Raw genomic sequence first — 57,671 nt, 5'->3', positions numbered from 1 at the left:
TCCGGCAGTGCCACCGCGGGGGCGCGGGGGATTCCCGTCCGGGCCCGGACGGTGCTACGCGGGCGCATCAGGCGACGGGCGGCGGCGCAGGCCGAGGAGCACGGCCGCGGTCGCCCCGGCGCAGACCAGGGCGGTGGCCAGGGCGATGGTGACCAGGGTGCGGGGCCACCGGGCGGGGTCGTCACCGGGCTGGTGGACGCGTACGGCGGCGGCGCAGGCGGCGATGCCGAGGCTGATCCCGAACTGGCGTGCCGCGTTGACCGCGCTGGAGGAGACGCCCGTCCGGGACGGGGCCACACCGTCCATGGCGGCGGCCGGCAGCACGGGGGAGATGATCCCGGAGCCGACACCGGTGAGGACCAGCGCGGCCAGGATGCTCTGCCATCCGGGTGCCAGCGCGGGCAGCGCGAGGCCGAGGCATCCGGAACCGCAGATCACCAGACCGGCGGTGAAGGGGACGCGCCGGTCCAGCCGGCCGAGGCGGGCACCGGACAGCGCGGAGGTGAGGAAGAAGGCCACCGGTTGCGCGGAGAGGACCAGCGCGATGGCCGCGGGGGCCAGGCCGTGTGCGTCCTGGAGCCAGAAGGAGACGGCCGGGAGCGTGCCGAAGGCGGCGAAGTAGTACGCGGCGGCGACCACGGCCGTCGTGCGGAAGACGGGGTTGCCGACCAGCGCAGGGCCGATGAGCGCCCGGTCCGGGTGGCGGCGTTCGTGGACGGCGAACACGGTGCCCAGGCACGCGCACGCCACGAGAACCGCCGTCGCGCTCATGTGGGGGCCGTGCTCGGCGAACACGAGGGTGGCGGCGACGAGTCCGCCGACGGCAGCCCCGAGCAGGACCATTCCGGTGGCGTTCAGCGGGGAGCGCCCGCCCGGCCGGTCGCGGGGCAGGAACACCGCGGTGAGCACCGCGGCGGCGAGCGCGAGGGGGACGGCGGCGGCGAAGACGGCGCGCCAGCCGAGGGCGGAGAGCAGCCCGCCGGAGACGTTGCCGACGGCGGCGGCCAGTCCGGACACGGCCCCCCAGATGGCAAAGGCACGGTGTCTGGCCCGGCCGCTGTAGGAGGCGTCGAGCAGCGGCAGGGTGGTGGCGAACAGCGCGGCGGCGGCGGTCCCCTGCACCAGCCGGGCGAGGACGAGCACGAGGACGCCGGGGGCCGAGGCGCAGGCGAGCGAGGCGGCGGCGAACGCGACGAGGCTCCACAGGAGGAGGGAACGCCTGCCGATCCTGTCGCTGAGGGTGCCCAGCGGGACGAGGAGCGCGGCCAGGGCGATGGTGTAGATGTCGATGACCCACTGCAGGGCGCCGAAGCCGGTGCGGAGATCGGCGGCGATCACCGGCATCGCGACGGTCACGACCGTGGCGTACGCCAGCAGGAGGAAGGTCGCCGTGCAGGAGATGACCAGCGGCATCTGCCGTTTCACGCGCCCCTCGGGCGGCGCCGGTGCCGGGCCGTGCGCGAGGGCGGGGTCTCCTTCCCGGCCGACGAAGGTCTCGCGGCCGGCGTGACGTGCCCCGCGGACCGGCCCGGGGGCCGGGGCCTCCCGGTGCTCTCCGGCGGCGACGGCAGCGCCGTGGTCGGCGGGGCGGACCGCGTCGCGGTAGCGGGCGGCCGGACACGGGTCGTGCGGCACACGGGGAGACATGGGGTCCGGACCTCTTCCAGGGGCGGTCGGCGCGGGCCGCCGGGAAGCGGTCCGCACCGATCGTCGCGCCGGGGGCCCGGACCGGGTGTGGAGCGGAGGACCGGTTCATGTGGAGCGAGCGGCGCGGGCCCGTCGCCCACGGCCGGCGGGCCCGCGCCGGGGTCCGCCCCGGCCGCCCGGAAGGAGCGGCGGTGTCCGGTGCGGGCGCCCCGGTGGCGGGAGGCCCGCCCGGCGCGCCACGTGTTCCGGACGACGACGCGGGCGGTGAGGTCTTCGCCGCGGCGGGCGGCGGGGCGCCCGCCGAGGGAAGAGCCGCGTCCCGCCCGGCCGCGGTCCGTGCCGCCGGACCCCTTCCCCTGTCCGCGCGGTGATCCGGACGGAGCGGTCAGCTGTGCCCGCGCCGGTACGCGGCGGGGGTCGTCCCGAGGCGTCGGCGGAAGGCGTAGACGAAGTTGCCGGCCGACGCGTATCCCACTTCGTGTCCGATGCGCTCGACCGTCCAGTCCGTCTCCAGTAGCAGTTCGGCGGCGCGTTCGAGGCAGCGGCGGCGGTGGTGCTCGAACGGTGTCACGCCGAACAGCGCCTTGAAACCGCGGGCCAGGCGCTTCGGGCTCATCGACAGCTCACCGGCGACCTCGGCGAGGGCGGGCGGGTCGTGGCGCTCCCGCCACAGGATCAGCGGGACACGGCGCAGGGCCTCCGCCTCGTGATCGTCCAGCCCGCCGTGGTGCTCGCGCGCCGACGCCGCGTCGACGAGCAGTGCCAGGGCCGCCATCACCCGCGACTCCATCAGCAGGATCCCGCCGGGGCTCTCGGCACGCGATCCGAAGATGTCCGCCAGCGGGCCCGGCAGGCCGTGGAGCCGTGCCCCGCGCCCGAGGTAGAGGTCGGCGCCCCCGGACGAGTCCAGCCGTTCCAGCGCCGACGCGAACGCCCCGGTGCCGACGCTCCCCAGGTACGGCGAGAGCGCGTCACGGGACCCGGTCAGCGAGAGACCGCGATAGGGCCGGCCCGCGGGGTGCGTGATCATTCCCCTGGTGGGCCGCGGAGGCGTCAGTGACGACGAGAACCGGCCCAGGTCCGCCCCTCCCGCCTCGTCCTCGGCTATGCGCAGCCGGCCGTCGAGGCAGACCTCCAGCTCGAAGCGGTCCCCGGGGAAGTGATAGCCGACCCGGTGATCGGCGGTGAAGCCCACGTCGTACCGGATCACCCGCAACGATCCCCGCAGCCGCGTCACCTCGATCGATCCCCGGCCGACCTCGGGACGGAGCGTGTACGTCGTGATGTGCGGGGTGGTCCGGCTCCGGCTGCGGGTCGCTATCGCCGAGTAGTAGCGCGCGTACTGACGCTCCTGCTCGGCCGAGCCGGTCCCGCCGGACAGGAAGTGAGCACTCGACACGGAAGCAAGCCTAAGGGCTGTCCCGCAGCCCTACCTGCCCTGGTCTTGACGGCCTCGTCCGCGCGGGCTCTCCGATGCGCCGGGGGCCGCCTCCGTTCCCGGCGGCCGCGACGCACGCCCCGCCCGCCGGCGGACGGCCCCGCGCTGCGGGTGCCCGGCCGGCACCGGGCACCCGTGGCACGGTGGCGTTCGGCCTCCGTGCCACGGCTCCCCGGCCGGGACGGGCGGCCGCCCCGATGGCCGATCCGCGGGACGTCAGGTCCGGGCGGGCGGCGGGGCGGGCGGCCGGGGGCGGTCCCAGGCGGTCAATCCGGCCGAGCGGGCTCGCGCCCCGCCGGGCCGGCCGTCATGGCAGTGGCCCGGGTGCGACGGCGTCGGCCGGCCTCTCCACGGTGGCCGCGCCGTCCGGCACGGGCGGAGCGGTCGGAACGGCCCACGCGTCACCGGGGGCAGGCCCCTCTGCCGGGAGCGGCAGGCCGGCCGGCAGGGGGCAGAAGGCAAAGGGATCATCCATGGGTCACCACTACCTCACACTCCGCCAACACGGGTGAAACATCCTCGCGGCCGGCATCGGTGCGGCCGGTGAATCACTCCTTCCACCCCCATTGAATGCATATGCCCGAGGCATGTCCTGTCGGAGGGCGGGGCGACGGCGCCGGGCCGGTGAGCGGGACCGGAGCCCGGCACCGGCCGGCGGAGCGTCCCCGGCCCCGGTGGGCACGCGGGGCCGGCCGGGAAGGCGCGGGGCCGGCCGGGAAGGCGCGGCGCCGCGCCGCGTCCTCCCGCCCCGCCGCTTCACGGCCCCGGTCACCCTTGTCACCACACCACGACCTGGCGTACCGGCGCGGTCCCGGTTCTCAGCGCCTCGATGCCTTCGTTGATCCGGGCGAACGGGATGCGCGCACCGACCATTGCCTCGAGGTCGAGCAGGCCGGCCCGCCACAGCCGCAGGAGCCGGCCGAACTCGTACCGGACATCGGCGGAGCCGGACAGTGAGCCGATCAGCTTCTTCTCGTGGCGGAACAGTTCGTAGGCGTTGAAGGTGACCAGGGCGTCGGTCCGGCCCGAGCCGACGACCACGGCCTGCCCTCCTCTGCGCACCGCGTCCCAGGCCGTCCGCACGGTCCGTGGCGAACCGACGACGTCGAAGGCGTGGTCGACGCCCAGTTCGTGTTCACGCCCGGCCAGTTGTTCCGGGGTGAGCGCTTCCGTGGCGCCGAACCCGTACGCCAGTTCCCGCTTGTCCTTCGAGGGGTCGACGGCGATGACCCGCCCGGCCCCGGCGATCCGGGCGCCCTGGAGCACCGCCGCGCCCACTCCTCCGCAGCCGATCACGAGAACGCTCTCCCCGGGCCGCACCCGGGCGGTGTTGAGGACCGCGCCGACCCCGCTCACCACGCCGCAGGACAGCACCGCCGCGAGGTCGAAGGGAACGTCGCCGACCGGAATCGCGGCGGCGGCCGGCACCGTCAGCTCCCGCGCGAAGGTGCCGAGCCCGACGTAGCCGCGCAGCGGCTGTCCTCCCACCCGCAGCCGGGGCGGTTCCTGCGCGTACGTTTCGCACAGGTGCGGGGTGCCGCGCAGACAGACGGGGCAGGTGCCGCACGGCGGGACGAAGGTGAGGACCACGTGGTCGCCGGGTTTGCGGTCGGCCACACCGGAGCCGACCCGGGTCACCACTCCCGCGCCCTCGTGGCCGGGGACGAGCGGGGCCTGCGCGGGCAGTGCGCCGGTCATGGCGGACAGGTCGCTGCGGCAGATTCCGGCGGCCTCGACACGGACCCGGACGTCCGTGGGGCCGGGCTCGACGGGGAGCACGTCGTCCCGCAGGTCCAGGCGTCCGTCGCCGACGCGGTGCAGAACGGCCGCTTTCACGAGAGGTCCTCCTGTCCCGGTGCCCGGATGACGGCTTCGTGCAGCAGGTCACCGACCTGGCGGGCCACTTCGCGGGTCTGCGCGGGGTTGAGACGGGGGTCGCAGGCCGTGCGGTAGCGCTGCGGGAGGCGGTCCGGGGTCACCGGCGGGGTGCCCCCGACGCACTCGGTCACGTCGTCCCCCGTCAGCTCCAGGTGGACACCGCCGGGATGGGTGCCGAGGGCCCGGTGCACCGAGAAGTAGCCGTCCAGCTCCGCCATGACGTGCTCGAGGTCGCGGGTCTTGTATCCGTTCGCCGACACGTGGGTGTTCGCGTGCATGGGGTCGCACTGCCACACGACGGTGCGCCGGGCCTCGGTCAGCTTCGCGATCAGCGGAGGCAGGCACTCGGTGACCTTGTCGTGCCCCATCCGGCAGATGAAGGTCAGCCGTCCCGGCACCCCGGCCGGATCGAGTGTCCGCGCGTATCGCAGAACCTCGTCGGGTGTCGCCCGGGGACCGAGCTTCACCGCGACCGGGTTGTCGACCGCCGCCGCGAACGCGAGGTGCGCACCGTACCGCTGCCGGGTCCGCTCCCCGATCCACAGCGAGTGCGCCGACAGCGAGTACGGGCGGGCGGCGTTGCCCTCCGGTCCCCAGCGCACCAGCGGGGCCTCGTAGTCGAGGAGCAGTGCTTCATGGCTGACGAAGAGGTCCGGGGCGAAGGAGTGGGTTCCCAGCCAATTCAGGGTCGCGGAGGCCTGGGCGTACGCGGCGAGCATCCGCGCGGCGTCGGGGAGGCGGGAACGGGCGTCCGGTGCGAGGCCGTTGACCGCATCTCCCCGATAGCTCGGCAGACCCTGGCCGTCGAGCTGCGCCGACCTCGGTTTCGCGTACTGGCCGGCGAGGCGTGCGAGGACCGTCACCGGGAGACCGGTGGCCCGCCGCAGGGTCTGTGCCGTGCGGTGCAGCGCGGACACGTTCGCTCCCACGTGCGCGGGCGTGTTGTCGGCGAAGGTCTCGGCGCAGTCACCGCCCTGGAGCACGAACGCGCGGCCTTCGGCCACGTCGGCCAGCCGGCGACGCAGTCGTTCGATCTCCGCCACCGTGACCAGGCCCGGGGCGTGGCCCAGAAGCTGGCGTACCGCTCGGGTCAGCAGGGGTTCGGGCCACACCGGTTGCTGGGCCGCCGGCAGGGCGAGGGCGGGTGCCAGGTAGTCGTGCAGCAGTTGGTCCTGGGCGGTGATCACCGGTGCGGGCACGGCTGGGCACCTCCCGGCTCCGGGGCGGGGGTGCGCCGTCGCAGCAGCGGCACGAGCCGTTGTGCCACATCGGTCAGCGCCCTCTCGTACGAAGAGGGGAGGAGGTCGGGAGTGGCGAGGCGGAGCGCGAAGTGGCGTGCTCCGGCGTCGGCGTAGCGCAGCAGTTGTCCGGCGACCTGTTCGGGCGTGCCGCCGAACACTCCCTGGGTTCGGCGGATCGATGCGAGGTCCTGCCGGTAGTAGCCGCGGACGAAGCGCTCTAGATCCGCTTCCGCCGCGGGCCTGTCCTTTCCGAGTGCGACGGTGACGTACATCGCCGGTGTGACGGAACCCTCCGGCCGGCCGGCCCTGCTTCTGCTGGACTCGACCGCGCGCCAGCCCTCCGCGTACGACTGGGCGCCGGTGGCCGTGGGGAACCAGCCGTCGGCGAGAGAGCCCACACGGCGCAGCGCCGGAGCGGCGGCGCCGGCCAGCCACAACGGTGGACCGCCCTTGGTGTGGGGCGCCACTTCCATGGCCACATCCCGCAGTCGGACGTGTGTGCCTTCGTAGTTCACGGGCTCCCCGTGGGACTGCCACAGGAGGCGGCACGCTTCGATGAGTTCAACGGACCGCTGCACCCGGCCCTGATAGGGCACGCCGAGCGCGGCGAACTCCGCTTCGCACGCGGCGGAGGTGAACCCGACCCCCAGACCCAGCAGGAGGCGGCCTCCGGCCAGTTGGTCGAGGCAGGCGGTCGCGTGGGCGAGGCGTACCGGCTGGTGCTGGACACCGAGCACCACGGCGGTGCCCAGTGCGATCCGTTCCGTGCGGGCCGCCGCCGCTGCCAGGAGCAGCAGGGGGTCGAAGCGGCAGCGCGCCAGGGGCGACTCCCCCGCCCACACCGAGTCGTACCCCATGCCTTCGGCGCGCGCCGCCAGGGCGGCGATGCGACGCGGGTAGCCGCCCCCGGTGACCACGGCCTCACGGCCGGGCAGCACCACACCGATCCTCGGTCCGTCGTTCTCGGTCACACCCGTCCTCCTGCTCGTTCGTCGGGTTGCCCGGGCGTTGTCAGGCATATGCCTCGATCTCCACCAGCAGGTCCGAGCGGCAGACGTCCACGTTCAGGAACACGACCCGGGTGCCGGTGCCGAACCGGCCCGCGCAGAGCGCCTCGACCCGTGCCACGTCCGCGGCGTGCTTCACGTAGACCTTCACGAGCTTGAGGTCCCTGAGGGTGTAGCCGCGGGTGCCACCGTGCGCGCGGAGGTTCTCACCGCCGATCAGGAGCCGGATGTTTCCCAGTGTCGTCTCGCACTGAGCCGCCACGTCCCCGTGCCCGACCGTCTCCGAGCCGATGATGCTGGCGGTGCCGGAGACGAACAGGCGGGGTGTGCCCGCGTCGTCCAGGAGCGTGGCCCGCGCGAACTTCGGCGGCTTGATGCCGTACCGGTCCGGGTACTCGTAGGCGGGCACCTGCTGCGGGTTCTCGATGTGCACCGGCAGTCCGCCGCGGCAGGCGAGGGCGTAGATCCCGATGCCCCGGCCGTGCGCGCCGATGCCGGTGGCCGCCGGGACCGGCGCGTCCGGGCCGAGTTCCTCGAAGGCCCTCGCCCGGCCGACGCAGAAGTCGCGGTAGATCTCGGTGCCCTCGCTGTTGTCGTCGTTGATCCCGCCGATGAAGTTCCACATCCGGAACACGCGCGGGTAGCGGAGCCTGCCGGTCAGTTCGAAGACCGCCCGGTAGATGGCCTCGGTCGACTCGTGGTAGGTGGGCGACGCGGGGATGTGGGCCGCGCAGAACAGCCGTTCCCCGTCGTGGGCGTACACCAGGTTCCCCACCCGTCCGCTTCTGACGGCTCCTCCCGCGCTCCATGTCTCGGAGAACTGCCACCCGCTGTCCGATACGGGCAGGGAGAGGCGGGGTATCCCGTCGAAGCGCAGTCCGCTGTCCAGCTCCGTGCCGTGGGTGACGAAACCGAGCACTCCCTGCGCGCCCTCCGCCGGTTCCCGGTCGGCGAACACCGCCGTCAGGGGCCTGTCAGCCGACACGGTGTTCGACCCCCGAAGTGACCGTCCCCGGGTCGGTGCGGATGAAGGTGAACCGGTCCCCCTTCGGGGACGGGTAGAGGTCCCAGTGGGTCATCTCCCCGGCGATGACTCCGGTCTGGGAGGCCACGCAGTCGGAACCGAGCGTGTAGGCGGCGTCGTACCGTTCGATGGGAGCGACGTTTCCGCCGACGCTCACGCGGATGGTCCCCTTGATGTGTCCCGCGCCGTCGAACTCCTCGAATCCGGCGTAGCTGAGGGGAGTCCGGCCCGATGCGGTGGTCAGCCATCCGTCGGCGGCGAAGTGGTAGCGGCCCTTCAGGGTGCCGAGGCCGCATGTCCGGGGTGTCTGGGCGGGCATCGCGGCGGCGAGTGTGGTGCCGCCGGCCGCGCATACCAGCAGGGCCGCGCCGCATGCCGCGACAAGGCGGCGCCTGCGCCGGGGGGAGAGGTCGGTGAGCATGAAGCCCTCCTGGGTGTCGTGGTCCTCTGTCCTCCGCCGGCGCGCCCGGGCAGGCCGGCGGAGACGGCCGGGGCCTGGCGGCGGACAGCCACCGCCGCGCTCCCTCCGGCCTTCTCGTCCTCTCCAGTAGGGCGCAGCGGTCCGGTCGGTGAAAGGTCCGGACGGGTGGCACGGCGTGCACGCGTTGAACACCGGTCGGATACCGCCATCCGCCGCTTCCCGCACGTCTCCACGGAGCGGACGACGCTTCGGACCCGCGCCGACGTGCGGTGGCGCCGATTCCCCGGGGGGGCGCCGGCTGCCGCGGCGGGAGCGGCATGCAGTGCCGCTCGGCCCGCGCCTGCGAGGTCACCGGACCGGCGTGCGCCGTGAATGCCGCAGAAAGCGGCCCGCGCCTCAGGAGTGTGGGTGTCGCGAATCAGGCCGCGCTCCCGCACGAAGGCGTCACCCGCTGTCCACAGCACATGCATCATCCGGCAACTCCGCCGTCATGAGAAGTCAGCGGTCGGAATGCCCTGTGCGTCGACGAGGGCGTGGTGTCCGGCGGGAACGACGCGGCGACATCCACGAAGTGTTCCTCGGGCGCGCCACCCGCCTCATCACCCACCGGCACGTCCAACGCCTTGCTGGGACCTCCGGGGCCGGGAGGAGCCGATCGCCTTCGGCCGGTCGGCACCCGTCAGGACCGGGCGGGGGCCGCCGGGGAGCCGAAGCCCGTTCGCACCGCGCCGGGCGGAGCCGCCGTGTCGGAGCGCGTCCGCACGATGCCGATGGGCCCGGGCCCCGTCCGGCGGGGGACCGGCGAGTACCGGGCGATGCGCTGAAGGCGCCGCCGGGTGTCTTCCGGATCGCTCGCGGAGGCCGGGCTCACCCGCCCGCCGGGCCCCGGCGACCGGGATCGGCCGTTGGCCGGACGGCCCCCGGCGCTCCCCGCCGGTCGGCGGTCGGTCCGGGGGCCGGGGGCGGGGCGTCGGCGTGTCTCAGGAGGCGGTCGCCTCCCCGCCGACGCCGTGGTGCTGTGCCTGTTTCGTGTGCTGGTTGTGGAGGGTGAGGACCCGCTTGATCCCGGCGAAGTCACCGGCGGCGAAGGCGTCGATGATCTCGTGGTGCTCCTCGACGGCGTGGGCGCTGGGGGTGTCGCTGCCGCTGAGTGCCGCGGCCATGAGGCCGGGTGTACCGAGTCGCCGGTAGATCCGGCGCAGGCTCGGGTTCCCCGCGAGTCCGATCAGGTACTCGTGGAACTCCTCGATCGCGGTGAGGTAGCCGTCGGTGTCCGTGATCCGTCCGTGGGCGACGTGTTTGCCCGCCCGGTCCGCGATCTCCCGCCACTGCCGGACCGCTGCCGGGTCCAGGGGACCCGGCAGGCCGGCCGCGACGCCGATCTCCAGGGCGAGGCGGCCGTCGAACGCGTCGACGGAGGCACGGGCCAGGGGGACCAGGACGTGTCCGCGTTCGGGGTCGCGGCCGATGAGCCCCTCCCCCACCAGCCGGGTCACCGCGTAGTGGGCCGCGGCCACCGGGGTGTCCAGCAGTGGGGCGAGGTCCTCGGCGCGCAGGCCGGTGTCCGGCGGCAGCCGCCGGCTGACGACGAGGTCCCGCAGCCGTTCGTGGGCGACGGTGTGCCGGGCGGGTTCGAACCGGCCGAAGCCGCCCCGGAAGTAGGCGAGCGGGGATCCCTCCCGTGCCCGCGCGCCCAGTACCCGGGCCAGGAAGACCCGGTGGGTGCCGCCGACGATGTCCTCCACCACCTCGCACTCCAGGACCGCGAGCGCGTCCGTGAGGACCGGCATTCCCCGGGCGCCGCGCTCATGGGCGACGCCGGCGAACTTGTCGGCGCGGGGGCCGGCGAACTGGGAGGCGAGGTGCTCCTGGTTCTCGCCGAGCACGTTGACGCAGAACACTCCCGCGCGGTGGAGGGCCGCGTGGGTCGGCGCCTTGGTGTGCGCGCAGACCAGCAGCATCGGCGGGTCGAGGGAGAGGGAGGAGACGGCGCTCACGGTCATTCCGTGGTCGGTGTCCCCCTCCCGGGTGGTGATGACGGCCACGCCGCTGGCGAAGTGTCCGATGACGTGCCGGAACAGCGTCTGGTCCAGGGGAGCCTGCTCCATGGGCGCCTGCTCCGAAGGCGCCTGGTCCACGGGCCGATTCACCGCTGTGCCCAGGGGCCGCGGACCCAGCCGTCGAGGTCGTAGTCGGCCATGCACTCCTCGGCGAAGGCGTCGAGGCGGTCGGCGAGTCCGCCGCGCCGGGCCGCGTTCAGGGCGTCGATCCTGACCTGGTCGGCGTTGCCGGAGTAGACCCGCTCGTACAGGTCGTGGCGTCCTCCGAAGCCCGTGCCGATGGTGTCCCAGACCAGCTTGAAGAGTTTGATGCGGCTCTCGGCCGAGGAGTCCGAGCCGCGGTAGTAGCGGTCGATGAGCGGGCGGAGTTCGGGGTTGGCGAGGTCGCGGTGGCTGGAGGGCACCACCAGCGGGGCGCCCCCGAGGTGCGTTTCGAAGAGTTCCCGGACGCGTTCCCATGCCTGGGAGGTGAACATGCGCAGGGAGCCCGCGTGTTCGATGCGGGGGACGACGCTTCCCCCGGGGCCGGGCTGGGTGTCCGTCGCCATGACCGTGGAGAGGGCCCAGGCGGTGTTGCGCAGGGTGAGCACCTCGCCGATGGCCGCCTGCACCCCGCGGAACCCGTCGGTGCCGTTCGACTTGGCGGCCCGCGCGAACAGCCCGGCCATCAGGTCGAGTTTGACGGCGAAGCGGGTGCCCGCCTGGAGGTGCGAGCGGTTGATGAACCCCGAGCGGGGGAAGAAGGAGTTGGCCCTCTCCACGTCCCGGTAGATCAGCACGTTCTCCCAGGGGATGAGTGCTTCCTGGAAGACGAGGACCGCGTCGTTCTCGTCGAAGCGCGAGGAGAGCGGGTGGTCGAACGGGCTGGTGGCGGCGGCTTCGTAGGAGCTGCGGCTGAGCAGGACGCAGCCGGGGGTGTCCATGGGGGCGATGAACGCCAGGGCGAAGTCCTCGGCCTTGCCCGGTTCGAGCCCGACCGCGCTGTTCTGTGCGACGAACGTGGCGTGGGTCAGTGCCGAGCCGGTCGCCAGCATCTTGGCGCCGCTGACGACGATGCCCCGGTCGTTCTCCCTGACGACGTGCACGAACACGTCGCCCACCTCGTGGACCGGACGGCTGCGGTCGACCGGCGGGTTGACGAGGACGTGGTTGAGGAACAGTGCCTGGGAGGCGTAACGGCGGTACCAGGCGCGGGCGTTGTCCGCGTAGGGGGCGTACAGCTCGGGGTCGCTGGACAGGCTCGCCATGAAGGCGGCCTTGTAGTCGGGCGTGCGGCCCATGAAGCCGTAGCTGAGCCGGGACCACGCGGCGATGGCGTCCCGTGCCCCCAGCAGTTCGTCGGCCGTGCGGGACGGCGCGAAGAACCGGTGGGTGGTGATGCCCTGGTCGTCCTCGAAGGTCAGGGCGTCACGTGTCACGGGATCGTGGAGGGCGTCGTAGAGGCGGGCCACGGAGCGCGCGCTGTTGCGGAACGCCGGGTGTTCGGTGACGTCCTCGACCTTCTCGCCGTCGATGTAGACGGTGCGGCCGTCGCGCAGGCTTTCCAGGTAGGACTGTCCGTCGAGGAGTTGGTTCGTCATGGGTCACGTCCAGAGGGGGTCGGGGGCGGGGGCGGGTGCCGGGGGTCAGGTGCCGGGGACCGTGACGGGCGGGGTGAAGGGGACCGGGGTGGGGCCGAGCGCGTCCACGTCGATCTCGATCACGCTCGGTCCGCGGACGGCGAGGCTCTCGTCGAGGGCGCGGGCGAAGTCCTGGGCGCGGGTGACCCGTTGGAAGGGCAGCCGGTAGGCGGCGGCCAGGGCCGCGAAGTCGGGCGTGGTCAGGTCCACTCCGCTGCGCCGGCCGCGGTGGGCCTCCTGCATGTTGCGGAGCACGCCGTAGCCCCCGTCGTTGAAGACGCACAGCACCAGCCAGGGCCGTTCCTGGGCGAGCGTGCCGAGTTCACCGAGGTGGACACTGAGTCCGCCGTCGCCTGCGATGACCAGGGTGGGTGTGCGGGGCCGGGCGAGGGCGCCGCCGATCCCCATGGACAGGCCCTGGCCGATGCCGCCGCCCAGCGGGAAGAGGTTGGTCGAGGGGTCGTAGATCTCCAGCAGCCGGTTGCCCCACTGGCTGGAGGCGATGGTCACGTCGCGGGCGATCACCGACGCCCGGTCCAGGCGGCTCCTGAGCGCGTCGCAGACCAGTGCGTACGGGCCGATCGCGGCCCGCAGGTCGGTGCGGGCCCGGGCGGCGAGGTCCGCGCCGCGCTGCCTCCATCCCGGCTCGGCGCCGCTGTCCGGGAGCAGTTCCAGCAGAGCGGTGAGGGCTGGGTGGGCCGCGGCGACGATCCCCGCGTCGGCGGGGACGACCCGGCCGATCGCGGGTGCCGAGATGTCGATCTGGACGTGGCGGCCGGGCGAGGGGAGGGTGTAGTCGGCGGTCTCGTTGGAGCGGAAGTGGGTTCCCACGCTCAGCAGGAGGTCCGCGTCCGCCAGCAGTTCCCGGCCGGCGGGCGACGCGGCGAAGTTGCCCACCACCAGCGGATGGTCCTCCGGCAGGGTGCCGCGGCCCGCGTTGCTGGACAGTACGGGGGCCCCGAGCCGTTCGGCGAGGGCGAGCAGGGGGCGGCCGGCGCGGCGGGCGCCGCCGCCGGCCCAGATCACCGGCCGGCGGGCCGCCGCCAGCAGTTCGGCCGCGGCGGCGAGCTGTCCGGGGTCCGGGGCGGGCGGGTGGCCGGCCGGGACGGCCGGGCCGTCGAGCCGGTGGCGGGCGTACTGGAGGTCGATCGGCCACTCGACGCTGACCGGGCCGCACGGGGGTGTGCGGGCGTGCGCGATCGCGTCGCGGAGCAGGGCGCCCGCGTCCGCGCCCGGCCGTACCGTCGCGGTGTGGGCGGAGACCGCGCGCAGCAGTCCGGTCTGGTCGCGGGTCTCGTGGATGACTCCGCGGCCGAGTCCGAGGTACCGGCTGTCGATCTGGCCCGTCACGTGCAGGACCGGTGCTCCGCCCGACTGGGCCTCGATCAGGGAGCCGGCCGCGTTGCCGCAGCCCGTTCCGGTGCTGGTCAGCGCGACGCCCAGGCCGCCGCTCACCCGGGCGTACGCGTCGGCCGCGTTCACCGCCGCGGCCTCGTGCCGCACCGGGACGAACCTCAGTGCGCCGCTGACCGCTTCGACGAGCGGGAGGTTGTGCACGCTCACCACGCCGAAGACCACTTCGGCGCCCTGTTCGCGCAGTACGGTCACCAGCAGTTCACCGCCGTCGCCCTGGGGCATGGGAGGCTCCGTTCTAGGTCTCGGTTCCGGGGGATGGGGCGCCGCCGCGGGGGCGGGCGGCGGGGCCGCCGCCGTCGGGTGCCGCTCACGCATAGCGGCTCACCCCGCCGCCGACGTCGAGCGTCGCCCCGGTGACGTAGGCCGACCGGGGGGAGAGCAGGGTGACGACGGGGAACGCGACCTCCTCGGCCGTGCCGAGACGGCCCATCGGGATGCCGCGGTCGGCGGCGAGGGCGGCGCTCCAGGCCGTGTAGTCGTGTTTGCCGCCGTCCTCCCGGTGGCGCCGTCGCCACTGGCCGGTGTCGATCAGTCCCAGGGATACCGAGTTGACGCGGATGCCCCGCGGGCCGAGGTCGGTGGCCAGGGTGCGGGTGAGGTTGAGCAGGGCGGCCCGGGCGGCCGAGGTGGCGGCGAGGGCGGGCTCGGGCTGGCGGGCGAGGATCGCGTTGACGTTGACGACGGACGGCCCGTCGGAGGCGCCCAGCCAGGGCAGCGCGGCCTCGACGGTGTTGAGCACGGAGAAGAGCTTGAGTTCGAGTTCGGCCCGCCACTGGTCCCTGGACGTGCCGTTCCAGGGGGCCATCAGCGAGCGGCCGGCGTTGTTGACGACGCCGTCCAGGCGGCCGAAGCGGCCGGCGGCCCGTTCGGTGAGGCTCCGGACCGCCTCGGGGTCGCGGACGTCGGCCGCCCCGGTGAGCAGCCGGTCGGTGTCGGGGCCGAGGGCGGCGGTGAGGCGGTCCCCGTCTCGGGCGCACGCGGCGACGGCGCAGCCCTCGTCGAGCAGCAGCCGCGCGGTGGCGAGTCCCACACCGGAACTCGCGCCGGTGACCAGGTAGGCCCTGCCGTTCAGTCGGAGGTCCATGTGCGCTCCTTGTCACGCGTCGCGCCGTCCGTCGTCGCGGCCCGTCCCGGTGGCGGGTCCTCGCGGGGGGCGGGCCCGTCCGCGGCCGGGCCGGGCCGGGCGTCCACGTCGGCGAGGAAGCCCTCCAGGAGGCGGAGGAAGAGGTCGGGCCGCTCCTGGTTGGCGAGGTGGCCGGCGCCGGGGATGACGGCGAACGCGCTGCCGGGGACCAGCCGGTGGATGTGCTCCGACTCCGCGACGCCGGTGACCCGGTCGTGCTCGCCGACCAGGACGAGGGTGGGCAGGCGCAGGGTGGGCAGTGCCCCGGTGTGGTCGGTCTCGGCCATGGAGGCGGCGGCCTCGGCGTATCCGGGCAGGCGTACGGAGCGGGCCATCAGGTCGCGCACGGCGGCGACGGCGGATGCCGGGGCCCGGTCGGAGAGCAGCCGGGGTGCTCTGGTCCGGGCGAACTCCCGTGCCCCGAGCGCGGCCAGTTCCCCGCCCCGTTCGAGCATCGCCCGTGCCGCCGCGGGGTCGCGGCCCGAGCCTCGGGTGGAGCCGACGAGGACGAGGGAGCGCAGCAGGTGCGGGTGGCGCAGTGCCAGGCGGGTGGCGACGACGCCGCCCCAGGAGACCCCGACGACGTGCGCGGGCGGTGGTCCGAGGCCGGTCAGCACGGCAGCGGCGGCGTCGGCGAAGTCGTCCATGCGGTAGGGGGCGGGGGGGTCGTCCGAGCGGGCGTAGCCGGGGGCGTCCCAGGCTGCCGCCCGGTGGTGGCGGGCGAGTGCGGGCAGTTGCCCGGCGAAGGAGGCGGCGGCCGAGCCGATCCCGTGGAGCAGGAGCACGGGGGTGCCGTGTTCGCCCGCGGTGTCGACGCGCAGGCCGGTTCCGGTGGTGACGGTGCGTGTGGTGGTCATGCCACGCTCCCGTTGGTCCCCACCAGGGCGCCGATGGCGCGCAGGACCGCGTACGGCACCACCGCGCTGGTTCTCGGGTTGTCCGGGGAGGGGTGGTTGGCGACGTCGAAGGCGTACCGGCCCGTGGGTCCGGACGCCTCGATCCGGTGCCGGCTCAGCCTCGCCTCGGGGTCGGCGACGACGGATGCCTCGACGAGGTCCCAGTCGCCGACGGCCAGGGCCACGGACGCCGCCACGTTGCTGGTGGCGGGGAACGCGCGGGTGACCTCGCGGGCGGGGCCGCGCAGCACCTCGAAGGGGGCCGTCGCGGTGTGCAGGCGCTCGGTCTCGCGCTCGGTCATCCAGGGCCGCAGCAGGGCTCTGGGGGCCTTGGTCGTGCGGATCGTGACGGTGTCGAAGGGGGCCTGGCGCGTGGCGGTCGTCAGGAGGTCGAGGCCGCCGACGGCGCCGGCGCACAGGGTGAGCCGGCCGGGGCCCGCGAGCAGGCGCTCGTGCAGGGCCGTGTCCGCGAGGGCGCCGGTGGACAGGGCGAGCAGGTGGCGGCCGGCGGCCACGACGGCGGGTCCGGCCTCGCGCAGGGCGGTCTGCCCGGCGCATTCCACGACGAGTTCGGCGCGTTCGAGGGCCGTGTCGAGCGAGGCGGCGGGCACGGGCGGGGCGGGCGGTACGCGGTCGACGACGGCGACCAGTCTGGCGCCCGGTACGGCGTTCGCCCGCAGCGCCGCCGCGACGGCGGACCCGATGGCTCCGTGTCCCAGTACGGCCACGGTCAGTTCGCGGGGGGCCGTCATGCCGGGCCGCCGAGGGTTCCGGGGTCGGGGATGCCGGCCATGCGGGTGCGGGTGTCCGCGGAGGGCGGTCCCGCGGTGCCCCACAGGTCGGAGAGTTCCGGGGTGCGCCGCCAGGTGCGGCAGAGCCAGGTGTCCTCCTGGACCTGGTCGACCTCGGAGGTGTACTCGCAGACGAGTCCCGAGGGGTCGGCGAAGTAGGAGAAGGTGTTGTTGCCGGGGCCGTGCCGTCCCGGTCCCCACAGGGGGAGCTGTCCGTGGTGTCTGAGCCGGCCGATGCCGCGCATGAAGTGGTCGATCGTCGTCATCTCGTAGGCCACGTGGTTGAGCGAGGTCCATTCCGCCCGGTTGAAGGCGATGGAGTGGTGGTCGGTGCCGCAGCGCAGGAACGCCATCTGCCGTTCCGACCAGTCGGATATCCGCATGCCGAGGACGTCGGTGTAGAAGGCGCAGGCGGCCTCGATGTCGACGGTGTTGAGGACGACGTGGGCGAGCTTGCGCGGGATCGCGGCGCGGCCCTCCGGGTCGCCGGGGGTGACGGCCTCGACCTCGCAGGAGAGTTCGATCAGCCGGCCCTCGGGGTCGGCGAACCTCAGTCCGTAGCCGCCGCCCGGCTGGTCCAGTGCGGTGGGGCCGGTCAGGAGCTGCACTCCGTGTCCGGCCAGCCGCCGGGCCGCGGAGTCGATCTCCCGGCGGTCCCCGACCGAGAAAACGATCTTGCCGACGGCGTTCCGGGCGGCCTCCCGGACCTCGAGGATGTGGTGTTCGGTGCCGGTGCCGCGCAGCCAGGCCGCTCCGTCGTCGCGCTCCACCGGGGTCAGGCCCCAGACCTCGCCGTAGAAGGCGGCGGACTCGGCGGCGTCCGGCGTGTGGAGGGTCACCGAGCGCAGTGAGCGGAGCCGGACGACCGGGGCGGGCGGGCCGGAGGGGCGGTGGTCAGTCACGGGTCACGCCGTGCATCGCGGAGGTCGACGGGTAGGTCGGCAGTTGCGGCCGGGCCGCGCCGATGATCACGCAGAAGAGGGCGTCGGTCTCCCCGGTGTTGCGCAGGCTGCGGGGCACTCCGGCCGGGACCCTGACCAGGTCGCGGTAGCCGAGGGTGCGGCTGGCCGTCCGCGTGCCGTCCTCGACGTCGTGGACGGTGACCTCCAGGGTCCCCTCGAGGACGAAGAAGGCCTCCTCGGCGTCGTGGTGGGTGTGCTCGGGGCCGACGGCTCCGGCGGGCAGGCGCATGTTCGAGAAGGTGAAGTGGCCGGCCGGGAGTATCCGGTCGTCGCCCTCGTGGTCGCCGGTGGCGCCGGATCCGACGTAGCGGATCTGCGCGCGCCGGAACTCGTCGCCGGCCTTGGCCTGGAAGCCCAGGGTGTCCCAGTCCTCGTGGCGTGACTCGCGGGTGGCCACGCAGGAGTCGAGGAGTTCCCGGAGGGCGGACGGGGACCGGTCCTCGTGGGCGGTGCTGTGCTGGTTCACGGGTGTGTCCTTTGCGTGTCGGGTGGGGTGGTGCCCGTGTCGGGCGGGGTGGAGTGGTGCGCGTGCCGCGTGCCGCGGGCGGGGGCTCCCGGGCGCGGGTGCGGCGGGTCCCCGAAGGGGCGGGGGCCGGAGAGGGGTCAGAGGCCCCAGGCGGACGGCGTCTCGTCGAGGCCCCAGTAGACGCCCTTCTGGGTCATGTAGGACCGGATGCCCTCCCGGCCCTTCTCGCGGCCGAGGCCGCTCTCCTTGACCCCGCCGAAGGGGGTGGCCGCGGAGAGCTGCTTGTACGTGTTGATCCAGACGGTGCCGGCCTCGATGCGGCGGCCCAGACGCCACGCCCTGCGGTAGTCGCGGCTCCATATGCCGCAGGCCAGTCCGTAGGGGGTGGCGTCGGCCAGGGCCGGCAGCTCGTCCTCGTCGTCGTACGGGAGCGTGACGAGGACGGGCCCGAAGATCTCCTCCCGGCAGACCCGTGACCCGGGGCCGAGCCCGGTGATCACGGTGGGCCGGTAGTAGAAGCCTTCGCCGAGGGCGTCCCCGGAAGGACGGGTGCCTCCGGTGCTGATGTGCCCGCCCTCCTCGGCCGCGAGCCGGACGTACGACTCGACCTCGGCGCGGTGTTCCGCGGCGATGAGCGGGCCCATGTGGGTGCTCTCCCGGGCGGGAGCGCCGATGACCAGCGCTTCGGCGGCCGCGGTGATCCTCTCGACGACCTCGTCGTGGACGGACCGGTGGACGATGAGCCGCGATCCCGCGACGCACGCCTGTCCCTGGGAGGAGAAGATGCCGAACACGATGCCCCGGACCGCCTGGTCCAGATCAGCGTCGGGCAGCACGATCGTCGGTGACTTGCCGCCCAGTTCGAGGGAGACCGGCATCAGCTTCCCGGCGGCGACGGCGGCGATCCGGCGGCCGGTGCTGGTGCCGCCGGTGAAGGTCACCTTGCGGACGCCCGGGTGGCGGACCAGTGCCTCCCCCACCACGCCGCCCGGTCCCGGCAGCACGCTGACCAGGCCGGGAGGGAAGCCCGCGCGCAGCAGGAGCGCGCCCAGGCTCAGGGCCGCCATCGGGGACCACTCGGCCGGCTTGATCAGCACCGCGTTGCCCGCCGCGAGCGCGGGGGCGGCCTTCTGGGCCTCGCTGGCGATCGGTGAGTTCCACGGGGTGATGGCGGCGACCGGGCCGACCGGCTCGTGGACGCTCATGCTCAGGTAGGGGCCGCGGGCCGTGGTCAGTGTGTCGTCGAGGGTCTCCAGGGCGGAGGCGGTGTAGCGGAAGGTGCCGGCGGCGCTCGCCACCAGGGCCCGGGTCTCGGTGATCGTCTTGCCGTTGTCCAGGGTCTGGAGCCGGGCGAGGCTCTCCGACTCCGCGTGGATGAGATCCGCGGCCCGGTGCAGGAGCGCCGCCCGCCGGTGGGGCAGCAGGTCGCGCCAGGCGGGGTCCCGCATGGCCGCCTCCCCCGCGGTGACCGCCTCGTCGACGTCCTCGACGCTCGCGGTCGAGACCTCGGCGAACACCCGGCCGGTCGCCGGGTCGACCGAGGACAGCGGTTCACCGCGCCCCTGCCGGAACCCGCCGGCCACGATGATGTCTCTCGCCCCACCAGCCATGACGCCCCCTTGAGCAGCTTCTGCCGGGCCGGGGCCTCCCCGGCGCAAGTAACTTAGATATAAGTCTCTTAGAGCGTCAATAGCTATCGCTGATATTCTTGCTGCTCAGCTTTTCCCGACGACCGAAGGGCGGGCGCACGTGAGTTCACCAAGCGCCGGGCGAACCGAAACCCCTGGCCAGGACGGCTCCCGGCCGAAGGCGGCCGCCGCCGGCACGACCCGGGAGGGTCCGCCGGACGACGTGGACCGGATCATCGCCGAGTGGCGGACGGAGCGCCCGACGCTGGACCCCCGGAGCATCGACGTCGTCGGCCGGGTGACCCGCTGCAGCCTGCTGATCCGCAACCTGTCGAACCGGCTGTACGACCGGCACTCCATCAACCAGTCCGTCTTCGAGGTCCTGGCCAGCCTGCGCCGGATGGGACCCCCGTACCGCAAGACCGCCCGGGAGCTGGCCAACTCCTCCCTGCTGACCTCGGGCGGCATGACGATGAGGCTCGACCGGATGGAGCGGGACGGGCTGATCAGGAGGATCAGGTCGACCGAGGACCGCAGGAGCGTGTACGCGGAGCTGACGCCCGCGGGGTTCGCCCTGATCGACCGGATCATCGACGACCACCTGGAGCGGGAGCGGGAGATGCTGGCGTCGCTCGACGAGGGGGAGCAGGAGCAGCTCGCCCGGCTGCTGCGCAAGCTGGAGACCCGGCTCCGGCACCTGGACTGACCCGGCCGCCGCGGGGGGCGGGCCCGACGGACCCGGGCGATGCGGGGGCGGACCCGGGCGGGACGGTGCGGGGCCGGGCGGGACGGTGCCGGGCGAGCAAAGATGCTCAAGTCAAAGCTTCTTTTGTCTGAGCCTTGTGCATCCGGGTTCTCGGTGCCTATGGTCTCGGCACCGGATCAGCCCCTCCGGCCACGAGCTCACCGGGCGGCCAGGGCTCTCGCCCCGGCCGCCGGACGGCTCCCGGTTGCCGGACGGGTTCTTCCACCGGCAGCGGTGCACGCGGAAGCGCGGCGGGAATCCGGGCCGGGGTACGGCGAACGGCCGGGACACCCCGCCCGGCGCCGTGCGGCACACGTGAGGTTCGACCACGAGATCGGAGACACCTGAATGGCCGGGTCATCCACCTCGCTCAACGGACTCCGCACCGAACCGCCCGGGTGCCGTCCGGCCCGCGCCGGTCACCGCGCCCGCACCCGGAGGGCGGTGACCGCCCCGCTCCCCGGCGAACGCGACGGGTCCGGAGGCGGACGCCGCGCCGTCCCCGCACGGCGCTCCCGAAGCACCGGACCGCACCGGCCGCACGGCCCCGCCGGCAGGCGGGTCCCGCGGCCCTTGCCCGGCCCCGGGCCGGACGGCGCGGGGCGCTGACGCGATGCGGACGGCGAACCGGACGCGCCGCCCGGCCCGGCGTCCCGTCCATGGCGGACGGGAGGCCCGGCGCCGCGGCGCGCACCGTCGCCCCGCCGCCCCACGCGGCGCGGCGGGGCGACGGCCGCCGTCCGGCCACGAGGACCGTCGCCGGACCGGCTCCACCGCCGGCCGGGCCGGCGGACACCGCCCGGCGGCCCGCCGGGTCCGGAGGGGTGCGGCCCGCCCGGTGTCCGAAGGGGCCGCCGGCGGGGCTCGCCCCGGCCCGCGCGTCCCCGTGCGGCCCGGCCCTTCCTTACCTCCGGACGGACGGTCACGCCATGCCCGGTCCCCCACGCCCTTCCCGATCACCCCGCAACGACTCAGGACCGAGTCGACGCCCCCTCGGGCACCGCCGACCGCGCGGTGCGCCCGCGGGGGCCACGAAAGGAGCGACCCGTGCCGACTCCCACTCCCCTCCCCGCCTCCGGCGGCACGATCCCGGAAGCCGCCGCACCGCACAGCGAGCGCGCGTTCCGGATGCGGCAGACCGAGGAGTTCATGGACGCCCATGAGCTCGACGGCCTGCTCATCTTCGGCGCCGACCGCAGCGACCGCTACGACGCGGGCCAGTACCTCTTCCGCGACCGGCGCTACCAGCACTACGTCCTCCCCCGGCACGGCGAGCCCACCATGGTCGCCTTCGCCGCGCAGGTCGCCGCGCAGCACCAGCTCTCCAGGGAACGCGGCCTGGAGACCTGGATCGACGACATCAGGGTGGGCTCCGCCCCCGAGCTGCTGCCCGCGATCGCCCACGAGAAGAAGCTCGGCAGGGGCAGGCTGGGGGTGATCGGGGCGGGTTACGGCTCGCCGTTCTACCCGGGCGGCTGGGTGTCCAAGCCGGTCTGGGACGCCATCAGCGAACGGCTCCCCGAGGCCACCCTGGTCGACGTCACCCGTGACTACGGACTGGTGATGGCCCGGCGCAGCGACGAGGACCTCGCCCACATCGCCACCGCTGCCGCCGCGGGCGACGCCGCCATCGAGGCCATGATGGCCCTCGCCCGGCCCGGAGTGGACGAGACGGAGCTGTACGCCGAGGGCGTGGCGACGATGATGCGCAAGGGGATGCGCGTCACCTGGATGCTCTTCCAGACCGGGCTCGACAACTACGCCTGGGGCGAGCCCACCTGGCTCACCCGCCCCGAGCCCTCCCGGAAGCTGGAGCGCCGGGACATGGTGTGGGCGGAGATCTTCCCCAACTACGCCGAGCTGAACACCCATGTCAACATGAGCTTTACGCTCGGCGAGCCGCCGGCCGAAACGGCCCGCTGCGCCGAGGTCGCCCGCGCCTCCTACGAGGCGGGAGTGGCCGCGGTCCGGCCCGGGGCGACCTTCGGCGAGGTGTGCGCGGCGATGGAGGTGCCGCTGACCGAGTCGGGGATGTGGCATCTGACGCCCCAGTTCGCCTCCCTCAACCCCCTGCTGTCCGGCGGCGGCTCCGCCCTCGGCATCCGGGAGCACGTCGACGCGTTCGCAGAAACGTATCCTCACGCCGATGGCCACGCCCGTCCGTTCTTCGACTTCGAGATCAGGCCCGGCATGACCTTCTCCCTCCAGCCCGACGCCCGGTCCGGCAGGAGCGGTGCGATCGTCGGCGGTGTGGTGGCCGCGACCGAGTCCGGCTGCCGCGAGTTCAACACCGTGTCCACCCGGCTCAACACCGTGGACGTCTGATCCCGGATCCCTCCCCGGATCCCGTCGGCGGTTCCCTCCCCGGATCCCCCGGCGCGCTTCCCGGCCCTCCCGCCGCCCGGCGCGGTCCCCGGCCGCGGGACGCCCCGGCCACGCGGTACCCCCGTACCGCGTGGCCGGGAGGCTCACCCCGCGGCTCCGACCGGACAGTCCGTCCGGCCCTCTCAGCAAGGTGACAACGCTCATGACCAAGCAGTTCCCCTCACTCAACCGCCGTTCGGTCCTGCACGGCATGGCCGCGCTGGGAGCGGGCGGACTCCTCGCCGCCTGCGGCGGCGGCACGGATTCCAGACCCGGCGGCCCGGGCGGCCCGGGCGGCGGAAAGCTGCCCTCGTCGCTCGACTCCCTCGCGAGCGAGGCGGCCAAGGAGGGCAAGGTCCGCCTGTTCGTCAGCACCGACTCCCGTACCTCCGCCCACGCCCGCAAGCTCCGCCAGGCGCTGCGCGCCGACACCGGCGTCGACCTCGACATCTCGTTCGTCGGCGGTGAGCCCGACCCGCGCTACGCCAGCAAGCTGGTGCAGGAGTCGAAGGCCAGGATCGCGCCGGCCATCGACGTCTTCGCCACCACTCCCCTGGTGGTCAAACAGCTCAACGCCGAGGGCCTGGTGCAGCAGGTCGACTGGGCCTCCATGGAGGGCGTCGCACCCGCCGACGTCTGGCAGGGCCACCAGGGCATCTACATCGCCGAGATCGCCCGCGCCGTCCTCTACAACACCGGCACGGTCCAGGAGGCCGACGCCCCCCGCACCCTGGACGACCTGCTCACCGACACCTGGCGCGGCAAGATCGTCACCGCCGGGATGCCGGACGTGTTCAGCCCGCTCGCCGCCGGCCTCGGCACCGACGGAATGCTCGACTTCGTGCACCGTCTGCTCGAGAAGGGCAGAGCGTCCATGGCGTCCGTCCCGACCGCCGTCCGGACCCAGGTGAGCAGCGGGGAGTTCCCCATCGGATACGGCATCCGCATCGGCGAGAGCCAGCGCGCCGCCAAGGCCCCCATCGCGTACGCGCCGGTCAAGACCCCCGTGGTCCCGCGCGCGGGCCTGGTCCTCAAGGGGGCACGCAACCCCGCCGCGGCCCAGCTCTTCCTCTACTGGCTCAACGCCACCGAACAGGGCCGCAGGAAGGCGTTCGAGGTGCTGGACTGGCCCCGGTACACCACGCCCGGCACCGATCTGCACGCACTCGCCGAGAAGGCCGGCGGTGTGATGACCGCGGACCTCGACTGGTGGATGAACGATTACGAGAAGGTCGACAAGCAGGTCGCCCAGCTGCTGAGGAAGTAGAGATGGGGTCACACAGCGTGTCCGAGGCCGTCACCGGCCCTCCCGCCGCCGACGACGACGAGCGGGGCACGCCCCGGCCCGGGCCGCCCTCCCGGGCGCGCCGGCCCCGGCGCGGCGTCGATGTGCCGCTGGCCGTGCTGGCGGCGATGATCGTCCTCCTGTGCGCCGTCCTCCTCGTCCCGCTGGCCGGTCTGGTCTGGGCGGCCTTCGGGCCGGGAGAGGGGTTCGGGGGCGGAGCACCGTCCTTGGACAACTTCCGTACCGTGCTGGCCTCCAGCGGTCTGGGCGGCACACTGGTGCGGACGCTGCTGCTCGGCGTGGGCAGCGTGCTGGTGATGCTGGTCGTCGCGGTTCCCCTCGCCTGGCTCTACACGAGGACGGATCTGCGCGGCAAGACCGTGATCCTCTTCCTGGCCGCGGCCAAGATGGCGATCCCCGGCTTCCTCGTCGCCCTCGGCTACATCTTCATGTTCAACCCGAGCAACGGGATCATCAACACCTGGTGGGGCGACCTGGGCGGCGGCGCCCCGCTGAGCAACGTCTACAGCCTGAAGTGGATCATCCTGCTCCAGGGCCTGGACTTCGCCGGACCGGCGTTCTTCATGCTCGTGCCGACCCTGCGGGTCATCGACGTCAACATCGAGGAGGCGGCGGCGGTCCACGGGATCCCCCGCTGGCGTGCCGCCCTCCAGCTGCTGCTGCCGGTGGCCGCTCCCGCGATCGCCGGGGTGTCGATCTTCTTCTTCATCGTCGCGGTCGAGGTGTTCGACTACGCGGGGATGCTCGGCATGCCCTCCCGCATCACGGTCCTGTCCACCCTGATCTACCAGTACACCCAGGGCTCCACCGGCGTCCCCGAGTACGGGAACGCGGCGGCCGTGGGCCTGGGCATGGCGCTGGGGATCGGGCTGGTCATGTTCGCCTACTACCGGGCGATGCGGCGCGCCAACCAGCTCGCCACCGTCACCGGCAAGCGCGCGGCCCGCGAGCCGATCCGGCTGACCCGGGGCGGCCGGACCGCGGCCTACGGCCTGATCGGGTCGTACGCCCTGGCCGGCGTGGTCCTCCCGGTCCTCATGCTCGTCTGGGCCTCGCTGATGCCGTATCTGAGGCCCCCGTCGGCGGCGGCGTTCGCGGACCTGTCCTTCGCCGCCTACACCGACGCCGCCTACGACCTGGCGGAGGTCCTGCCGAACACCCTGCTGCTGGTCGCCGTGGTGCCGACCGCCGCCGTCGCCTTCGCCGCGTGCGCCGGCTGGCTGGTCACCCGCACCCGGCTGCGCGGCCGGCGGGGGCTGGACGCGCTGATCATGATGACCCTCGCGATTCCCTCGATCGTGATGGCCGTGTCCTTCGTGTACGTGGGGCTCTCCGTGTACAGGTGGCTCCCGCTGTACGGCACCGCGGCCTTCCTCGCCCTCGTGGTGGCCTGCCGGTTCGTCGCGACGGCGTACCGGACGCTGCACGGCACCATGCTCCAGGTCCACCACGAACTGGAGGAGGCCGCCGCGGTCTCCGGCATACGCCGCGGCCGGGCCTTCCTCTCCGTCGTCCTGCCCACCGTCCGCGGCAGCCTCGTCTACGCCTGGTTCTGGATCGCCCTGCTCACCCTTCGCGAGCTGACCATCACCCTGATCCTCTCCAGCGACGGGACCGACGTGATGTCCACCCGGATCTACGGCTACAGCTCGGCCGGCGAGACCAGCCTGTCCGGTGCCCTCGGGGTGATACAGCTCGGGATGATCACCGTTCTCCTCGTCGCCTTCTGCCGTGTCGCCCGGCGCCAGTCCCTCTAGGAGCCTCACCATGATCGAACTTGTAGGCGTGTCGAAGGCGTTCACCCAGGGCCGCACCCCGGTCCCGGCGCTGCGCGAGGTGTCCCTCTCCGTCGACCAGGGCGAGTTCTACGTGCTGCTCGGCGCGTCCGGCTGCGGCAAGACGACGACCCTGCGCATCGTGGCGGGCCTGGAGCGCCCGGACAGCGGCTCGGTGCGGATCGACGGCCGGCAGGTCTTCGGGCGTTCCCCCGACGTGTGGGTGGGGCCGGAGGAGCGGCCCCAGGCCATGGTCTTCCAGTCCTACGCCCTGTGGCCGCACATGACGATCCGGCAGAACATCGCCTTCCCCCTGCGCCGGGGGGTCCGCCGCCCGTCCGGGCCGGAGGCCGCGGCCCGGGTCGAGGAGGCGCTCGGGCTCTTCCGGCTGACCGAGCAGGCGGACCGCAAGGTCACCCAGCTCTCCGGGGGCCAGCAGCAGCGTGTCGCACTGGCGAGGGCCCTGGCCCTGCATCCCAGGGTGCTGCTCATGGACGAGCCCCTGTCCAACCTCGACGCCCGGCTGCGCATGGACCTGCGGCTGGAGCTGAAGGAACTCGCGCGGCGCAAGGGGATCACCTGCCTGCTGGTCACCCACGACCAGGAGGAGGCGATGATGCTCGCCGACCGCGTCGGCATCGTGCACGACGGCGCCATCGTCCAGGAGGGCACACCGGCCGAGCTGTACGGGGCGCCGAAGTCGGAGTTCGTCGCCACCTTCCTCGACCACATGAACCTCATCCGGTCGGCGGAGGTCACCTCGTGCGACGCCTCGTCCGGCCCGGAGGTCACCGCGCGGGGCGTGCGCCTGCGCCTGGGTCCGGGCGACCATCCGCTGGGCGGCGAACTGACCCTCGGCATACGCCCCGGCGACATCGTCGTGCTCGACGCCGACGACGAGTCGCCGTCGGCCCCCAACCTGCTGAGCGGGCGGCTGGTCGACCACCACTACCTGGGCGGCCAGTACCTCTACCGGTTCGAGACCCCGCTCGGGCGGCTGAACGTCCGCTCGGCGGTCACTCCCCAGCGGTTCGCCCAGGGCACGGTGCGGCTGCGGCTGCCGGCCCAGAAGCTGATCAGCATGGCCGCCGGCGGGACGCCCTGACACCCCCGGAGGACTCCGCCGCCGGGCCGGCCGCCCGGCACCGCTGACGGCCGGCGCGGACCGCGGTGCCGGGCGGCCGGGCGGGCGAGGGGCACCGCGTGCGGACGGCAGGACCCGCTCGATGCCGGACCGGCCGTGGACGCCCGCCGGCCCGCGCGGAGAGCATGCCTCCGGGGGCCGGCGGCGGTCTGGATCCGGGCAGTGGTCCGCGGCCTGCGGGCGGGCACGGCTCAAAGCGCCGGGGGCAGGCCGCCGGCCATGTCGTGGTCGTCCCGGGCGAGCAGGGCGTGCGGGTCGATCATCTGGCCGTTGACCTCGACCCATCCCATGAAGTTCCTGCCGGAACTCCAGCCGAGCATCCGCTGCACCTCCTCCGGGAGGGCCCTGACGCGCGACAGGGGGACGGAGAGGTACTGGTTCTCCTCCTGCCGCAGGCTCGCCAGGTCGTAGCCCATCGTGATCCCGGTCCGCAGGGTGTCCGAGGTGTTGGTGCCGCCCCCGTGGTAGGTGGAGCCGACCCAGACCAGGGCCGATCCGGGCGTCATCTCGGTGGCGACCGCCTCCTCGGGGGACGGCATGCGCTCGTCGTCCCACCGGTGGCTGCCCGGGATGACCAGGGTCCCCCCGTTGCCCGCTGTGAACTCGCTGAGGGCGACCATGATCTGCACCCGGGCCTCACGGCCGTAGTGCGGGTGACGCCAGAGGAAACTGGTGTCGTCGCGGTGGAGCGGCTGGGCTCCCTGGCCGGGCGCGATCTGTATCGCCTGGGTCACGCCGATCTGTATGTCCGGGGTGATCGTGGTCCGCTCCGTGCCGAACCACACGTCGACCGGCTTCTGGAGGATGTGCCGGGACAGCCCCAGATAGAGCGGGTTCCGGGCGATGTGCAGAATGCCGTCGGTCCTCGCGAAGAGCGCGCCGGCGCGCCGGGTCCGCGCACCGGCGAAGAACTCCTCCCGGCCGAACTCCACGCCGCCGAGCACGGGCGTGAGATCGCGCAGCAGTCCGGCCACCACCTCGGGGGCGAAGAGGTCCTCGATGATGACACCGCCGTCGCGGTCCATCACGGCCGCCGCCTCCTCGACGCCGGTCGTGGCGGGGAGGGTGGTCAGTCCTGTCACTTGGCTGTCTCCTGTGGTCGCCGCGCGGTCCGCCCGGAGGCGTGGCGCACGGATCGGTCCGACGGTCACGGCAGCGCCGCTCGACGGCGCGGGAGGGCCGGCCGAAGGGCGCGTCACGGCACGGGGCGTGCGACCGGCCGCCGGGCCGCTTGTCGGGGAACGGCGGGCGTCCGGGGCACGGCGGCGGCGACGGGCAGGGCCGACGCGCGCGCAGCCGCTCCCCTCCGGTCGGCCGCCGGGTGGACGAAACAACTTGGGCATTTGGTCAAGTCGGTTGCCCAACGATGGGTGAGCCCCTCGGCACCTGTCAAGAGGCCGCCGGGATCCGCCGGGGGCGGGCCCACGGAAAACGGGGGGCGCGGAACGACGGAAGGGGCGGGCGTCCCGGCAAGAAGCCGCCCGGCGGCCGACCCGGGCATCCGCCCGGGAACCACTGCGGCCGATGGGGGCCGGAGCTCCCGGCGGCGGACCCCGGGGCCCCTCACCCGTCCCTGCGGCCCGGCGCCCCGCTCCCGGGCCGCGGGACGGCCGCGGCCCGGTGGCGCCTCAGGACGTGGCAGCCGGGAGGGGCGTGAACTGGTCCTGAAGCAGACGGGTCGACCTGTCGACCATGCGCTCGAACGTGTCGTCACCGAGCGCCAGCCACTGCAGGACGTGCCCGTCGAGCAGAGCGATGATCTCGCGCGCGAGGAGTTCCAGATCGATGTCCTCGTCGCCCGGCGCCCTGCACTCCCGCAGCAGCTGGAGGCAGCCGTCGATGTACCGGCGGTACACGCGCTGGGCGAGGTGGCGCGAGGACTCGCTGCGCAGGGACCACAGGGTCAGTTCGTACTGTGCCATCTGGATCTCGGGGTGCTCCCTGATCCAGCGCGCGAAGCCCTCCAGGACGCGGGCTATCCCCTCCCGCAGACCGACGCCCGGCGTCACCGCGCTCCCCACGGTCACCAGCCCGTCGGTGGTGCCCGTCTCGAACGCCGCCTGCAGCACCTCCTCCTTGGTCCGGAAGCAGTAGTGCAGGCTGGCCGCCGGGGCCCCCGCGGCGTCGGCGATGCGGCGGGTGGTGGCGCGCGCGACCCCCTCCGTACTGATGACCTTGATCGCCGCGTCGACGAACTGCCGTCGCCGGTCGGCGGCGGGCACATGGCTCACGGTTGCCTCCTCGATGCCCTCAGGGATATGCCAGGGGTGGCGACTGTCCGGTCGGCCACCGCTCCCAGTTTACTTGGGCAATTGCCCCGGTCAGCCGCTCGGGCCTGGCGGCGGGCAGGGCCCGACCCGGAGGAGCCCGCCGGGCCGGACGGGCCACTTGCCCAAGATGGACTCCGCTCCTGCTCCGGCGGCTGCGACGGCGCCCCACCCGCCTCAGCACGGTAAAGGATCGACCACGGGGTATTGACTCCCTCCTGCCCGCACCGTGATGCTCGCACCACTTGGCCGAGCGCCCAAGTTCGACCCATCGCATCGGAGTGCGACGCCGGGCCGCCTTCCCGCCCCGCCGCGCCTCCGCGCCTCCCCCACCGGCCGCCCGGCCCCGGGCAGCCGGCACGCCCGAAGAGTGGAGTCCCTCATGGACAGCCTTCCCTCCACCCGTTCCGTTCCGGCGGACCCTCCCGCCCCCACCGCCTCCCCTCCGCAGGAGCCGCGCCGGCTCAGCGGAAACATCGGTGTCATCGGCCTGGTCTTCACCGTCCTCGCCTTCAACGCCCCGCTGGCCGTCATGGCCGGATTCGTCCCCCTGGTGGTCGGCTACGGCAACCGGGTCGGAGCCCCGTCGACCTATCTCGTGATCGGCGCGTTGCTGCTGCTGTTCTCCGTGGGCCTGACGACGATGAGCCGTTTCATGAGCAGCCCGGGGGCCTTCTACTGCTACATCGCCGCCGGGATCGGCAAGGTGCCCGGCCTGGCCGGCGCCTTCGTCGCCTTCGGCGCCTATGTCGCGATCGCCGCGGGCTCGTACGCGTACGGCGGCATCCTCGTCGACACCCTGGTCCATGACCTGCTGGGCGGCCCCTCCCTGGACTGGTGGGTGTGGTCACTGGTCCTGTGGACGGGTGCCTCGGTGCTCACGATGCTGCACATCGACCTGTCGACGCGCGTGCTCGGGGTGACGATGTGCGCCGAGGTGGTGATCGTCCTGATCTGGCAGATCGCGGTGGCGGTCAACGGCGGCCCGGAGGGCCGGTCCCTCTCCTCCTTCACACCGGACGCCTTCACCTCCGGTTCCCTCAGCTTCGCCCTGCTGTTCGGAGTGCTGTGCGTGACCGGCTTCGAGGCGGTGGCGGTGTTCCGCGAGGAGGCGCGGGACCCGGCCAGGACGATCCCCCGGGCCACGTACACGGCCGTCGCGTTCCTCGCCGTCCTCTACGGGCTGGGAGCATGGGCGTACATCGTGGCGTTCGGGCCCTCCAGGGCACCCGACTCCGCACTCGACCCCTCCGGCTCGTTCCTCGCGAGCATGCACGAATACGTCGGCAGGTTCGCCGTCGACGTCGTCATCGTCCTGCTGGTCACGAGCGCCTTCGCGGCGATCCTCGCCACGCAGAACATCGCGGCGCGCTACCTCTACTCCCTGGGCCACGACGCGGTCCTCACCCCCCGGCTCGCCCGCGTCCACCGGCGGCACGGGTCGCCGTACGTGGCGGCAGCGACCGTCGCCCTGCTGTGCCTGGGAGTGGACGCGGTGGCCGCCCTCGCGGGCACGGACCCGGTCACCCTCTACGCGGCCCTGACGGGATTCGGGGGCTTCGGCATCCTGCTGCTGATGACTGCCACCAGCGTCGCCGTCATCCTCTTCTTCCGGAGCGCCACGGGGCACACGGCGAGTGCGTGGCGCTCGCGGATCGCCCCCTCCCTGTCCCTCGCCGGCCTGCTGACGGTGCTGGTGCTGGCGACGACGAACATGGACTCGATCATCGGCAGCGAACTCGGCGGCAACCTCGTGCTGGCCCTGGCCGCCGCGATCATGCTGGGCGGCGCCGCGCTGGCCCTCGTCTACCGCTCCCGGCGGCCCGAGGTCTACTCCCGGATCGGCCGTCAGGACGTCTGACGAGGCCGTCCCACCCGCCCCGGCCCCTCCCCGCCCCGCAGCCCCCGCCACCCCGCGCTCTCGTCGCCCGGGGCCGCTCACCTCCGCGCCCGAACTTGGGCAACCGCCCAAGTATTTCACCGAGAACCATTGACTCCCCAGTTCAGCACTTCATAAAGTTGGGCAACCGGCCAACTCATTCATCATGGATGCGTCTGAAGCCTTCGACGCCCATCCGCCGGCAGCACCGCACCGGACGGGACCACGGCCCTCCCCCGCCCCCTCGTTCCCTGGAGAGCGACCATGACCGCGAAACTGACCACCCTGCCGAACTCGGCAACGGTCGACGACGTCCTCGAAGTCCTCGAACGCGACGGCGGCGTCATCGTCGCCGACATGATCCCCGACGAGACCATGGACCGGATCTGGTCCGAGCTGTCCCCGTACCTGGAGGCGACGCCGAACGGCGACGGCGACTTCGTCGGCCATCTGACCCGGCGCACCTCCAGTCTGCTGGCCAAGTCACCGGCGTGCGCGGCGCTCGTCACCGAGCCGCATCTGCTGGGCGCGGCCGACTCCCTGCTCAGGGAGACCGCGAAGTCGTGGGTCGGCGACGAGCACTCGCACTACCGGGGCACCGTGCAGGTGTCGGCCGGCCAGGCCATCTACATCGGCCCCGGCCAGAAGGCACAGCCCCTGCACCGCGACGACATGGTCCACCACCGTCGCCACCCCGGGCCGGAGAGCCAGGTGCAGACGCTGTACGCGGGTACCGAGTACCACTACGCCAACGGCGCGACCATGGTCATCCCCGGGAGCCACCTGTGGGACGACGACCGCAAGCCGCTGCCGAGCGAGGCCGTGCCCGCCGAGATGACACGCGGCTCGGGGCTGATCCACCTCGGCTCGACGTACCACGGCGGCGGTGCGAACACGACCACGGACGAGTACCGCCTCGCCATCTCCCTCTCCCTGTGCCGCGGCTACCTGCGGCAGGAGGAGAACCAGTACCTCGCCGTGCCCCGGGAGCAGGTTCTGGCATACCCGGAGGAGGTCCAACGGCTGCTGGGGTACGGCCTGAGCATCCCCTTCTGCGGCTGGTACGAGATGCAGGACCCGCACCTGCTGCTGCGGGACGGCGAGGCGGACGGCACCCGGAGCGCGCACGACCTGCTGCCGAACCGCTAGCGCCGCCGTGGCCGGAAGGGTTCACCGGCTGGCGACGCCCGGCACGGCGCCTCGCCGCATTGCCGCACCACCCGAGTGCGTCCGCCGCCTCGCGACGCACCGCACCGGACACCGCGAGCTGTCCGGCAGACCATTCCGGACACAGCACCAGCCGTCCACGACGACTTCACACCGCGCTCCGACGCGCCGTCACATCAAGGGGCTTGTCATGACAGTCGATGCCGTAGTTCCGCCCGGGGCGCCGCCCGGCGGCGCCGCGATCCGCCGGGCCGCGGACGCGACACCGTTCGTCCGCCTCGTCTCCCACCTCCTGTCGCTCAACCTCTGGTCGGAGAACGGCCGCGCCGTACTCGCGGACTTCGACGGTGCGGTGGGGGTGCGGTCGGCCGGCAGCCCCCAGAAGGCGACGGTCCGCGCGGTGGACGGCGGTCTCGGGGTCGAGCACGGTCTCACGGCCGCCACCGGCGCCGTCGTCGAGATCGGCCCCGCCGGCCGGGCCCGGGTGTTCACGGCCACGTCCGCGGAGCACCGTGACCGTGCCGAGCGGACGGTGCGCCTCCTCGACCCGGCCCTGCCGCCCTGGCAGGACCTGGCCCTCTTCTTCTGGTCGGCGGTGCGGGAGCTGCGGGGCATGCCCTCGCTGCGGCTCGTGGACACGGGGACCGGCGAGGAGGTGTCACTCGGCGGAACACCGGACCCCTATGAGATCCACGGCGACGCCGAGGCGCTGACCCGCCTCCTCGCCGGCCAGGAGTTCTTCGCGGACACCGTGTTCGCCGGCGGGTTCCGGATCCTCGGGACCTTCAGTCAGTTCTCCGTCGTGTGCGGGGCCTCGATGAGAGTGATGTGGGATGTCTGAGCAGCGCGACTGGCGGGCGTGGGCCGAGGAGAACGGCATCCGCTCGGTCCGGGCCGAGACGATCAGCCTCGACGGTGTGGCCTCCGGAAAGTACCTCTCGGCCCGCAAGTTCCTCTCCGGCATGGCTTCCGGCTGGAGCTTCTGCGATGTCGCGTTCGGTGTCGACCTGTCCAACGAGCCGCAGCTCGGCTTCGACTTCGGGGCCTGGCGCGGCGAGATGGGCGACGTGTTCCTGCGTCCCGACCCGGACACCGTCATCGTGGACCCCTCACTCCCCGGGCTGGGCGCGGTGATCTGCGACCTGGTCGACCGCGACGGCAGCCCGCTGCCGGTGTGCGCCCGCTCCGCCCTGCGCGAGCAGGTCGGGCGGCTCGCCCGGGCCGGGTACACCGCGAGGGCTGCCATCGAGGTCGAGGCCACGGTCTTCGAGGAGTCCCTCCAGGAGGCCCGGGCGAAGCGGTACAGGGACCTGCACCCGCTGGGCGGCGGGGCGGGAGCCCTCTACGTCCTGGGCCGCACCGGCGACTTCACCGCCTTCATGGACGGCGTAAGCCGCCGGCTCGACGAGACCGGCATCCCGTGGGAGGGCTGGTGCGACGAGTCCGCCGCCGGCCAGATCGAGTTCAACATCCCGCCCATGGACCCCCTCCGCGCCACGGACACCTACAACCGTGTCAAGCTCGTGATGCGGCAGGTCGCCTCCGAACAGGGCCACTCGGTCACCTTCATGGCGAAGTGGTCGCCCGACCTGTTCGGGCAGGGGGCGCACATCAACCTGTCCCTGCTCAGGGAGGGCGTGAACGCCTTCCACCACGCGGACGACCCCGCGCGGCCGTCCAGGACGATGCGGCACTTCGTCGCCGGAGCCCTGGACACCATGGCCGCCGCGACGACGTTCTCCTTCCCGACCGTCAACTCCTACCGCCGCATCCAGGAGCTGAACGGGCCCCCCACCACGGTCACCTGGGGCGTGGAGAACAAGACGACCGCCATCCGCGCCATCTGCCGCGACGCCGGGCAGAGCCGGCTCGAGTACCGCGTCCCGTCCGCCGATGCCAACCTCTACCTCGCGTTCGCGGCCTTCCTCGCCGGCGGCCTGATCGGCCTGGAACGCGGGAACGAGCCGCGGCCCGCGCTGGACGTGATGGCCTGGTCGCTGCCGGACGGCACGGACCCCATCCCGCCCACCCTGTCACGGGCCACCGACGCACTGGCCCGCGACACCGACCTGACCGGGGCCCTGGGAACGGACCTCGTCGACTACTGGATCGGCACCCGCAGATGGGAATGGCTCACGTTCCACACCGGCGGCGGCGACCCGGACGAGGGCGTGTCCGACTGGGAGCTCAGGCGCTACTTCGAGCTCGTCTGACCACTCCCCTCCTCAGCCCTGCCGTCAACGCCCGCCCACCGCAGGGCCCGGACACGGGCCGGGCCCTGCGGACGAGGGCGACACGACGGCAGGACCCAGCACCCGAAAGGAGCAGCCATGCGAGCGGCCGTACTGAACTCGGCGCCAGGCCGTCTGGACCTGGAAGAGGTCGAGATCGACGCGCCCGGACCGCACGAGGTGCTCGTGCGCACCGCCGCCGTCGGCCTGTGCCACAGCGATCTGCACTACCTCGACGCCGTCTTCGCCACCGGCCTGCCGGAGGTCCTCGGCCACGAGGCGGCCGGCGTCGTGGAGGAGGTCGGCGAAGAGGTCCGCTCGGTCCGGCCCGGCGACCACGTCGTCACCTGTCTGACCGTCTTCTGCGGGCACTGCCGCTACTGCACGGACGGACGGCTGTCCCTGTGCGCCAACCGGTCAGCGCTGCACAGCCGGCCGCGCCCCGCCCTCGTCAACGCCGACGGCACCGCCGTGGGCCGGATGAGCGGGATCGGCGGGTTCGCCGAGCGGATGCTCGTCCACGAGAACGGGCTGGTCACGATCACGCCGTCGATGCCCCTGGACCGCGCCTGCCTGATCGGCTGCTCGGTGATGACGGGAGCAGGCGCGGTCTTCCGCGCGGCACGCGTGCGGCCGGGCAGCGACGTCGCCGTCTTCGGCTGCGGCGGGGTGGGCATGGCTGCCGTCCAGGGAGCCCGGCTGGCCGGCGCGAACCGCGTCGTGGCCGTCGACATCAGCCCGGACAAGCTGGCCCTGGCCTGCTCCATGGGCGCCACCCACACCGTCGACGCCCGCGACGGTGACGTCGTCGGCACCGTGCGGGCGCTCACCGGCGGCGGCGTCGACTACTCCTTCGAGGCCATCGGCAGGCGCGAGACCGCCGAACAGGCCTTCCACGCCCTGGCCCCCGGGGGAACGGCCACCGTGCTCGGCATGATCCCCGCCGACCAGCCGCTGAGCATCCCGGGCACCGAACTGTTCCTCCACGAGAAGCGGCTCCAGGGGTCCTTCATCGGGTCGAACCAGTTCCGGGTCGACATCCCCCGCTTCGTCGACCTCTACCAGCAGGGCCGCCTCAGGCTCGACGAGATGGTCTCCCGGGTGCTGCCCCTGGAGGAGATCAACGACGGCTTCCACGCCCTGCGTTCGGGAACGGTCAACCGCGTCGTCGTCACGATGGAGCGGCAGCCGTGAAACCGCTGATCGGCATCACCGGGCGCCGACTGCCCGCGGCGTCCCTGCCCCTTCTCGAAGAGCGCTACCGCCACACCCGAATAGACATGTACTTCACCGACTTCCCCCGCCGGGTGCACCGAGCCGGCGGCATCCCCGTGGAACTCCCCTACGAGGCGGGCACCCGGGAGACCGTGACCCGGCTCGACGGGCTGGTCATCACCGGTGGCCATGACATCCACCCCGCGCTGTGGGGCGGCGGGCCCGACGACGCGGCGGGCCCGATCGACGTCCTGCGCGACGAGTACGAGATCGCCCTCGCCACCGCCGCGCTGGACCTGCTCCTCCCCGTCCTGGGGGTCTGCCGCGGCGCCCAGGTGCTGAACGTGGCCCGGGGCGGGCAGCTCGTCCCCCACCTGCCGGACCACCCGGTCGACCATGTGTCCGGCACGCTGCCGGTCCACACGCTCCAGCACGAGGTCCGCCTGGCCGAGGGCTCGCTCGCCCGCCGGCTCTACGGCCCCAGCACCCGGGTCAACTCCCTGCACCACCAGGCCGTCGGGCGCTGCGGCAGAGGAATCACCGTGACCGGCCGCGCCCCCGACGGCACCGCCGAGGTCATCGAGGTACCCGGCTCCCCGGTCCTGGGAGTGCAGTGGCACCCGGAGTGGATGAGCGGCCCCGACCCGGCGTTCGAGTGGCTGGCCGCGGTCTCGGCGGGCCGGGCCGCCGCCCACCGGGGCGCGCCATGAGACCGTCCGAGTACGCCTCGCTCGACGGCACCGCGCTGGCCGCCCTCCTGCGTGCGGGAGAGGTCACCGCCGAGGAGGTCCGCCGTGCGGCCCGGTCGTGCATCGTCCGGGTCGACACCGAGCTGAACGCCACCGTCGGCGGGGTCCTGGCCGACCCGCCGGCCCATGACCCCGGCGGCCCCTTCGCCGGTGTCCCCTTCGCCGTGAAGGACCTGGTCTGCCACGCCGAGGGGCTGCCCCAGCAGAGCGGCAGCCTGCTGTGCGCGGACACCGTCGCCGACCACGACACCCATCTGATGCGCCGGTGGCGTGCCGCGGGACTCGTCACCCTGTGCCGGACCACCACCCCCGAGTTCGGCCTGAGCTGCTCCACCGAGTCCCGGGCGACCGGCATCACCCGCAACCCGTTCCGTCTCGACGCGACTCCCGGCGGCTCCAGCGGCGGCTCCGCCGCGCTCGTCGCCGCCGGCGCGCTGCCCTGGGCGCACGCCAATGACGCCGCCGGGTCCATCCGGATCCCCGCCGCCCTGTGCGGGCTGGTCGGGCTGAAGCCGACCCGGGGCCGCATCCCCTCCGGTCCGGACGCCGACGACCCCCTGTTCGGGCTGTCGGCCGAGTTCGCCCTCACCCGGACCGTCCGCGACAGCGCGGCCCTGCTGGACGCCGTCGCCGGGTGGGAGCCCGGGGAGCGCTACCAGCTCCCGGCACCCGGCCTCCCCTACTCCCGCGCCGTCAGGCGGGACCCGCCGCGGCTGCGGATCGCCTTCACCTCCACTCCCCCGCTGACGGCACGTGTCGACACCGCGCACCGGCGCGCCGTGGAGGAGACCGCCGCCGTGCTGGAAGCACTCGGCCACGAGGTCACCGAGACCCCTCTCGCCCTCGATCCGGACGAGTTCGTCGAGAACAGCGCGCGCCTGTGGTCGGCGTCCGTCGCGGACACCGTCGGCGGCTTCGCCCGGGACCGCAGCACCTATGAGACCGACCGGCTGCTGGAGCCGGTCACCCGGGTGTTCGCCGCACAGGGGCGGACCCAGCGCTGGAGCGACGTCTCCGCCGCCCGAGGCTGGCAGAACCGGCTGACGCGCGCGGTGGCCCGGCAGTTCCGGTCCTTCGACCTGCATCTGACGCCCACCGTCGCCCGTACCGCGTGGCCGGTCGGCCTGCTCGGTCTCGACCAGCACGTGGAGCGGCCCGCGCAGTGGCTGGCCCGGTTGTTCGAGTTCGTGCCCTTCACCCCCCTCCACAACGTCACCGGCCAGCCCGCCATCAGTGTTCCCGCCGGCTTCGACGACGGGCTCCCGGTGGGCGTACAGCTGGCCGCCCACCCCGGGCGCGAGGACCTGCTGCTGTCCGTGGCCGCACAGCTTGAGCGGGCCGCCGGCGCACCCGCGCCGCGCCCGACCGTCCACGCGGCTCCGCCCGCCGCGTCACCCCAGGAAGGCAGTTGACCGACATGCCCCGCACCCTTGCCGAGTGGGAGACCCTGGCCTCGCGCACCGCGCTCCCGGCCGGAATGTGGATCGACGGCGCGATCACGACCGAGGGGAGCGAGGCTCCCGTCGAGGTGATCGGCCCCCGCGACGGCAGGACACTGACCGCTCTGCCGGCCGCCGGAGCCGGGGAGGTGGACCGGGCTGTCAAGGGCGCCCGTGCCGCCTTCGAGGCGGGCCACTGGTCGCGTGCCACGGCCGAGCACCGAGGCCGGGTCCTGCAGCGCTGGGCCGGTCTCGTGGAGGAGCACCGCGACGAACTCGCCCTGCTCATCACCCTGGAAATGGGCAAGCCGGTCACGGCCTCCCGTGACGTGGAGGTCACGGCGTGCGTCTCGGCACTGCGCTGGTACGGCGAGGTCTCCGGAAAGCTCCTCGACGAGTCCCCCCGCGGGCTCACCGACGCGCTCGCGCTGGTCACCCGGGAGCCGGTCGGCGTGGTCGGCGCCATCACTCCCTGGAACATGCCGGTCACCCTGCTGTCCTGGAAGCTGGGGGCCGCGCTGGTGGCCGGCAACAGTGTCGTGGTCAAGCCGGCCGCGCAGTCGCCCCTGTCGGCACTGCTCCTGGCCCGCCTCGGCACGGAGGCGGGCCTGCCGGACGGGGTCCTCCAGGTCCTCGTCGGCACCGGTCCGGTGGCGGGCTCGGCGCTCGCGCTCCACGACGGGGTGGACTGCCTGACCTTCACCGGGTCCCCGGAGGTCGGCAAGCGGCTCCAGTCCTGCGCCGCCCGGTCGAACGCGAAGCCGGTGTGGCTCGAACTCGGGGGCAAGACCCCCTTCGTGGTGCTGCCCGGCGCCCGCCTCGACGCCGCCGCCGACGCGCTCGCCTGGGGCATCACCTTCAACTCGGGCCAGCTCTGCACCGCGGCCTCGCGGCTGATCGTCCACCGGGAGATCGCCGGGGAGTTCACCGCCTCGGTGGTGGACCGGATCGCGGCACGCGTGGTGGGCGACCCGCTCGACCCGGCGGTCGACATGGGCCCCGTGGCGAGCGAGCGGCACCGCGAGTCCGTCCTGTCCGACATCCGCCGCGGCATCGACGAGGGAGCCGAACTGGTCCACGGCTCGGCCAGTCCACGGCCCGGAGACGGCTGGTACCTGGAACCGGCGGTGCTCACCGGTGTCGGCCCGAAGTCGTCCCTGGCCCAGGAAGAGGTCTTCGGTCCCGTGCTGTCGGTCATCACCGCGGCGGACACCGAGGACGCCGTGCGGCTGGCCAACGACTCCCGGTTCGGGCTCGGCTCGTCCGTGTGGACCGGGGACGTCTCGACGGCCCTGTCCGCGGCCCGCCGGATCGACGCCGGAACGGTCTGGGTCAACTGCTTCGAGGAGGGCGACATGTCCGTGCCCTTCGGCGGCCGCAAGCTCTCCGGCCACGGCGCGGACAAGAGCCTGCACGGCATCGACAAGTTCACCACCCTCAAGACCACCTGGATCGCCCTGTGAACACGGCCCCACGCGACCCGCGGATCGTCATCGTCGGCACCGGCTTCGGAGGCGTGTGCGCGGCGATCCAGCTCCGCCGCGCCGGCTTCTCGGACATCGTCATCCTGGAGCGCGCCGGTGACGTCGGCGGCACCTGGCGCGACAACGACTACCCCGGCTGCGCCTGCGACGTGCCGGCCGTCCTGTACTCCTTCTCGTTCGCCCCCAACGCCGACTGGAGCAGCGTCTACTGCGGCCATGACGAGTTGTACGCCTACCTGCGCCGGACCGCGGACCGGTACGGGCTGCGGCCGCTGATCCGCTTCGGCAGCGAGGTGACCGGAATGCGGTTCGACGAGGCGGCGGCGGTCTGGGAGGTCTCCACCGCGGCGGGTGAGACCCTCGTCGCCGATGTCGTGGTCAACAGCACCGGAACCCTGAGCCGGCCCGCCGTGCCCCGCCTTCCCGGTCTGGAGGACTTCGAGGGCACGTCCTTCCACTCCGCCGACTGGGACCACGGCCACGACATGGGCGGCGAACGCGTCGCCGTCATCGGCACCGGTGCCAGCGCCATCCAGTTCGTGCCCGAGATCGCCCCCCTCGCGGACCATGTGGACGTGTACCAGCGCACTCCTCCCTGGGTGATGCCCCGCGCGAACCGGCGCTACGGCACACGCGAGCGCGCGCTGTTCAGGAGGCTTCCGGCGGCGCAGCGGGCTGTGCGCTGGAAGACGTACTGGGACTTCGAGTGGCTCGCCCGCGGGTTCCTCGGCGGGCGCAGGGCCGTGGACGTCTACCGCCGCGGCGCCGAGCGGTACATCGAGGAGTCGATCCCCGACCCCGTCCTGCGCAGGGCGGTCACACCGGACTACGACCCGGGCTGCAAACGCCGGCTGATCTCCGACGACTGGTACCCGGCCCTGCTGCGGGACGACGTCGACCTCGTGACCGCCGGGATCAGGGAGATCAGGGCCCGGTCCATCGTCACGTCCGACGGTGTGGAGCGGCCCGCCGACACGATCGTGTTCGGCACCGGTTTCGCCGCCACCGACTTCCTGGCGCCGATGAAGGTGGTCGGTGTCGGCGGGGTGGAGCTGTCCTCGGCGTGGCGGGCGGGTGCGGCGACCCACCTGGGCGTGGCCGCCTCCGACTTCCCCAACCTGTTCCTGGTGATGGGCCCGAACACCGCTCTGGGACACAACTCGATCGTGTTCATGATCGAGGCCCAGGTGCGCTACATCGTGGCCGCGCTGGGGCACCTGCGCCGCTCGGGAGCGTCCGCCCTGCAGCTGAAGCGCAGTGTGCAGGACCGGACGTACACGCAGGTGCAGAAGCGTCTGGGCGGCACCGTCTGGGCCTCGGGCTGCAGCAGCTGGTACCTGAAGCAGGACGGACGCAACGACTCCCTCTGGCCGGCGACGACCGTGGAGTACTGGTGGCGGACCCGCCGCTTCTCACCGAAGGCGTTCAACGAGTACGAACCCCGCCCGCCCCTCGGCCCGCGCACGGCGAAGGAGCCCGCCGCCGGCCGTCCCCACTCACCCGAAGGATGACCGCCATGACCCGTACCCTCTCGCGACGGACCGCCCTTGTCACCGGAGGCACGATCGGTATCGGCAGGGAGATCACCCGAAGGCTCCTCGACGAGGGCGTCGACGTCGTCATCGTCGGCCGCCGCCGGGAACTGCTCGACGCGACCGTGCGGGAGCTGACGGCCGCCGCCGGGGAAGGCAGCGGAACGGTCAGCGGTGTCGCCGCGGACGTGGCGGTCGTCGAGGACCTCGACCGCGTGGTGGCCGCGGCGCTCGAGCCGTCCGGCCGTATCGACATCCTGGTCAACAACGCCGGTGTCTTCGACGACGCGACGCTGCTGAGCCTGCCGAAGGAATCCTGGGACCAGGTCATCGCGGTCAACCTGACCGCGCCGTTCCTGCTCACCCAGCGCGTCGGCAAGGTCATGGCCGGGCAGGGGCACGGCGCGATCGTCAACCTGGCGTCGGTCGACGGCCACGGGGTCGACGGCAGCTACGTCGCCTACAACGTCTCCAAGGCCGGTGTTCTGCATCTGACCCGGCAGACGGCCGTGGAGCTCGGCCCCCTGGGCATCCGCTGCAACTCGGTCAGCCCCGGCTGGACCAGGACTCCGATGGTGGAGTCCGCCCTCAGCGAGGAGCAGCTCCGGGTCATGGCCGACGGGTGGAAACGCTCGCCGAACCGCCGCATGGTCACGCCCGGGGAGGTGGCCGCGGCGGTCGTGTTCCTCGCCGGTGACCAGGCCTCCGGCATCAACGGCACCGACATCGTGGTGGACGGCGGCACCATCTCCAACCTCTACCTGCTGGAGACGCTGCCCGGCTGAGCCGGCCCGTCCCGCCAGGTGAGACCAGTGAACGTGAGGAGACATACATGAGCCCTACTCCCCCTGCGGACCTGAGGGGCAGGACCGTCGTGGTGACCGGGGCCGGCAGCGGCATCGGGGCGGCCTGCGCCGAGGTGTTCGCGCAGACGGGCGCCGACGTGGTGCTCGTCGACCGGGACCGCGCGGCGGTCGAGGCCCGGGCCGGGGCCGTCGGCGGAACGGCTGTCGTGGCCGACCTGTCGTCCCCCGAGGCCGTGGAGGCTCTCGGTCTCACCGGGGACGTCCTGGTCAACAACGCCGGCTTCCAGCACATCGCCCCTGTCACCGGGTTCCCGGTGGACACCTTCCGGACGATGCAGTCGCTCATGGTCACCGCCCCGTTCGTGCTGGCGCGGTCGATGCTGCCGGGCATGTACGCCCGCGGCTGGGGCCGCATCGTGAACATCTCCTCCGTTCACGGACTGCGCGCCTCCGCGTTCAAGTGCGCGTACGTGGCCGCGAAGCACGGGCTGGAGGGGCTGTCGAAGACGATCGCGCTGGAGGGCGGACCGCACGGGGTGACGTCGAACTGCGTCAACCCCGGCTATGTCCGCACGCCGCTCGTCGCAGGTCAGATCGCCGCCCAGGCGGCCACCCGAGGAGTCCGCGAGGACCGGGTGGTCGACGAGGTGCTGCTCGCGAAAAGCGCGGTCAAACGGCTCGCCGAGCCCCGTGAGGTCGCGGAACTGGCGGTCTTCCTGTGCGGTCCCGCCGGGTCCATGGTCAACGGCGCGTCGCTGCCGGTGGACGGCGGCTGGACCGCGCAGTGACCGCCCCGGAGGTTCCCCACGTCCCCTCGTCCGTCCTTTCCCGTCCCTGGAGTCGTGAGTTGAACAAGTTGTGTGCCTCCGCGGCGGACGCCGTCGCGGACATCGGATCCGGCGCCTCGGTCGCCGTGGGCGGCTTCGGGCTGTGCGGCGTCCCGTCGGTCCTGATCGCCGCGCTGTACGAGCAGGGGGCCGGGTGTCTGGAAGTGGTCTCCAACAACTGCGGGACGGACGACTGGGGCCTGGGCGTTCTGCTGCGGGCCGGACGCATCTCACGGGCCGTCGGCTCGTACGTCGGCGAGAACAGGGAGTTCGCCCGGCAGTACCTGTCGGGTGAGCTGGAACTGGAGCTCACCCCGCAGGGCACGCTGGCGGAGCGGCTGCGTGCCGGAGGCTGCGGCGTCCCGGCCTTCTACACGCCCGCCGGGGTCGGGACCCAGGTGGCCGAGGGCGGACTGCCCTGGCGCTACGCCTCCGACGGGACGGTCGCCGTCGCCTCTCCTCCCAAGGAGATCCGTTCCTTCGACGGGCGGGACCATGTGCTGGAGACCGGCATCACCACCGGTTTCGCCCTGGTGCGGGCCGCACGCGGCGACGGCCACGGCAACCTCGTCTTCGACGCCTCCGCACGCAACTTCAACCCCTTGGTGGCGATGGCCGGCCGGGTCACGATCGCCGAGGTGGAGGAACTGGTGGAACCTGGCTCCATAGCCCCGGCCGACGTCCACCTCCCCGGTGTTTTCGTACAGCGCGTCGTGGCGCTGACCGCAGATCAGGCCGCGGACAAGAGGATCGAGAAGAGGACGGTCCGCGCACCGTACTCGGGCGGGGAGGTGACCTCCTGATGGCGTGGACCAGGGACGAGATGGCCGCCCGGGCGGCGGCGGAGCTGGAGGACGGCTCCTACGTCAATCTCGGCATCGGGCTTCCGACGCTGATACCCGGCCACCTTCCCGCGGGGGTGCACGTGGTGCTGCACTCGGAGAACGGCATCCTCGGCACGGGCCCGTACCCCGCCGCGGACGAGGTCGATCCGGATCTGATCAACGCCGGCAAGGAGACCGTGACGGTTCTGCCAGGGGCCTCGTTCTTCGATTCGGCGCTCTCGTTCGGCATGATCCGGGGCGGTCACGTGGACACCGCCGTCCTGGGCGCGATGCAGGTCTCCCGGACGGGTGACCTCGCCAACTGGTCCGTCCCCGGAAAGATGATCAAGGGCATGGGGGGTGCGATGGACCTCGTCCACGGAGCCCGCCGCGTCATCGTCCTGATGGACCATCTGGCCAGGGACGGTTCGCCCAAGCTCGTCGAGCGGTGCACGCTCCCGCTCACCGGCCGGGCCTGCGTGGACCGTGTGGTCACCGGTATGGGAGTCATCGATGTGACGGCCGACGGGCTCGTGCTGAGGGAGCTCGCCCCGGGGGTGACGCCGCGGGAGATCCGCGCGGCGACCGGCGCGGACCTGTCCGGCTGCCCGTGATCCCCCGCCCGGTCCGATGACGCCTCCTGGCCCGCTGCCCCCGGGACACCGCGCGGGTCCCCGGGGCGTCCGGGTCCTCGTCCGGCCCGGGGCGGGCCGGTGCCCCGGGCGGCGTCCGGGGCCCCTGGCGGGCAGGGCCGTCCCCGGCGCGGCGCCGGCGGCCGGTCGACGCGGCCCGGCCGGTGGGCCACCTACATGGTGGCCCACCGGCCTCGTCGAGTCGGGGTCCGACAACCGCCCGCGCCCTTCGCACGGGATGACCGGCCGCGCCCGGTCGGCGGAACGTCGGCGCGTCCCGCACTTCGTCCGTCCCGGGTACGCGGGACGGACGAAGTGCGGGACCAGGGTGACGGCATCGTGAGCATGGTTGCGATCAGCGCACCGCGGTTCCGTCGAGGTCCCCGCCACCGGGGGTGTCTCCGCTGCCCAGCGCCGTCAGCACCTGGGTGAAGGCACCGGCCAGGTCGCCGACTTCGCCCTTGGTCATGGTGAGGGCCGGGGACACCTGCAAGGCCGTTCCCCCGATGACCCGGGTGAGCACCCCGGCCTCGCGCAAACCGGACAGAGCCGCGGTGGCCAACGCCGGGTCGCCCAGTTCCACGGCCGCCAGGGCTCCTGTCCCCGAACGCACCGAGCGCACCACGGCCAGGTCCGCCACCGGCGCGAAGGCCTCCGCCAGGTCCTTCTCCAGTCGGGCCGCCCCGTCCACCAGATGCTCGTTCTCCAGCAGTTCCAGGTTGCGCAGGGCCGCTGCCGCCGCAGCAGCGTGCCCTCCGTAGGTGTACCCGTGCCGAAAGGCGCCCGCCTTCCCGGCGAAGAAGGGCTCCGCCAGCTCTGGAGAGACCAGTACCGCGCCCATAGGGGCATACCCTGAGGTCAGCCCCTTCGCTGTGAGAACGAGGTCCGGTTCCAGGCCGAAGCGGCTGCTGGCGAACCACGCCCCTCCGATGCGTCCGTAGCCCGTAATGACCTCATCGGCGATGAACGGGATGCCCGCCTCTCCGCACACCTGGCGTACGCCGCGGAGATAGCCCTCGGGAGCCGGATGCACCCCGCCCGCCCCGATCACCGGTTCGCAGAAGAACCCCGCGATCCGTTCGGCGCCCAGGCGTCCGACGGCCTTCCGCAGAGCCTCCACGCTGTCCCAGGCGACCACTTCCGTCTCGATCGGAGCGACTCCGTAGCCGTCGCGGTTGGAGGGGATGCCGGCCAGCGCCGTACCCGCCAGATGCATGCCGTGATACCCGTGCTCACGAGACAGGAAGATCCGCCGCTGTGGCTGCCCGCGGAGCGTCCAGGTGCGCAACAGCAGCTTCACCGCCGTGTCCACCCCGTCGGATCCGCCGTTGGTGAAGAAGACGGAGGCCTGCGCCATGGGCGCGATGCCGGCCAGCCTGGCCGCCAGTTCCGTGGCCACGGGTGTGGTCAGATCCCCGAATCCCGAATAGGCGGCCAACCTGGTCATCTGAGCCGCGGCAGCCTGGGCGATGCACTCGCGGCCGTGCCCGACGTTGGCGAACCAGAGCCCGGCAGTGGCATCCAGATAGCGGCGTCCTTGGACGTCCCACACGTGTACGCCCTCACCGCGGTCCAGACTGAGCATCCCCGTCCTCTGGACCTGGGCCATGTCAGCGAAACCGTTCCACAGAGAGCGGCTGGTCATGTTGTCCTCCTGTGATTGACGTCGTCCCGGGTCGCGGACCCGAGCGGTTCGCAGCCTGCGCGCGGCGGCATGACGGCGGGCGTCCCCGCCCGGTTGCACGGTGTCGTCCTCGCGGCACCGCGGCCGATGAGGCTGGTGCCCCACCGGCCGCGCGCCGGCATCCAGGGGTCACGTGTTCCCGCCCGGACACCGGCCGGCCGACGGGAGCGTCGGACGGAACTCCGCAGCGTTCCCGGCTCCTTCTCCTGCGCCTCCATGACGGAGGCGCTCGGGGAGCGCCACCTCCGAGCCCCTGATCCGTCCCGGGCTACTTGCCCAAGGTGAGACAGGAGCGGAACGGTTCCCCGATGGCGCGTGAGGAGCCGTCGGCAGCGTCCCAGTTCACGTACCGGGCTCTGACCTCGACGCATTCCTCCTCGGCTCCTTCAGCGGTGGGCCGCGTGATCAGGTAGCTGACGGTGAGGCTGGTGCGGCCGACCTCGGCGTCCTGGACCAGCACCTGGAGTTCGTCATCCAGGAGGGCCGGGGCCAGGAATCGGGCTTGTACCTCTCCGACCACCAGATCCAGCCCTTGGGCTGCCAGGGAGGCCCAGCCCCGGCCGGTCACGGTTCGGACCCACTCGGTCAGGGCATCGTCCACGATCGCGAAGTAGCAGCCGTGGAACACATGCCCCTGCGCGTCAACCTCGTGAATCCGCACCCGGTGTCGGTGGACCACCGTCATGGCGTCGGCACTCCGATCGCGCGTGCCCGTTCCAACACCGATTTCGCACGCCGGACATCTGCCGCGTCGATCAGCGCTCCGTCCAGCGTTGCCGCCCCGTGTCCGGCACCGGCAGCCTGCCGGTACGCCTCCACCACGCGCCTGGCGAACGCCAGTTCCGCCTCCTGAGGTGAGAACACCTCGTTGGCGATCTCGATCTGCGAGGGGTGGATGGCCCACTTGCCCTGGTATCCGAGATCGGCCACCATCGCGCACAGGGCTCGGTAGCCCTCCCCGTCCCGGAACGCCCCGTACGGCCCGTCGACCGCGGCGACCTTGGCCGCGGCCGCGGCGAGCGCTATCTGGGAGCGGGTGTGGTGGTAGAAGTCACCGGGGTGGCGCGGGAGCCACCCGTCGATGGCGTCGACGGTGGCCCCGATGGCCGCCGTCAGATCCGCCGGCCCGAACATCAGCGAACGCACACGCCTGCTCGACGTGGCGATCTCGTGCGCGTTCAGTACGGCGGCGGGCTCCTCGATCAGCACCTCCAGACCAATCTGCCGATCGATTCCGGCCACCGCCTCAACCTGTTCGAGGAGGGTGGCGACCCACCAGACGTCCCGGGCCGTGGTGACCTTCGGCACGACGATCGTGTCCAGCGATGATCCGGCGCCGGTGACCACGTCGATGACGTCCTGGTATCCGAAGGGGCTGGTGACCGCGTTCATCCGGATCGACCGGGTGCCGGGCTTCCAATCCAGATTGGCGAGTGCCCAGGTCGCTCGTTGCCGAGCCTCGTCCTTGCTCGTGTCGGCGACGGCGTCCTCCAGGTCCAGGAAGACCTGGTCGGCCTGGCTGGCGGCGGCCTTGCGGATCATTGACTCGCTGTCACCGGGGGTGGACAGGACACTCCTGCGCGGGTTCACCTGGAACTCTCCTTCATCGGGTCGGCGCGGTGAAGGGGCGTGGGCGACTGGCCGCCGGACGTGAGGCGGGCTTCTCGCCTCGTGTCGGACACCACCACACCCCGGTCGACAAGTTCTTGAACGGCGGCTTCGGAGAAGCCCAGTTCCGAAAGGACCACGGAGTTGTGTTCTCCCAGATAGGGGGCCCTGTGGTAGTCCAGTCGGCTGTCGGTCATCTTGATCGGGTTCCCCGCGATCTGCACTGCCCGGCCCGACGGGTCCTCCACATGCGGGAGCATGCCCCGGATCTGTGCGTGGGCATCGGCATAGATGTCGCTGATGGAATTGACCGGACCGACCGGGATGACTCCGCCCAGTGTCCGGAGGACCTCACCGGTCGTCAGGTGCCTGCTCCAGTCCTCCACCACTCGGCGCACCTCGGCGCTGTGCGCCGTCCGCTCCTCGTTGGTCGCGAAGGCCGGGTCGTCCACCAGTTCCGGCCGTCCCATCAACCGGGCCAGTTCGGCCCAGTGGTGGTTGCCGGGAGCGGCCAGCGCGACCCATCCGTCCGAGGTGGGGTAGACCCCAAAGGGACACAGAATGGGGTGCTCATTGCCGATTCTGGTAGGTACCGCTCCGGTGTAGGAGTGCTGGTACACCAGGCGTTCGCACAGACTCAGGATCGCGTCGAGCATCGCCACGTCGACGAAGCCTCCGCGGCCGGTGCGCTCGCGCCGGTGGACCGCCGAGAGGATTCCCACGGCCAGCAGCGTCGCCGGGAAGATGTCACCGATGCCCGGACCCACCTTGGTGGGCGGACCGCCCGGTTGCCCGTTGACCTCCATCAGTCCGCCCATGGCCTGAGCCACAACGTCGTAGGCGGGCCAGTCACCGTACGGGCTGCGCCCCGTCCGGTCGTCCCCGAATCCGCGCAGCGCGGCGTAGATCAGCCTTGGGTTGGCCTGTGCCAGGGTCTCGTATCCGCAGCCGGCCCGCTCCATGACTCCGGAGCGGTAGTTCTCCACCACGATGTCGCACCGTCGCACTATCCGCTGCACCGCGTCGGCGGCCCCCGGTGCCTTCAGGTTCAGCACCAGGCTCCGCTTGTTCCGGTTGACGCTCTGGAAGTAGCCGCCGAAGACGCGCTCCGCATCGCCCGGGACCCATGGGCCCTCGCCTCGGGTGATGTCCCCCTTCGGAGATTCGATCTTGATGACGTCGGCTCCCAGGTCGGCCAGCAGCATGGTCGCGAACGGACCTGAGAGGAACTGGGTGAAGTCGGCGACCACCAGTCCGGCCAAGGGCTTGTCGGCCTGCGCCCGTTCCTCCGCCTCCATGCCCGGCCTCGCACTCATCGACTGCTCCAGTGGCTCGCGCGCTTGACCACGATGCTGCGCGTCCCCTGGAACAGCAGCCGGTCCTGGGCATCCAGCCCGTAGTGGGTCCAGGTCCGGGTGGCGGTGTCGGGGGTGGGCCCCTCACCGGCTCCGATGAGTTCGGAGCAGGCGTAGACGGTGGTGCCCTCGAAGACGGGCCGGTGCAGACGCACCCCTGTGAGTTCGCTCTCCCACAGCGCCGTCTCCGCTGTGTCCTGGGTGGCCAGGCCGAGGACCAGGGAAGCGGTGACACCGCCGAAGACCGGCTTGCTCTTGAACTCGCCGTCCTGGACGAAGTGCTCGTTGAAGTGGTCCTGAGCGGTGTTCATGGCGATGTGGGTCAGCAGGGTGTGGTCGGCCGCCGTGATCGTCTTGCCTCGCTGGTGCTTCAGCACCGAGCCGATGCCGTAGGTCTCGGCGTAGGTGTCACCCGTCATGTCACTGATCTCCCGGGACCGGTGGACCTCCCAGTCGGCGGGCACCGTCGCCTCGGGCGAGGAGACCGCACCGGGGGCGGGATGGTCGGGTGAAGGCAGGTCGGAAGCCGACCCGGCCAGCACGACGAGGTTGGTCCGTTCGAAACTGAGCGCCAGCTCTCCGCCCACCCACCCCCGGGTGAGCCAGGTGACGATGCCGGTGTCCGGACGCGACCGGGACAGACGGCGGGAGATGACCGTGCTGTTCGCGGTGATCGTCTCACCCACGCGGACCCGGCGGTGGAAACGCAGCCGGTCGACCCCGAGGAAGGGGCCGCCGAGTTCACTCAGGTCCTCCACGCTGAGCCCGAAGGCGACAAGGAAGGCCAGCATGGGGTGGCACAGATCCGGCTCCAGGCCGTGGGCGCGCACGTACTCCCGGTTGAAGTACAGCGGGTTGTAGGACAACGTCAGGGCCACGAAGGACGAGTTGTCCGACTCCGTAATCGTCCGGCCCCAATGATGCCGGAAGGTCCTGCCGGGTGTGAACTCCTCGTACAGAAGACCTCGCACTACCGGTGTGGCACGGGCCTTGAGCCCGTCGACCACGGCATCACCGCGTGTCATGGCTGTCACCGCCTCCTCGTACGTCTCTGCCGGGCAACGCGGGAGAGAAGATCCACAGCACCTTCGTCGTGCCGATCTCGTCCGCGTTGCGGAAATGATGGGCGGCCTTGGGGAACGTGAACGCATCACCCTGGTGAAGCAGGACCACATGGTCCTCGAAGGTGATGGCGAGGCGGCCACTGATCACGTACACGAACTCGACATCGACAGGAAGGTCGTAGAACTCGTCACCGCTTCCGCCGCGCGGCCCGATTTCGGAAAGGATTGCCTGAATTCGGCGCTCACTCGTGGGCGTGAGCAGCCATTCCTGAAGATCGACCCCACCGAAGTCGATCGGCTGGGAGTGCGCGGCCGTCAGCGACTGCGCGGAGGAATCGGTGAGCAGGTCGGTCAGTGAGGTCTCGAGCGCCTCGCAGATCCGGACCAGTGCCGCGACCGAGGCGGTGCTGACGCCGTTCTCCACCCTGGACAGGTATCCGGGCGTCAGGCCGGCCAGCGCCGCTACGTCGGCCAGCGTCTTGCGCTGAGCAAGCCGCACCTCACGGGCCCGCAACCCGAACCCTTTGGTGAGTTCGTTCGTGACGCGGCTCTCAGCTGCTCCCATGGGCGTTCCTCTCCTCGTCGATCCCGGCGGACGCCGCGCGCAGCCGGATCGTCACGGTCTTGGACTGCTGATAGTGCTCCAGCGCCTCCAGCCCCTTCTCCCGCCCGTACCCGCTGAAGCGGCGACCGCCGAACGGGGTCTCCTCTCCGCCGGCGAAGTACTCGTTCACGAAGACCTGACCGGCGTCCAGACGTGCCGCGACGCGATGCGCCCGGGTCAGGTCCCGAGTCCAGATTCCGGCGACAAGCCCGTAGTCGGTACCGTTGGCCAGCGCGATCGCCTCCTCGTCGGTGGAGAAGGGCTGGACGGTGAGCACAGGGCCGAACACCTCCTCCCGCAGGACAGCCGCGGTGGGAGGAACGTTGCTGAGCACCGTGGGCTGGACGTAGTAGCCGGCGGGCAGGCCGGCGTCGGTCACGGCTCCTCCTCCGAGGGCGACCGTCGCTCCGTCCGAACGAGCCCGCCGCAGGTGTGCCAGCACGGTCTCGAACTGTTCGGCCGTCGTCAGCGGTCCCACGTCCGGATCCCGTTCGCCGGGCCCCACCGTGAGAGCCTCCATGCGGGTGCAGACCTCCGCCTGCACCTGGTCGATGATGCTCTCGTGCACCAGCAGCCGGCTTCCGGCCGAACAGACCTGACCGGTGTTCAGGGTGATCGCGGTGACCGCGTCCTGAGACGCGGAGAGGATGTCGGCGTCCTCGAAGATGATGTGCGGCGACTTGCCGCCCAGTTCGAGTCCGACCGGAGCGACCCGGGCCGCGGCCCCGGCAGCCACGATCCGCCCCACGGCCAGGGAGCCCGTGAAGAACACCTTGCCGATCGCCGGGTGGGCCACGACGGCCGCACCCGCCTCGGTCCCGTGCCCGGGAACCACGTTGAGCAACCCCGCGGGCAGCCCCGCCCGTACGGCCAGCCGCCCCAGCCGGAGCGCCGTCAGAGGGGTGTGCTCATCCGGCTTGAGCACCACGGCGTTACCCGCGGCAAGAGCGGGTGCGACAGAGCGGGCGGCCTGCTGCAACGGGGCATTCCACGGCACGATCACGCCGACCACCCCGAAGGGTTCACGTCGGGTATAGGACAGGTATTCCTCACCCAGGGGGATGGTGTGGCCGCCGATCTTGTCCACCGCACCGGCGTAGAACTCGAAGTACCGTGCCGCGCTGGCGACGTCGAAACGGGACTCGCGCAGGGGTTTTCCGGTGTTCCGCGTCTCCAGGACGGCGAGTTCGTCGGCGTGGTCGCGCAGTTCCCGGGCCATGCGCGCCAGCACTCGTCCGCGCTCGGCCGGGACGAGGGCCGCCCAGCGCTCCTGGGCGACACTCGCGCTGTGGACGGCCGCCTCGACATCGTCCGCCCCTCCCATCGCGCAGGTGGCGAACGCGGTACCCGTGGAGGGGTCGATGACAGGGGCGACCGAGCCCGAACGCGCCGGTGCGTCGGCGCCGTCAAGGACGAGCAGCCACATCCGCCCGGTCATCGGCTGCCGACCTGGACTCGTACCTCGACGACCGCCGGAATGCCCGCCCGCACCTGTTCCAGGGCCTGGCTGAGTGCCTCGTCCAGGTGTGCGGCGTCCTCGACGCGCACGCCCCATGCCCCACCCGACGCCGCGGCGACACCGACCAGGTCGATGTTCGGGGTCAGGTCGGCCATGAACTCGCCCTGGGCCACAGCCGTGCCACCGGGATACTGCTCGGCGGTGGCGATCTCCACCGCTTCCCAGGCGCTGTTGTTGAACACGACGGTGAGGAACGCGGCCCCGTACTTGCGGGCGCCCCAGTAGACGGCCGAGGGCGCACCGAACACGAAGGCTCCGTCAGCGACGGCCACCACCACGTCGCGCTCCGGATGCGCCAGCTTGGCTCCGAGGCCGGCCCCCAGTCCCCAGCCCAGCGAGGACCCCCCGGGACCGAAGTACGTCCCGGGTCTGTTCCTGCCGGTCAGCAGGCGGGTGTACTTCTGGCTGGAGATGCTCTCGTCCATCAGGATGGCGTCCTCGTCCAGCAGCCTCCCCAGCGCCTCGGCCACGAGTCGGGGCGCGATGCCGGGGCCCTGGGTGGGGGTGGCGACGAGGTTCGCGCGGAAGTCACGGCCGGCCCGGCGGACACGGTGGCGGCGCTGCCGTATCTGCTCCGCCCTCGATGACCGCTCCTCGTGGAGGCGTTCACGCAGGGCGCGGAGAGTGGCGGCGCCGGATGCCTGCACGACCAGGTCCGCCTCGACGTCGATCAGTCCGATGTCCAGCTTCTCGACGTCTGCGTCCACATGCACGACCCGGCTCCGCGGACCGGCCTGCGCACGCAGGGGCAGCCACGGCATGTCGCAGTCCAGGACCACGATGAGATCGGCCCCGGGCAGGAGGGCCGCGGCGTCCGAGCCCGCGTGCAGCTCGTGGTCGCGCGGGAAGTTCAGGACGTCGGAGGAGACCTCGACCACCGGCACCGCCCAGTCCTCGGCGAACTCGACCAGGGCCGGAACGGCCAGGGGGTCCCTGCCCAGGTAGCTGGTCACGATCAGGGGGGCCTGCGCGTCGCGGATCAGGCCGGCCAGTGTGTCCATGGCCTCAGGAGCCGGGACGGTCTGCACCGGCCGGTAGTCACGGGGCGACGCGGACTCCGAGACCGCGACCTCCTGTGCGAGGGGCTCACGGGCGGCCATCAGGTACACCGGTCCCCCCAGCGGTGCTCCCGCCACGCGCAGGGCGCGCCGCACCAACTGGCGTACGTTCAGCGCCGTCTTCACCTCGTAGCTCCAGCGCGTGTACGGCCGGACGATACCCATCTGGTCGGGAATGTCCTGCCAGTACTGGACGGGGTTACTACGAGAGCCCGGCAGTTCGCCGTTGGTCGTCCAGGGCGACTGCCCGGATATGATCACCACGCCGATGTGACCGCGGTTCACGTTGTGGAGCATTCCGCCCAGATTGGCGGTACCCACGTCGACATGCACGAATACGGCCTGCACGCGGCCGGTGGCCTGTGCGTATCCGGCGGCCGCGGCGATCGCCACCACCTCGTGCTGGCAGAGCACGACCTTCGGCGTGGGCAGCCCTGCCGCCCGGCGCCGGGCGAAGGCCTCGATGATGGCCGGGTAGTCGGTCCCGACGTTCGCGAAGACGTATTCCACACCGCCGCGTTGAAGCTCGTCGACCAGTGCGTCGGCGCCCGTCTCCATCAGCGCGGCATCAGTCATCTCAGACATTCCCGTCCTCACTGGACGCGCAGAAGGCGCTGGCGCGCGACTGTCGCGCGTCAGAATCGAGAACCTGCTCGGGAGAACCGAACTCCATCACTTTCCCCTTCTCCATGAATGCCACGACATCGCTGACCTTGCGGGCGAATGCCATTTCGTGGGTGACGATGAGCATCGTCATGCCGTCTGCGGCGAGGTCCGCCACCACGTCGAGGACCTCCCGGACGAGTTCCGGGTCCAGGGCACTGGTGATCTCATCGAGGAGGAGCAGCCTGGGCCTCATGGCCACCGCCCGGGCGATGCCGACGCGCTGCTGCTGTCCGCCGGAGAGCCGCCCCGGGTACTCGTGCGCCTTGTCGGCGAGGCCGACCCTGGCGAGCAGCCGGCGCGCCCGCTCCTCCGCCTCGGCCCGTGGCTCGTTCTTGACCTTCGTCGGGCCCACCGTGATGTTCTGCAGCACCGTCATGTGCGGGAACAGATTGAAGTGCTGGAAGACCATTCCGATGCCCGCCCGCCGATCGGTGCGCTCACGATCGGAGACCTCGTAGCGGCGCCCGTTGCGGATCGCATACCCACGGGGGACCCCGTAGACGTCGAGTTCGCCCCCGTCGATGTTCTCCAGGAGGTTGACGCAGCGCAGGAACGTGCTCTTACCCGCGCCGCTCGGGCCGAGAAGGGTACAGACCTGTCCTTCGCGCACGGTCAGGTCGACACCTTGGAGGACCTCATGACCGCGGTAGGACTTGCGGACACCCTGTGCCCGCAGGGCTATGGGCCGTCCCGGTTCGTTGGCGTTCATGAGGTTCCCCTCCCGGCAAAGGCGAGCCGCTGGAAGAACCCGAAGCCGCCGCTGTCCTCCATTCGCCCCCTGCCCAGTCGGCGCTCCACCTGTGACTGGACGGCGGTGAAAGCGGTGGTGAGCAGCAGATACCAGAACGTGGCCACGATGAGCAGCTCCACCACCATGAAGTTGTGAGCGTAGATGTTCTTGGCCTGTGTCAGCAGATCGGACCCGGCGATGACCGAGACCAGTGAGGTGGTCTTGAACAGGGTGATGAACTGATTTCCGGTCGGCGGCACAATGATCCGGAACGCCTGGGGCAGCACCACGAATCGCATCACCTGCGAACGCCGCATGCTGAGAGAGTCCGCCGCGTCGAACTGCCCCTTCTCGACTCCCAGGATTCCGCTCCGTACGACCTCTGCCATGTAGGCACCCTCGTTGAGACCCAGTCCGAGGATCGCCGCCACGAATCCGGTCAGGATCTGGTTGGTCTCCACCTCCACGAAACTGGGGCCGCCCGGAATCCCGAGGCTGAGCTGGGGGAAAAGGGCGGCAAGGTTGTACCAGAGGATCAGCTGGACCAGGAGTGGCGTGCCGCGGAAGAACCATATGTAGCCCCCGGCGGCTCCTCGCACTATGACATTGGGGGAACGCCGCATGACAGCAAGAACAACCCCCAGAACGGTGCCCATCAGCATGGCGACACAAGTCAGCAGGATGGTGACACCGACACCGGTCAATATGCGATCGTCAAAGAGGTACTCTCCGACGGTGTCCCAGCGCAGGTTCGGGTTGAAGGCGAAAGCCGCGAACAGCCAGACCCCGATCAGGGCGACGAGGACCGACGAGACGATCCGGGCCGGGTGCCTGCGGGGATGGATCGCGGTCGAGTCCCTTTCCTTCTGTGACCTTCGGCCGGGTCTCGGCGCGCTATTCAATTTCGCCGCCGTTGATGGTCGCCTTCTCGACCGCGCCTTCGGTGAGCCCGTACTTCTCCAGGAGCTTCTGGTAGGTTCCCTCTTCGATCAGCTTGTCCAGGGCGTCACGGAACGCCCGCGCCGATTCGAGGTCACCCTTCGCCAGGCCGATCGAGTACTGACCCCGGCCGAACTCGTCCGGCAGCTGGCCCGCGATCTCGACGTGCACCTGTTTCCCCTTCTCGGGGGTCACGTAGCTCTGCGCGGCGGCGTACCCGAGGGTGTAGGCGTCGACCTGCTTGCTCCGCAGCGCCAGGACGGCCTCGGGGGCGGAGGGGTAGGTCCCGATGTTGATCTCGGACTTGCCCGCCTTCTTGCATTCCTGGCTCTGCTTCCGCATCCGCTCCTCACCGATCCAGCCGGCCTCGATGGCCAGGTCGAGGCCGCAGAGATCCGTCGCCTCGTTGATCTCTTTCGGGTTCCCCGAGGGAACCATGATGGCGCCCCGGTTATTGAAGTAGTTCACGAAGGTGACCTGCTCACGGCGCTCGGCGGTGTCGGTCATTCCGGAGACGATGACGTCGACACGGCGGGCGGACAGGGCAGGTATGAGTCCGGCGAAACTGTCGATGGCCACAATCTCGGTCCTGACACCGAGCGGGCCCGCGAGTGCTTTCATGAGTTCGACGTCGAATCCTTCGATCTTTCCGTCGACCTCCTGCTCGAAGGGCGGGAATCCGGGCTGGAGCCCGTGGCGGATGACGCCGGTCTTCCGCACGCTGCTGCCAAGCCGCTCGTCAGCTTTACCGGCCGACGCAGGAGCTTTGTCACCCGAGTTGCCTGAACATGCTGCCGTGGCACACAGGACACTGATCACCGAGATCCCGATGACTGCCTTTACGGTGCGCACCATTCATCCTCCTGAGAGGTCTGCGGCCCTGCTGCTTAAAGGACCGCGCCGGTTGGCGTAGACGGAGCATCAACCAAGGGTTCCTGGCAGTCAATACATGTTTCCTGGAGGGTGACGGCGTTTTACCGCCCGTCCCGCTCCGCCGGGAACCGGTGCGGGCAAGCCCCCGGAAGATCTTCGGGCAGTACCCGTCGTCGGTTCGCACAAGGCGTTCGGCACTCGTTCACATCGCGGCGCGCAGAGTGAATTCCACACGAGTACGAGCTTCTCGACCTCTCCTCCGGCCTGCTGTTGCTGCTGGTCAGGGGGCGTGCCCTCGAGTCGTTCGGTCCGCTGTTCCGGCGGGACCGGAGTCAGCTCCTCATCGCCGCGCAGATCGCACACACCCCTGTACCCGGCCGACAGGACCGGGAAGGCCGCACACCGAACCGGCCGCCGGTCCGAGCCGGTGAATCTGCGGTTTCGGATACGGGCGCACATCCACAATCGGGATGACTGCGACGGTGAGCCGATCCATCATTCGGACGGCCCGTCGCACCCGGTGGGGACGGAGCGTGCCGCCGTCCGAGGAGCATGCGGTGACAACGGGGGTGAGCCCTTGGGAACGGCCACCGCGCGGGTGACGGGGCCGGTCTCCGCAACACACGGGGCGGCTCCCGTGCCGTCGCGGGGGGGTGTTCCGACGTCTCATCGCACCGGCGAAGGGGCGTCGTTGGTTTCCTTCCCCGCCAACGCCCGGCCTTCCCCGCGCCCCGGTCGAGCGGGGGCACCGCGCTCATCGCCATCCGCGGGATTGGCCGCCGCTGCAGGCTTCGGCCCCATCAGCGTGCCCGGTCGGCCCGGTGTGCCCACGTCGGTGCGACACCCGTGCCCGGGTCGCGGCCGGCTCCGGCATCGCCGTGGGCGTCGCACACACCCGCACCACAGCGGTCGCCGGCCTGCTCGCGGACCGCGCGCCGGGCGGTCAGGCACGTGAAGCCTCCGGCGGAACGGGTGCCCTGACCGGGAGCACGTCCGCCGGAGGCTTCGCCCGTCCGCCAGGCCGTCTCCTCGCCCGCGTGAACGGGGGGAACGGTCCTGGACAGGGTCTCGCACCCGTTCCCGCAGGGACCGCTGGACGCACGCTCCCGCACGGTTCGGGTGATCCGGGCGGAGAAGGAACGGTTGGGAACATCAGCCAGTGGGCCGGTCGACTCCACAGTCGTACGGGCCCACCGGCACGCCACGGGCCGGGAGACGGGCGGCACTCGGCCAGGACGGAGCGGAGGGGCACGCCCCCGGCCGCTCACCCCGGGGAGCCCGGGGAGCCCAGGGAGCCCGGGAAGCCGGGCTCCGTCTCGCCCTCGGCCGGGGCCGCCGCGGCGGAGGCCGTGAGTGCTCCCGGGCCGCCGCGACCCCGGGCCACCGCCCGGCCCACCGGCCCGGGCCCCGTCGAGGACGCCCACCGCGGCCGTCCTGCGGGCCCCGGCAGGCGCGCGGCGGCAGCCCGCGGGCGCCCCGCCGCGGCGCGGAGCGCCCGGACACCTCCGGGACGGCCCCTGCGCCCCGCGGCGCGCACCGGCCGCCGCACCGCCCTCCCCGCCGGTCCG

Annotated in this window: 47 protein-coding genes and 1 pseudogene; 19 read left to right on the top strand and 29 right to left on the bottom strand. The window is 72.3% G+C overall.

Translation table 11 applies throughout. From position 1 onward, the window contains the following. Nucleotides 1-54: 54 nt before the first annotated feature. The 16 genes from GTY84_RS12475 to GTY84_RS12400 all read right to left on the bottom strand — a co-directional run bounded on the left by GTY84_RS12475 (nt 55) and on the right by GTY84_RS12400 (nt 19,599). Nucleotides 55-1,647, bottom strand: a complete 1,593-nt coding sequence (locus GTY84_RS12475) for an MFS transporter (protein ID WP_161226257.1) — start codon at nt 1,645-1,647, stop codon at nt 55-57. A 385-nt stretch (nt 1,648-2,032) separates the two neighbouring features. Next, entirely contained in the window at nt 2,033-3,046 is a 1,014-nt protein-coding gene (locus GTY84_RS12470) for a helix-turn-helix transcriptional regulator (protein WP_161226256.1), read from the bottom strand. Between the two features lie 816 nt (nt 3,047-3,862). Next, the gene (locus tag GTY84_RS12465; protein WP_161226255.1) at nt 3,863-4,921 is read right to left on the bottom strand and encodes a Zn-dependent alcohol dehydrogenase; all 1,059 of its coding nucleotides are present in this window, start codon (nt 4,919-4,921) and stop codon (nt 3,863-3,865) included. Next, nucleotides 4,918-6,162 (bottom strand): 3-deoxy-7-phosphoheptulonate synthase, encoded by a 1,245-nt coding sequence (locus GTY84_RS12460; RefSeq protein WP_161226254.1) that lies wholly within the window; start codon nt 6,160-6,162, stop codon nt 4,918-4,920. Before GTY84_RS12460 ends, GTY84_RS12465 begins: the two co-directional genes overlap by 4 nt. Then, complete coding sequence (locus tag GTY84_RS12455) at nt 6,147-7,175, bottom strand: LLM class flavin-dependent oxidoreductase (RefSeq protein WP_161226253.1); 1,029 nt, start codon at nt 7,173-7,175, stop codon at nt 6,147-6,149. The genes GTY84_RS12460 and GTY84_RS12455 overlap by 16 nt, the downstream gene beginning before the upstream one ends. Before the next feature lie 40 nt (nt 7,176-7,215). After that, nucleotides 7,216-8,196 carry an FkbO/Hyg5 family chorismatase gene (locus tag GTY84_RS12450; RefSeq protein WP_202550907.1) on the bottom strand — a complete coding sequence of 327 codons (981 nt, stop codon included), beginning with the start codon at nt 8,194-8,196 and terminating at the stop codon, nt 7,216-7,218. Continuing rightward, nucleotides 8,186-8,656 carry a hypothetical protein gene (locus GTY84_RS12445; RefSeq protein WP_161226252.1) on the bottom strand — a complete coding sequence of 157 codons (471 nt, stop codon included), beginning with the start codon at nt 8,654-8,656 and terminating at the stop codon, nt 8,186-8,188. Before GTY84_RS12445 ends, GTY84_RS12450 begins: the two co-directional genes overlap by 11 nt. A 980-nt stretch (nt 8,657-9,636) precedes the next feature. Beyond that, nucleotides 9,637-10,794 carry a flavin reductase gene (locus GTY84_RS12440; protein WP_161226251.1) on the bottom strand — a complete coding sequence of 386 codons (1,158 nt, stop codon included), beginning with the start codon at nt 10,792-10,794 and terminating at the stop codon, nt 9,637-9,639. Between the two features lie 8 nt (nt 10,795-10,802). Beyond that, nucleotides 10,803-12,296, bottom strand: coding sequence for a 4-hydroxyphenylacetate 3-hydroxylase N-terminal domain-containing protein (locus GTY84_RS12435; protein WP_161226250.1), 1,494 nt, complete (start codon nt 12,294-12,296; stop codon nt 10,803-10,805). 45 nt (nt 12,297-12,341) lie between these two features. Next, entirely contained in the window at nt 12,342-13,973 is a 1,632-nt protein-coding gene (locus tag GTY84_RS12430; protein WP_161226249.1) for a thiamine pyrophosphate-binding protein, read from the bottom strand. A gap of 85 nt (nt 13,974-14,058) precedes the next feature. Next, nucleotides 14,059-14,835 carry an SDR family oxidoreductase gene (locus tag GTY84_RS12425; RefSeq protein WP_161226248.1) on the bottom strand — a complete coding sequence of 259 codons (777 nt, stop codon included), beginning with the start codon at nt 14,833-14,835 and terminating at the stop codon, nt 14,059-14,061. Further along, the gene (locus tag GTY84_RS12420; RefSeq protein WP_161226247.1) at nt 14,820-15,731 is read right to left on the bottom strand and encodes an alpha/beta fold hydrolase; all 912 of its coding nucleotides are present in this window, start codon (nt 15,729-15,731) and stop codon (nt 14,820-14,822) included. The genes GTY84_RS12425 and GTY84_RS12420 overlap by 16 nt, the downstream gene beginning before the upstream one ends. Next, nucleotides 15,728-16,522, bottom strand: coding sequence for an aspartate dehydrogenase domain-containing protein (locus GTY84_RS12415; protein WP_161226246.1), 795 nt, complete (start codon nt 16,520-16,522; stop codon nt 15,728-15,730). Before GTY84_RS12415 ends, GTY84_RS12420 begins: the two co-directional genes overlap by 4 nt. After that, nucleotides 16,519-17,463: a VOC family protein gene (locus GTY84_RS12410; protein ID WP_161226245.1), complete on the bottom strand. Its 945-nt coding sequence runs from the start codon at nt 17,461-17,463 to the stop codon at nt 16,519-16,521. Before GTY84_RS12410 ends, GTY84_RS12415 begins: the two co-directional genes overlap by 4 nt. Next, the gene (locus GTY84_RS12405; RefSeq protein ID WP_161226244.1) at nt 17,456-17,989 is read right to left on the bottom strand and encodes a cupin domain-containing protein; all 534 of its coding nucleotides are present in this window, start codon (nt 17,987-17,989) and stop codon (nt 17,456-17,458) included. Before GTY84_RS12405 ends, GTY84_RS12410 begins: the two co-directional genes overlap by 8 nt. Before the next feature lie 137 nt (nt 17,990-18,126). Further along, nucleotides 18,127-19,599, bottom strand: a complete 1,473-nt coding sequence (locus GTY84_RS12400; protein WP_161226243.1) for an aldehyde dehydrogenase — start codon at nt 19,597-19,599, stop codon at nt 18,127-18,129. A 139-nt stretch (nt 19,600-19,738) separates the two neighbouring features. Between GTY84_RS12400 and GTY84_RS34935 the strand changes: the two genes are divergently transcribed. From GTY84_RS34935 to GTY84_RS12375, 5 genes are all read left to right on the top strand, one after another. Further along, nucleotides 19,739-20,323, top strand: coding sequence for a MarR family transcriptional regulator (locus GTY84_RS34935; RefSeq protein WP_161226242.1), 585 nt, complete (start codon nt 19,739-19,741; stop codon nt 20,321-20,323). A 1,086-nt stretch (nt 20,324-21,409) separates the two neighbouring features. Further along, on the top strand, nt 21,410-22,687 hold the full coding sequence (locus GTY84_RS34930) for a M24 family metallopeptidase (protein ID WP_161226241.1): 1,278 nt from the start codon (nt 21,410-21,412) through the stop codon (nt 22,685-22,687). Between the two features lie 202 nt (nt 22,688-22,889). Then, the gene (locus GTY84_RS12385) at nt 22,890-23,993 is read left to right on the top strand and encodes an extracellular solute-binding protein (protein ID WP_161226240.1); all 1,104 of its coding nucleotides are present in this window, start codon (nt 22,890-22,892) and stop codon (nt 23,991-23,993) included. Nucleotides 23,994-23,995: 2 nt separating this feature from the next. Beyond that, on the top strand, nt 23,996-25,789 hold the full coding sequence (locus GTY84_RS12380) for an iron ABC transporter permease (protein WP_161226239.1): 1,794 nt from the start codon (nt 23,996-23,998) through the stop codon (nt 25,787-25,789). A 10-nt stretch (nt 25,790-25,799) separates the two neighbouring features. Next, on the top strand, nt 25,800-26,912 hold the full coding sequence (locus GTY84_RS12375; protein ID WP_161226238.1) for an ABC transporter ATP-binding protein: 1,113 nt from the start codon (nt 25,800-25,802) through the stop codon (nt 26,910-26,912). 230 nt (nt 26,913-27,142) lie between these two features. Here GTY84_RS12375 and GTY84_RS12370 read toward each other — a convergent pair whose 3' ends face one another. Together GTY84_RS12370 and GTY84_RS34925 are read right to left on the bottom strand one after the other, a co-directional pair. Beyond that, nucleotides 27,143-28,033, bottom strand: coding sequence for a phytanoyl-CoA dioxygenase family protein (locus GTY84_RS12370; protein WP_345943416.1), 891 nt, complete (start codon nt 28,031-28,033; stop codon nt 27,143-27,145). 546 nt (nt 28,034-28,579) lie between these two features. Next, nucleotides 28,580-29,182, bottom strand: a complete 603-nt coding sequence (locus tag GTY84_RS34925; protein ID WP_161226237.1) for a TetR/AcrR family transcriptional regulator — start codon at nt 29,180-29,182, stop codon at nt 28,580-28,582. 418 nt (nt 29,183-29,600) lie between these two features. Between GTY84_RS34925 and GTY84_RS12360 the strand changes: the two genes are divergently transcribed. From GTY84_RS12360 to GTY84_RS12300, 13 genes are all read left to right on the top strand, one after another. After that, a complete protein-coding gene (locus GTY84_RS12360) occupies nt 29,601-31,079 on the top strand; it encodes an APC family permease (protein ID WP_161226236.1) in 1,479 nt (492 codons plus the stop codon). A 282-nt stretch (nt 31,080-31,361) separates the two neighbouring features. Beyond that, nucleotides 31,362-32,246: a phytanoyl-CoA dioxygenase family protein gene (locus GTY84_RS12355; protein WP_161226235.1), complete on the top strand. Its 885-nt coding sequence runs from the start codon at nt 31,362-31,364 to the stop codon at nt 32,244-32,246. Nucleotides 32,247-32,454: 208 nt separating this feature from the next. Further along, complete coding sequence (locus GTY84_RS12350; protein ID WP_161226234.1) at nt 32,455-33,105, top strand: hypothetical protein; 651 nt, start codon at nt 32,455-32,457, stop codon at nt 33,103-33,105. Next, nucleotides 33,098-34,477 (top strand): glutamine synthetase family protein, encoded by a 1,380-nt coding sequence (locus GTY84_RS12345; RefSeq protein ID WP_161226233.1) that lies wholly within the window; start codon nt 33,098-33,100, stop codon nt 34,475-34,477. Before GTY84_RS12350 ends, GTY84_RS12345 begins: the two co-directional genes overlap by 8 nt. Nucleotides 34,478-34,594: 117 nt before the next feature. Next, complete coding sequence (locus GTY84_RS12340) at nt 34,595-35,689, top strand: Zn-dependent alcohol dehydrogenase (RefSeq protein ID WP_161226232.1); 1,095 nt, start codon at nt 34,595-34,597, stop codon at nt 35,687-35,689. Continuing rightward, complete coding sequence (locus tag GTY84_RS12335) at nt 35,686-36,420, top strand: gamma-glutamyl-gamma-aminobutyrate hydrolase family protein (RefSeq protein ID WP_161226231.1); 735 nt, start codon at nt 35,686-35,688, stop codon at nt 36,418-36,420. The genes GTY84_RS12340 and GTY84_RS12335 overlap by 4 nt, the downstream gene beginning before the upstream one ends. Beyond that, on the top strand, nt 36,417-37,871 hold the full coding sequence (locus GTY84_RS12330) for an amidase (protein ID WP_161226230.1): 1,455 nt from the start codon (nt 36,417-36,419) through the stop codon (nt 37,869-37,871). The genes GTY84_RS12335 and GTY84_RS12330 overlap by 4 nt, the downstream gene beginning before the upstream one ends. Nucleotides 37,872-37,876: 5 nt before the next feature. Beyond that, nucleotides 37,877-39,361, top strand: a complete 1,485-nt coding sequence (locus tag GTY84_RS12325) for an aldehyde dehydrogenase family protein (protein WP_161226327.1) — start codon at nt 37,877-37,879, stop codon at nt 39,359-39,361. Continuing rightward, nucleotides 39,358-40,893, top strand: a complete 1,536-nt coding sequence (locus GTY84_RS12320) for an NAD(P)/FAD-dependent oxidoreductase (RefSeq protein WP_161226229.1) — start codon at nt 39,358-39,360, stop codon at nt 40,891-40,893. The genes GTY84_RS12325 and GTY84_RS12320 overlap by 4 nt, the downstream gene beginning before the upstream one ends. A 5-nt stretch (nt 40,894-40,898) precedes the next feature. Next, entirely contained in the window at nt 40,899-41,699 is an 801-nt protein-coding gene (locus GTY84_RS12315; protein ID WP_161226228.1) for an SDR family oxidoreductase, read from the top strand. A gap of 47 nt (nt 41,700-41,746) precedes the next feature. Next, the gene (locus GTY84_RS12310; protein ID WP_161226227.1) at nt 41,747-42,508 is read left to right on the top strand and encodes a 3-hydroxybutyrate dehydrogenase; all 762 of its coding nucleotides are present in this window, start codon (nt 41,747-41,749) and stop codon (nt 42,506-42,508) included. Between the two features lie 59 nt (nt 42,509-42,567). Continuing rightward, entirely contained in the window at nt 42,568-43,350 is a 783-nt protein-coding gene (locus GTY84_RS12305) for a CoA transferase subunit A (RefSeq protein ID WP_161226226.1), read from the top strand. Continuing rightward, nucleotides 43,350-43,985, top strand: a complete 636-nt coding sequence (locus GTY84_RS12300) for a CoA transferase subunit B (RefSeq protein ID WP_161226225.1) — start codon at nt 43,350-43,352, stop codon at nt 43,983-43,985. Before GTY84_RS12305 ends, GTY84_RS12300 begins: the two co-directional genes overlap by 1 nt. A gap of 373 nt (nt 43,986-44,358) precedes the next feature. Here the strand turns inward: GTY84_RS12300 and GTY84_RS12295 are convergent, their stop codons facing one another. The 11 genes from GTY84_RS12295 to GTY84_RS12245 form a co-directional block, all read right to left on the bottom strand. Beyond that, entirely contained in the window at nt 44,359-45,648 is a 1,290-nt protein-coding gene (locus tag GTY84_RS12295; protein ID WP_161226224.1) for an aminotransferase class III-fold pyridoxal phosphate-dependent enzyme, read from the bottom strand. Between the two features lie 307 nt (nt 45,649-45,955). Continuing rightward, a complete protein-coding gene (locus GTY84_RS12290; RefSeq protein ID WP_161226223.1) occupies nt 45,956-46,372 on the bottom strand; it encodes a thioesterase family protein in 417 nt (138 codons plus the stop codon). Next, on the bottom strand, nt 46,369-47,277 hold the full coding sequence (locus GTY84_RS12285) for a CoA ester lyase (protein WP_202550905.1): 909 nt from the start codon (nt 47,275-47,277) through the stop codon (nt 46,369-46,371). Before GTY84_RS12285 ends, GTY84_RS12290 begins: the two co-directional genes overlap by 4 nt. After that, on the bottom strand, nt 47,274-48,611 hold the full coding sequence (locus GTY84_RS12280) for a CoA transferase (protein ID WP_202550904.1): 1,338 nt from the start codon (nt 48,609-48,611) through the stop codon (nt 47,274-47,276). The genes GTY84_RS12285 and GTY84_RS12280 overlap by 4 nt, the downstream gene beginning before the upstream one ends. Then, complete coding sequence (locus GTY84_RS12275; RefSeq protein ID WP_161226222.1) at nt 48,608-49,675, bottom strand: MaoC family dehydratase; 1,068 nt, start codon at nt 49,673-49,675, stop codon at nt 48,608-48,610. The genes GTY84_RS12280 and GTY84_RS12275 overlap by 4 nt, the downstream gene beginning before the upstream one ends. Continuing rightward, the gene (locus GTY84_RS12270) at nt 49,662-50,279 is read right to left on the bottom strand and encodes an XRE family transcriptional regulator (protein WP_161226221.1); all 618 of its coding nucleotides are present in this window, start codon (nt 50,277-50,279) and stop codon (nt 49,662-49,664) included. Before GTY84_RS12270 ends, GTY84_RS12275 begins: the two co-directional genes overlap by 14 nt. Then, the gene (locus tag GTY84_RS12265; protein ID WP_202550903.1) at nt 50,266-51,756 is read right to left on the bottom strand and encodes an aldehyde dehydrogenase family protein; all 1,491 of its coding nucleotides are present in this window, start codon (nt 51,754-51,756) and stop codon (nt 50,266-50,268) included. Before GTY84_RS12265 ends, GTY84_RS12270 begins: the two co-directional genes overlap by 14 nt. Continuing rightward, nucleotides 51,753-53,480: a thiamine pyrophosphate-requiring protein gene (locus GTY84_RS12260; protein WP_161226220.1), complete on the bottom strand. Its 1,728-nt coding sequence runs from the start codon at nt 53,478-53,480 to the stop codon at nt 51,753-51,755. The genes GTY84_RS12265 and GTY84_RS12260 overlap by 4 nt, the downstream gene beginning before the upstream one ends. Continuing rightward, entirely contained in the window at nt 53,473-54,270 is a 798-nt protein-coding gene (locus GTY84_RS12255) for an amino acid ABC transporter ATP-binding protein (protein WP_161226219.1), read from the bottom strand. The genes GTY84_RS12260 and GTY84_RS12255 overlap by 8 nt, the downstream gene beginning before the upstream one ends. Next, nucleotides 54,267-55,193 (bottom strand): amino acid ABC transporter permease, encoded by a 927-nt coding sequence (locus tag GTY84_RS12250; RefSeq protein ID WP_161226218.1) that lies wholly within the window; start codon nt 55,191-55,193, stop codon nt 54,267-54,269. Before GTY84_RS12250 ends, GTY84_RS12255 begins: the two co-directional genes overlap by 4 nt. Next, nucleotides 55,186-55,950: an ABC transporter substrate-binding protein gene (locus GTY84_RS12245; RefSeq protein WP_161226217.1), complete on the bottom strand. Its 765-nt coding sequence runs from the start codon at nt 55,948-55,950 to the stop codon at nt 55,186-55,188. Before GTY84_RS12245 ends, GTY84_RS12250 begins: the two co-directional genes overlap by 8 nt. Nucleotides 55,951-56,880: 930 nt before the next feature. Here GTY84_RS12245 and GTY84_RS33775 point away from each other — a divergent pair. Then, nucleotides 56,881-57,044, top strand: a pseudogene (locus tag GTY84_RS33775) (IS5/IS1182 family transposase); the annotation flags it as partial. Between the last annotated feature and the right edge of the window lie 627 nt (nt 57,045-57,671).

Origin of the sequence: Streptomyces sp. SID8352, from assembly GCF_009862265.1 — a bacterium.
GTDB lineage: Bacteria > Actinomycetota > Actinomycetes > Streptomycetales > Streptomycetaceae > Streptomyces.
The sequence above is the reverse complement of the archived record's forward strand: the minus strand, read 5'-3'. Positions and strand labels throughout refer to the sequence as shown.

Excerpts from the sequence above, each read along its gene's own strand:
- GTY84_RS12375 (WP_161226238.1), top strand. The coding sequence starts at position 25,800 with ATGATCGAACTTGTAGGCGTGTCGAAGGCGTTCACCCAGGGCCGCACC.
- GTY84_RS12255 (WP_161226219.1), bottom strand. The coding sequence starts at position 54,270 with ATGAACGCCAACGAACCGGGACGGCCCATAGCCCTGCGGGCACAGGGT.
- GTY84_RS12420 (WP_161226247.1), bottom strand. The coding sequence starts at position 15,731 with ATGACCACCACACGCACCGTCACCACCGGAACCGGCCTGCGCGTCGAC.
- GTY84_RS12260 (WP_161226220.1), bottom strand. The coding sequence starts at position 53,480 with ATGTCTGAGATGACTGATGCCGCGCTGATGGAGACGGGCGCCGACGCA.
- GTY84_RS12290 (WP_161226223.1), bottom strand. The coding sequence starts at position 46,372 with ATGACGGTGGTCCACCGACACCGGGTGCGGATTCACGAGGTTGACGCG.
- GTY84_RS12400 (WP_161226243.1), bottom strand. The coding sequence starts at position 19,599 with ATGGCTGGTGGGGCGAGAGACATCATCGTGGCCGGCGGGTTCCGGCAG.
- GTY84_RS12415 (WP_161226246.1), bottom strand. The coding sequence starts at position 16,522 with ATGACGGCCCCCCGCGAACTGACCGTGGCCGTACTGGGACACGGAGCC.
- GTY84_RS12430 (WP_161226249.1), bottom strand. The coding sequence starts at position 13,973 with ATGCCCCAGGGCGACGGCGGTGAACTGCTGGTGACCGTACTGCGCGAA.
- GTY84_RS12475 (WP_161226257.1), bottom strand. The coding sequence starts at position 1,647 with ATGTCTCCCCGTGTGCCGCACGACCCGTGTCCGGCCGCCCGCTACCGC.
- GTY84_RS12265 (WP_202550903.1), bottom strand. The coding sequence starts at position 51,756 with ATGACCGGGCGGATGTGGCTGCTCGTCCTTGACGGCGCCGACGCACCG.
- GTY84_RS12340 (WP_161226232.1), top strand. The coding sequence starts at position 34,595 with ATGCGAGCGGCCGTACTGAACTCGGCGCCAGGCCGTCTGGACCTGGAA.
- GTY84_RS12360 (WP_161226236.1), top strand. The coding sequence starts at position 29,601 with ATGGACAGCCTTCCCTCCACCCGTTCCGTTCCGGCGGACCCTCCCGCC.
- GTY84_RS12355 (WP_161226235.1), top strand. The coding sequence starts at position 31,362 with ATGACCGCGAAACTGACCACCCTGCCGAACTCGGCAACGGTCGACGAC.
- GTY84_RS12425 (WP_161226248.1), bottom strand. The coding sequence starts at position 14,835 with ATGGACCTCCGACTGAACGGCAGGGCCTACCTGGTCACCGGCGCGAGT.
- GTY84_RS12330 (WP_161226230.1), top strand. The coding sequence starts at position 36,417 with ATGAGACCGTCCGAGTACGCCTCGCTCGACGGCACCGCGCTGGCCGCC.
- GTY84_RS12435 (WP_161226250.1), bottom strand. The coding sequence starts at position 12,296 with ATGACGAACCAACTCCTCGACGGACAGTCCTACCTGGAAAGCCTGCGC.
- GTY84_RS12275 (WP_161226222.1), bottom strand. The coding sequence starts at position 49,675 with ATGACACGCGGTGATGCCGTGGTCGACGGGCTCAAGGCCCGTGCCACA.
- GTY84_RS12380 (WP_161226239.1), top strand. The coding sequence starts at position 23,996 with ATGGGGTCACACAGCGTGTCCGAGGCCGTCACCGGCCCTCCCGCCGCC.
- GTY84_RS12315 (WP_161226228.1), top strand. The coding sequence starts at position 40,899 with ATGACCCGTACCCTCTCGCGACGGACCGCCCTTGTCACCGGAGGCACG.
- GTY84_RS12445 (WP_161226252.1), bottom strand. The coding sequence starts at position 8,656 with ATGCTCACCGACCTCTCCCCCCGGCGCAGGCGCCGCCTTGTCGCGGCA.
- GTY84_RS12310 (WP_161226227.1), top strand. The coding sequence starts at position 41,747 with ATGAGCCCTACTCCCCCTGCGGACCTGAGGGGCAGGACCGTCGTGGTG.
- GTY84_RS12295 (WP_161226224.1), bottom strand. The coding sequence starts at position 45,648 with ATGACCAGCCGCTCTCTGTGGAACGGTTTCGCTGACATGGCCCAGGTC.
- GTY84_RS12345 (WP_161226233.1), top strand. The coding sequence starts at position 33,098 with ATGTCTGAGCAGCGCGACTGGCGGGCGTGGGCCGAGGAGAACGGCATC.
- GTY84_RS12280 (WP_202550904.1), bottom strand. The coding sequence starts at position 48,611 with ATGAGTGCGAGGCCGGGCATGGAGGCGGAGGAACGGGCGCAGGCCGAC.
- GTY84_RS12325 (WP_161226327.1), top strand. The coding sequence starts at position 37,877 with ATGCCCCGCACCCTTGCCGAGTGGGAGACCCTGGCCTCGCGCACCGCG.
- GTY84_RS12385 (WP_161226240.1), top strand. The coding sequence starts at position 22,890 with ATGACCAAGCAGTTCCCCTCACTCAACCGCCGTTCGGTCCTGCACGGC.
- GTY84_RS12300 (WP_161226225.1), top strand. The coding sequence starts at position 43,350 with ATGGCGTGGACCAGGGACGAGATGGCCGCCCGGGCGGCGGCGGAGCTG.
- GTY84_RS12270 (WP_161226221.1), bottom strand. The coding sequence starts at position 50,279 with ATGGGAGCAGCTGAGAGCCGCGTCACGAACGAACTCACCAAAGGGTTC.
- GTY84_RS12350 (WP_161226234.1), top strand. The coding sequence starts at position 32,455 with ATGACAGTCGATGCCGTAGTTCCGCCCGGGGCGCCGCCCGGCGGCGCC.